The 57,375-nt window shown below is 65.9% G+C and carries 53 protein-coding genes (2 of these 53 only partly in view); 28 read left to right on the top strand and 25 right to left on the bottom strand.

Annotated elements, in window-relative coordinates; all coding sequences use genetic code 11:
- The 6 genes from BT108_RS04150 to BT108_RS04125 form a co-directional block, all read right to left on the bottom strand.
- A protein-coding gene (locus BT108_RS04150) for a TonB-dependent siderophore receptor (protein WP_177257249.1) crosses the window boundary here: on the bottom strand, nt 1–2,008 show its 5' portion. 515 nt of this gene lie to the left of the window's left edge; the window shows 2,008 of its 2,523 coding nt (coding positions 1–2,008); the start codon lies at nt 2,006–2,008; the stop codon falls past the left edge of the window.
- Between the two features lie 300 nt (nt 2,009–2,308).
- Nucleotides 2,309–2,974, bottom strand: a complete 666-nt coding sequence (locus BT108_RS14110) for a PEP-CTERM sorting domain-containing protein (RefSeq protein WP_255369607.1) — start codon at nt 2,972–2,974, stop codon at nt 2,309–2,311.
- 487 nt (nt 2,975–3,461) lie between these two features.
- Entirely contained in the window at nt 3,462–4,076 is a 615-nt protein-coding gene (locus BT108_RS04140) for a hypothetical protein (protein ID WP_072293270.1), read from the bottom strand.
- Between the two features lie 29 nt (nt 4,077–4,105).
- Nucleotides 4,106–6,511 (bottom strand): phosphoketolase family protein, encoded by a 2,406-nt coding sequence (locus BT108_RS04135; protein WP_072293269.1) that lies wholly within the window; start codon nt 6,509–6,511, stop codon nt 4,106–4,108.
- Complete coding sequence (locus BT108_RS04130; RefSeq protein WP_072293268.1) at nt 6,508–7,638, bottom strand: acetate/propionate family kinase; 1,131 nt, start codon at nt 7,636–7,638, stop codon at nt 6,508–6,510. The genes BT108_RS04135 and BT108_RS04130 overlap by 4 nt, the downstream gene beginning before the upstream one ends.
- A 19-nt stretch (nt 7,639–7,657) precedes the next feature.
- Nucleotides 7,658–8,680, bottom strand: a complete 1,023-nt coding sequence (locus tag BT108_RS04125) for a 2-hydroxyacid dehydrogenase (RefSeq protein WP_072293267.1) — start codon at nt 8,678–8,680, stop codon at nt 7,658–7,660.
- A 248-nt stretch (nt 8,681–8,928) separates the two neighbouring features.
- On the opposite strand from BT108_RS04125, the gene BT108_RS04120 reads away from it, so the two are divergent.
- From BT108_RS04120 to BT108_RS04075, 10 genes are all read left to right on the top strand, one after another.
- Nucleotides 8,929–9,777 (top strand): Tim44 domain-containing protein, encoded by an 849-nt coding sequence (locus BT108_RS04120; protein ID WP_072293266.1) that lies wholly within the window; start codon nt 8,929–8,931, stop codon nt 9,775–9,777.
- 4 nt (nt 9,778–9,781) lie between these two features.
- The gene (locus BT108_RS04115; RefSeq protein ID WP_255369606.1) at nt 9,782–10,378 is read left to right on the top strand and encodes a ubiquinone biosynthesis accessory factor UbiJ; all 597 of its coding nucleotides are present in this window, start codon (nt 9,782–9,784) and stop codon (nt 10,376–10,378) included.
- A 120-nt stretch (nt 10,379–10,498) separates the two neighbouring features.
- Nucleotides 10,499–12,013 (top strand): ubiquinone biosynthesis regulatory protein kinase UbiB, encoded by a 1,515-nt coding sequence (gene ubiB, locus BT108_RS04110; protein ID WP_072293265.1) that lies wholly within the window; start codon nt 10,499–10,501, stop codon nt 12,011–12,013.
- Between the two features lie 72 nt (nt 12,014–12,085).
- Nucleotides 12,086–13,171 (top strand): ABC transporter ATP-binding protein, encoded by a 1,086-nt coding sequence (locus BT108_RS04105; protein ID WP_072293264.1) that lies wholly within the window; start codon nt 12,086–12,088, stop codon nt 13,169–13,171.
- Entirely contained in the window at nt 13,164–14,072 is a 909-nt protein-coding gene (locus tag BT108_RS04100) for an ABC transporter permease (protein WP_072293263.1), read from the top strand. Before BT108_RS04105 ends, BT108_RS04100 begins: the two co-directional genes overlap by 8 nt.
- Entirely contained in the window at nt 14,069–14,857 is a 789-nt protein-coding gene (locus BT108_RS04095; protein WP_083566179.1) for an ABC transporter permease, read from the top strand. Before BT108_RS04100 ends, BT108_RS04095 begins: the two co-directional genes overlap by 4 nt.
- On the top strand, nt 14,854–15,966 hold the full coding sequence (locus BT108_RS04090) for a polyamine ABC transporter substrate-binding protein (RefSeq protein WP_083566177.1): 1,113 nt from the start codon (nt 14,854–14,856) through the stop codon (nt 15,964–15,966). The genes BT108_RS04095 and BT108_RS04090 overlap by 4 nt, the downstream gene beginning before the upstream one ends.
- Before the next feature lie 71 nt (nt 15,967–16,037).
- Nucleotides 16,038–16,349 (top strand): (2Fe-2S) ferredoxin domain-containing protein, encoded by a 312-nt coding sequence (locus BT108_RS04085; RefSeq protein WP_072293262.1) that lies wholly within the window; start codon nt 16,038–16,040, stop codon nt 16,347–16,349.
- A gap of 2 nt (nt 16,350–16,351) precedes the next feature.
- On the top strand, nt 16,352–17,035 hold the full coding sequence (locus BT108_RS04080; protein ID WP_072293261.1) for an alpha/beta hydrolase: 684 nt from the start codon (nt 16,352–16,354) through the stop codon (nt 17,033–17,035).
- A 157-nt stretch (nt 17,036–17,192) separates the two neighbouring features.
- The gene (locus BT108_RS04075; protein WP_072293295.1) at nt 17,193–17,396 is read left to right on the top strand and encodes a DUF2905 domain-containing protein; all 204 of its coding nucleotides are present in this window, start codon (nt 17,193–17,195) and stop codon (nt 17,394–17,396) included.
- A 127-nt stretch (nt 17,397–17,523) separates the two neighbouring features.
- Here the strand turns inward: BT108_RS04075 and BT108_RS04070 are convergent, their stop codons facing one another.
- The gene (locus tag BT108_RS04070; RefSeq protein WP_083566176.1) at nt 17,524–20,637 is read right to left on the bottom strand and encodes a transglycosylase domain-containing protein; all 3,114 of its coding nucleotides are present in this window, start codon (nt 20,635–20,637) and stop codon (nt 17,524–17,526) included.
- Nucleotides 20,638–20,762: 125 nt separating this feature from the next.
- On the opposite strand from BT108_RS04070, the gene BT108_RS04065 reads away from it, so the two are divergent.
- The 5 genes from BT108_RS04065 (at nt 20,763) to BT108_RS04045 (ending at nt 27,523) form a co-directional block, all read left to right on the top strand.
- Nucleotides 20,763–21,590, top strand: coding sequence for a carotenoid biosynthesis protein (locus BT108_RS04065; RefSeq protein ID WP_072293260.1), 828 nt, complete (start codon nt 20,763–20,765; stop codon nt 21,588–21,590).
- Between the two features lie 143 nt (nt 21,591–21,733).
- The gene (locus tag BT108_RS04060; protein WP_072293259.1) at nt 21,734–22,042 is read left to right on the top strand and encodes a c-type cytochrome; all 309 of its coding nucleotides are present in this window, start codon (nt 21,734–21,736) and stop codon (nt 22,040–22,042) included.
- Between the two features lie 48 nt (nt 22,043–22,090).
- The gene (locus tag BT108_RS04055) at nt 22,091–24,457 is read left to right on the top strand and encodes a penicillin acylase family protein (RefSeq protein WP_072293258.1); all 2,367 of its coding nucleotides are present in this window, start codon (nt 22,091–22,093) and stop codon (nt 24,455–24,457) included.
- A gap of 271 nt (nt 24,458–24,728) precedes the next feature.
- Nucleotides 24,729–26,027, top strand: coding sequence for a PQQ-dependent sugar dehydrogenase (locus BT108_RS04050; protein ID WP_072293257.1), 1,299 nt, complete (start codon nt 24,729–24,731; stop codon nt 26,025–26,027).
- 437 nt (nt 26,028–26,464) lie between these two features.
- A complete protein-coding gene (locus tag BT108_RS04045) occupies nt 26,465–27,523 on the top strand; it encodes a porin (protein ID WP_143142387.1) in 1,059 nt (352 codons plus the stop codon).
- A 113-nt stretch (nt 27,524–27,636) separates the two neighbouring features.
- Here the strand turns inward: BT108_RS04045 and BT108_RS13785 are convergent, their stop codons facing one another.
- Nucleotides 27,637–27,795: a hypothetical protein gene (locus BT108_RS13785; RefSeq protein ID WP_177257248.1), complete on the bottom strand. Its 159-nt coding sequence runs from the start codon at nt 27,793–27,795 to the stop codon at nt 27,637–27,639.
- 409 nt (nt 27,796–28,204) lie between these two features.
- On the opposite strand from BT108_RS13785, the gene kdpA reads away from it, so the two are divergent.
- The 8 genes from kdpA (at nt 28,205) to mutS (ending at nt 40,024) form a co-directional block, all read left to right on the top strand.
- Nucleotides 28,205–29,920, top strand: a complete 1,716-nt coding sequence (gene kdpA, locus BT108_RS04040; protein ID WP_218184808.1) for a potassium-transporting ATPase subunit KdpA — start codon at nt 28,205–28,207, stop codon at nt 29,918–29,920.
- A gap of 8 nt (nt 29,921–29,928) precedes the next feature.
- Nucleotides 29,929–30,603: a potassium-transporting ATPase subunit KdpC gene (gene kdpC / locus BT108_RS04035; protein ID WP_255369605.1), complete on the top strand. Its 675-nt coding sequence runs from the start codon at nt 29,929–29,931 to the stop codon at nt 30,601–30,603.
- Nucleotides 30,600–32,696, top strand: coding sequence for a potassium-transporting ATPase subunit KdpB (gene kdpB, locus BT108_RS04030; RefSeq protein WP_255369604.1), 2,097 nt, complete (start codon nt 30,600–30,602; stop codon nt 32,694–32,696). Before kdpC ends, kdpB begins: the two co-directional genes overlap by 4 nt.
- A gap of 208 nt (nt 32,697–32,904) precedes the next feature.
- Nucleotides 32,905–35,652, top strand: coding sequence for a sensor histidine kinase (locus tag BT108_RS04025; protein ID WP_072293255.1), 2,748 nt, complete (start codon nt 32,905–32,907; stop codon nt 35,650–35,652).
- Nucleotides 35,636–36,367, top strand: a complete 732-nt coding sequence (locus BT108_RS04020; protein ID WP_072293254.1) for a response regulator — start codon at nt 35,636–35,638, stop codon at nt 36,365–36,367. The genes BT108_RS04025 and BT108_RS04020 overlap by 17 nt, the downstream gene beginning before the upstream one ends.
- 134 nt (nt 36,368–36,501) lie before the next feature.
- The gene (locus tag BT108_RS14105) at nt 36,502–36,882 is read left to right on the top strand and encodes a DUF6088 family protein (protein WP_369816920.1); all 381 of its coding nucleotides are present in this window, start codon (nt 36,502–36,504) and stop codon (nt 36,880–36,882) included.
- Nucleotides 36,773–37,129 carry a DUF6088 family protein gene (locus BT108_RS14100; protein ID WP_255369610.1) on the top strand — a complete coding sequence of 119 codons (357 nt, stop codon included), beginning with the start codon at nt 36,773–36,775 and terminating at the stop codon, nt 37,127–37,129. Before BT108_RS14105 ends, BT108_RS14100 begins: the two co-directional genes overlap by 110 nt.
- A gap of 270 nt (nt 37,130–37,399) precedes the next feature.
- Nucleotides 37,400–40,024 carry a DNA mismatch repair protein MutS gene (mutS, locus tag BT108_RS04010; RefSeq protein WP_072293291.1) on the top strand — a complete coding sequence of 875 codons (2,625 nt, stop codon included), beginning with the start codon at nt 37,400–37,402 and terminating at the stop codon, nt 40,022–40,024.
- A gap of 39 nt (nt 40,025–40,063) precedes the next feature.
- Here mutS and BT108_RS04005 read toward each other — a convergent pair whose 3' ends face one another.
- From BT108_RS04005 to rpsB, 13 genes are all read right to left on the bottom strand, one after another.
- A complete protein-coding gene (locus BT108_RS04005) occupies nt 40,064–40,552 on the bottom strand; it encodes an FKBP-type peptidyl-prolyl cis-trans isomerase (RefSeq protein ID WP_072293253.1) in 489 nt (162 codons plus the stop codon).
- A gap of 30 nt (nt 40,553–40,582) precedes the next feature.
- Entirely contained in the window at nt 40,583–41,236 is a 654-nt protein-coding gene (gene rnhB, locus BT108_RS04000; RefSeq protein WP_218184813.1) for a ribonuclease HII, read from the bottom strand.
- A gap of 75 nt (nt 41,237–41,311) precedes the next feature.
- Complete coding sequence (gene fabZ, locus BT108_RS03995; protein ID WP_072293252.1) at nt 41,312–41,752, bottom strand: 3-hydroxyacyl-ACP dehydratase FabZ; 441 nt, start codon at nt 41,750–41,752, stop codon at nt 41,312–41,314.
- 44 nt (nt 41,753–41,796) lie between these two features.
- Nucleotides 41,797–42,330: an OmpH/Skp family outer membrane protein gene (locus BT108_RS03990; RefSeq protein ID WP_083566171.1), complete on the bottom strand. Its 534-nt coding sequence runs from the start codon at nt 42,328–42,330 to the stop codon at nt 41,797–41,799.
- 18 nt (nt 42,331–42,348) lie between these two features.
- Nucleotides 42,349–44,631 carry an outer membrane protein assembly factor BamA gene (gene bamA / locus BT108_RS03985; protein WP_072293251.1) on the bottom strand — a complete coding sequence of 761 codons (2,283 nt, stop codon included), beginning with the start codon at nt 44,629–44,631 and terminating at the stop codon, nt 42,349–42,351.
- Between the two features lie 17 nt (nt 44,632–44,648).
- Nucleotides 44,649–46,016, bottom strand: coding sequence for an RIP metalloprotease RseP (rseP, locus tag BT108_RS03980; protein ID WP_072293250.1), 1,368 nt, complete (start codon nt 46,014–46,016; stop codon nt 44,649–44,651).
- A gap of 246 nt (nt 46,017–46,262) precedes the next feature.
- Entirely contained in the window at nt 46,263–47,441 is a 1,179-nt protein-coding gene (ispC, locus tag BT108_RS03975) for a 1-deoxy-D-xylulose-5-phosphate reductoisomerase (RefSeq protein ID WP_072293249.1), read from the bottom strand.
- A gap of 3 nt (nt 47,442–47,444) precedes the next feature.
- Nucleotides 47,445–48,269, bottom strand: coding sequence for a phosphatidate cytidylyltransferase (locus BT108_RS03970; protein WP_072293248.1), 825 nt, complete (start codon nt 48,267–48,269; stop codon nt 47,445–47,447).
- Between the two features lie 33 nt (nt 48,270–48,302).
- On the bottom strand, nt 48,303–49,121 hold the full coding sequence (uppS, locus tag BT108_RS03965; protein WP_072293247.1) for a polyprenyl diphosphate synthase: 819 nt from the start codon (nt 49,119–49,121) through the stop codon (nt 48,303–48,305).
- A gap of 145 nt (nt 49,122–49,266) precedes the next feature.
- Entirely contained in the window at nt 49,267–49,824 is a 558-nt protein-coding gene (frr, locus tag BT108_RS03960) for a ribosome recycling factor (protein WP_072293246.1), read from the bottom strand.
- An 84-nt stretch (nt 49,825–49,908) separates the two neighbouring features.
- Nucleotides 49,909–50,625, bottom strand: a complete 717-nt coding sequence (gene pyrH, locus BT108_RS03955) for a UMP kinase (RefSeq protein ID WP_072293245.1) — start codon at nt 50,623–50,625, stop codon at nt 49,909–49,911.
- Nucleotides 50,626–50,630: 5 nt separating this feature from the next.
- A complete protein-coding gene (tsf, locus tag BT108_RS03950) occupies nt 50,631–51,539 on the bottom strand; it encodes a translation elongation factor Ts (RefSeq protein ID WP_072293244.1) in 909 nt (302 codons plus the stop codon).
- 74 nt (nt 51,540–51,613) lie between these two features.
- Complete coding sequence (gene rpsB / locus BT108_RS03945; protein WP_072293243.1) at nt 51,614–52,351, bottom strand: 30S ribosomal protein S2; 738 nt, start codon at nt 52,349–52,351, stop codon at nt 51,614–51,616.
- 362 nt (nt 52,352–52,713) lie between these two features.
- Here rpsB and BT108_RS03940 point away from each other — a divergent pair, with 362 nt between their 5' ends.
- The 5 genes from BT108_RS03940 to BT108_RS03920 all read left to right on the top strand — a co-directional run bounded on the left by BT108_RS03940 (nt 52,714) and on the right by BT108_RS03920 (nt 54,980).
- Entirely contained in the window at nt 52,714–53,130 is a 417-nt protein-coding gene (locus BT108_RS03940; RefSeq protein ID WP_072293242.1) for an ElaB/YgaM/YqjD family protein, read from the top strand.
- 38 nt (nt 53,131–53,168) lie between these two features.
- Nucleotides 53,169–53,543, top strand: coding sequence for a phage holin family protein (locus BT108_RS03935; RefSeq protein ID WP_072293241.1), 375 nt, complete (start codon nt 53,169–53,171; stop codon nt 53,541–53,543).
- Nucleotides 53,540–53,887 carry a hypothetical protein gene (locus BT108_RS03930; RefSeq protein ID WP_072293240.1) on the top strand — a complete coding sequence of 116 codons (348 nt, stop codon included), beginning with the start codon at nt 53,540–53,542 and terminating at the stop codon, nt 53,885–53,887. Before BT108_RS03935 ends, BT108_RS03930 begins: the two co-directional genes overlap by 4 nt.
- Before the next feature lie 23 nt (nt 53,888–53,910).
- Complete coding sequence (locus BT108_RS03925) at nt 53,911–54,231, top strand: EF-hand domain-containing protein (RefSeq protein ID WP_072293239.1); 321 nt, start codon at nt 53,911–53,913, stop codon at nt 54,229–54,231.
- Between the two features lie 128 nt (nt 54,232–54,359).
- Nucleotides 54,360–54,980 carry a shikimate kinase gene (locus BT108_RS03920; RefSeq protein WP_255369602.1) on the top strand — a complete coding sequence of 207 codons (621 nt, stop codon included), beginning with the start codon at nt 54,360–54,362 and terminating at the stop codon, nt 54,978–54,980.
- On the opposite strand, the gene def is transcribed toward BT108_RS03920, so the two are convergent.
- The 4 genes in view from def to galU are tightly spaced (at most 45 nt apart) and all read right to left on the bottom strand, a layout consistent with a single transcriptional unit that may run on beyond the window.
- Nucleotides 54,967–55,500, bottom strand: coding sequence for a peptide deformylase (gene def / locus BT108_RS03915; RefSeq protein ID WP_072293238.1), 534 nt, complete (start codon nt 55,498–55,500; stop codon nt 54,967–54,969). The genes BT108_RS03920 and def overlap by 14 nt on opposite strands.
- Nucleotides 55,490–56,236 (bottom strand): S-methyl-5'-thioinosine phosphorylase, encoded by a 747-nt coding sequence (locus tag BT108_RS03910; RefSeq protein ID WP_072293237.1) that lies wholly within the window; start codon nt 56,234–56,236, stop codon nt 55,490–55,492. The genes def and BT108_RS03910 overlap by 11 nt, the downstream gene beginning before the upstream one ends.
- A gap of 45 nt (nt 56,237–56,281) precedes the next feature.
- Nucleotides 56,282–56,845, bottom strand: a complete 564-nt coding sequence (locus BT108_RS03905; RefSeq protein WP_072293236.1) for a hypoxanthine-guanine phosphoribosyltransferase — start codon at nt 56,843–56,845, stop codon at nt 56,282–56,284.
- A gap of 43 nt (nt 56,846–56,888) precedes the next feature.
- Nucleotides 56,889–57,375, bottom strand: partial view of a UTP--glucose-1-phosphate uridylyltransferase GalU gene (gene galU / locus BT108_RS03900; RefSeq protein ID WP_072293235.1) — the 3' portion only. Its footprint extends 398 nt past the window's final position; only the last 487 of its 885 coding nucleotides appear in the window; its start codon lies off the right edge, out of view; it ends in the stop codon at nt 56,889–56,891.

The raw sequence follows: 57,375 nt of genomic DNA, 5'->3' as shown, positions 1-57,375 counted from the left end.
GGGTGAACAGGCCGCGGATGCCCTCGGGCTGGTACTTGAGCCCGAACTCGAACTGCTCGCCACGGCTGGGGTCGAACGCCCGGCCATCGGCTCCGACCCCCCCCTGCGGCAGGAACGACTGCGAGTAGCTGAAGTACGGCGCCAGCCCCCAGCCCAGCAGATAGGTCAGCCCGCCCCGGCCGGTGAAGGCGCTGTTGTTCTTCCTTTCCGAAACCCCCGAAACCTGTTCGGTCGTGTCGAGCATGACCCAGTCGTGCCGCCCCGACAGTGTCAGGATCAGGCGTTCGGCGATCTTGACGTGGTCCTGCAGGTAGACGCCCACCTGGTCCAGTTTCTGGTTGGTATCGGCAAGGGTGTCCATGGGCCTGTCCACCATCTGCTGGCCGTACTGTGGGTTGGCGATCTCCAGATCCCAAACGGGCACACCTACCGGGATACCATACAGACTGCTGAGGGCGGCATCTCCCAGCACCCGCGAACCGGTGCGGGCGCGCAGCCAGTCCACCCCCAGCATGACGGTGTGGTCGGTGAGGCCGAAGTTGAACTTGCCGTGCAACTGGGTATCGATCGCCGTCTGCCGCACCGACTCGTGGAAGATGTTGGCCTCGCGCAGGAGATAGACTGGATTGGACGGAAACGGATTTAATGGATCAGCGGGATCAAAGGCTCCATAGTCCTGTACGCGAAAATTGTCCGCCCGCGTCGCCGCGTGGCGCAGGTTCTGGCGCAGCATCCAGTCGGCGTTGAAGCGGTGCTCGAACTTGTGGCCCACCGACCACTGGTCCTGGTTGAACTTGTTGAAGCGCGGCTCGCCCACCAGCAGGCGGCTCAGGCGGTTGCCCGGTTCGGTATAGGCGAAGGAGGCGCCGTCGGTGCGGTTGCCCAGCACCTCTCCCATCACGGTGTAGGAGGTGTTGCCGGACAGCCAGGTGAGCGAGGGCGCGATGTACAGGCGGCTGTTCTCGACGCGCTTCTGGCCAGGATACTTGTCCTGGGTGTCGGTGTCCAGGCCGGTGCCGACGATGCGGTAGAGCAGGTTGCCGTCCATCAGGGCGCCGCCGTAGTCCACCGACACGCGCTTGAAGTCGAAGTTGCCGTACTGGAACATGATCTCGCGCACCGGCTGGGCCGTGGGCAGCTTGCTGACGCGGTTGATGATGCCGCCCGCGTCCCCCTGGCCGTAGGTCACCGACGCGGGGCCGCGCACCACCTCCACCCGCTCCAGGCCCTGGGATTCGGTGCGGAAGAAACCAAAGTTGCCGTTATTGAACTGGCGCAGGCCGTCGCGGTAGTCGCTGGTCAGCAGGGCGTCGAAGCCGCGCATGAAGAACCAGTCGAAGCCGCGGCTGTCGTAGCCGTAGCCCTCCGAGATCACGCCCGGGGTGAAGCGCAGCGCCTCCGACACCGTGGTCACCGCGCGCGCGTCCATCTCCTCGCGCGTGATCACCGAGATCGACTGCGGGGTCTCGATGAGGGGAATGTCGCCCTTGGTGGCGGTGGTACTGCGCGTGGCGACGTAGTCCTTCACCGTCTCGCCCTCGGCGGTCACGTTCACCGGCGGCAGCGTCGACGGCGCCGGCTCCGCCGGGGCTGCCGGAGGAGTCCCGGAGGCCGGCGGGACCGGCGCCGCCTGGGACAGCTTCGGCTGCGCGCCGGCCTGGCCGGGAGCGGATTTTTGCGCGCCTTCCTGGGTTTCGGACGCGGCAGCGGGAAGAGGGGCCGCGGAATCGTCCGCCCGCGCCAGCAGCCAGGGCGCCGCCTCGCCTGTGGACGCCAGCTGCGCCCGCTCCCGTTCGAAACTTGCCAGGGTCGTCAGCCGATCGGTTTGCGGCAGCGCCCGCCAGGCGCTCACCGCCCCCGGGGGCGGCAGCAGGTCCGCCGCCGGCACCGAGGAGGATATCGCCACGCCCGCGAGGCCATACGCCAGCCGGCGCAGGCCGGCTGGCGTGCGGTTTGCCTGATTCCCACGAATTCCACGACTCTCATGAATCCCACGACTCTTATTCATAGCGCCGATCATCTCCCCTTTTTCAACATTCGATGGCCAGATCCCTGACGTGGGGATATGGCTGTATGCGGACTGCTGCCGATCCATCCAGGGCAGCCCTGTCTTGCTCACGCGCATGCCTGCCGGCGCAGGCTTGATGGCTGTCCGGTTTCTCCGGTCGCCCTCAATGCAGACGAACCAGCCCGGCCGTTGTTCAAGGTGGCGGAAAAATTTTTCCGGGGCGACGCGTGGACGCCATTGCGGCACGCGCCCCGGCAAATGAAAAAGGGGCCGAAGCCCCTTTTTCAACCCTGCGCCGATCTAGCTGGCGGTGGGGAACTTTCTCCTGCGTACCATCGCGCCGACCAGGCCCAGCCCGGCGAGAAGCATGCCGTAGGTTTCCGGTTCCGGCACGGGCGAGACCGTGACGCCCGACAGCCGGATGCGGTAGCTCTCGAAGACGCCGAGGTTCGGATCACCCTCCGTCGCCCAGCCGGTCAGGGGCGAACCGCCGCCAGGCCCGGTGGGACCCAGCACGGCCGTGTAGGGCTCGCTCGTGATGGACGCGATGTAGTTCTCCGGCCCGGTGCCGCTGCCGCTGGTGGGCATGACCTCGTCGGTGGAGATCGCCAGGTAGTACCAGCCCGCGGCTTGGGGACCGAAAGCGTGGCCGGCGGGCAGCCCGGCGTTGGTGTCGCCGAGCTTGGCGTCGTCGTTGCCGTATACTCCGAGCCCGGTCGAATCAAACAGGGAAAGCACCGAGTTGAAGTTGGCGGTCACGGATGCCGAGAAGGTGGTCGGGTTGGAAATGTAGATCTTGAACAGGTCGATATCCTGGTTGTGCTCAAGCAGTCCGCGGATGTTGTTCAGCGAACCATCGCCGGTCGGCTCCTGCGCCGTGCCGAGCAGATTGCCGGCATCGACACGCTCGACCCAGTTCACCGCATACGCCGGGTTGGCCAGGAACGGCAACATCAGGAAGGACATTGAAACGGCTGCTTTGGAAAGATGGCGATTCAACTTTGAATCCATTTAGTTACCTCCATAAATAAGCTATCTGAGATTCATGCTCGAGCGGCCCGGAAAGCCAGGAGCCTGAGGCACGGACACTCCGGCCGCCGATGATGCGGACTCACACTTTGGAAGGCTGGCGATGCCTGCGGGAACGTCCCAGGCTTGCGGGCAAAGCATCGATTTCGCCGAAACCTGGTGCCGTTTCCGCAAATCGATACTTAGATTCAGCTTAGCATCTTCCTGTGCTTTTGTAAACAGAAATGATTCTGATAATAAGAGAGATTCTTATTTATCAGAATCATTGGAAAATCGAGGATGGCACAATGTAGCAGGTCATCCCTGCTACATTAAGCAAATATTACAATATATTGTACAGGCCGTGCTGCGAAAGAACAATTATTTTTACAGAAAATTGATGGAAGCGGCAGCGGGAAGAACGGCGCAGAGCAAAGGGCGGCCGTCAGACCCAGTTCGCCCCATGGTCGTAGCGGTGCATCGCCAGCAGCGGCCCGATGTCGCCGTCTTCCAGCACCTGCCTGGCCGAGTCGCGGATGAGCGGATCCTCGGGATAGAGATCGGTGAACGCGATGATCGACATCGCCGCCAGTTCCCACTCCCGGCGCGCAGGCGCGTCGGCCGCACCCTCCCGGTACGCCGCGCTGGCATAGACCGTGCGGGGCCGATCCACCCTGACGCTCATGCCATGCAGGATGCATCCCGCCGCCAGCAGCACGATGCCGGCGACGAAATATTCCTGCAGGACGTAGACCGCCGCCAGGAAGAACGAGACGAAGGACAGCACGGCGCTGTTGCGCCGCTTTTTCCATGACGTCGCCGGATAGGCGAACGCCATCCAGTAGTCGCAGATGTAGCCGACCAGATCCTCCGCGTTGTTCCATTTCGCGTGCAGGGTCTGCGTCATGATCCGCCTGGGAATGTCGGGCCTGCCGATCAGCGCATGCGGCGCGATCACGAGCGCGTACAGGATCGGCAGGATGGCGCCCCAGTACGGGGCGTTCGCGTCGCCGCGGAAGAACGAGGCGTAGAGCGAGACGATTTCGATGAGCAGGATCATCGGCGAACGGTCGTGCCGTAAAAGCGGTGCTACCCGGACCAGCGCCAGTTCCGGATTTCCGGCATGTCCTCGCCGTGGCGCCTGATGTACAGCCCGTGCTCGATCAGCCGGTCGCGCATCGCCTGCTTGAGATAGGCCCCCTTCGACCCCAGGCCCGGCACCCGGTCGACCGCGGCCATCACCAGGTGGAAGCGGTCCAGGTCGTTGAGCACGGTCATGTCGAACGGGGTGGTGGTGGTTCCCTCTTCCTTGTAGCCGTGCACGTGCAGGTTGCCGTGATTGGCACGGCGGTAGGTCAGGCGGTGGATGAGCCAGGGATAGCCGTGATAGGCGAAGATGACGGGCCTGCAGGTGGTGAACAGCGCGTCGAAGTCGCGATCAGCCAGCCCGTGCGGGTGCGCCTCCTGCGGCTGCAGCGTCATCAGGTCCACCACGTTGACCACCCGCACCTTCAGTTCCGGCAGGTGCCGCCGCAGCAGGTCGGTGGCGGCGAGCGTCTCCAGCGTCGGCACGTCGCCGGCGCAGGCGAGCACCACGTCCGGCTCGCCGGCGCGGTCGTTGCTGGCCCAGTCCCAGATGCCGATGCCGGCGGCGCTGTGCCGGACCGCCGCATCCATGTCCAGCCATTGCAGCGCCGGCTGCTTGCCGGCGACGATGACGTTGACGAAGTTGCGCGACCGCAGGCACCGGTCGGCGATGCACAGCAGGGTATTGGCGTCCGGCGGCAGGTAGACGCGGATGATGTCGGCCTTCTTGTTCACCACGTGATCGATGAATCCCGGATCCTGGTGCGAGAAGCCGTTGTGATCCTGGCGCCACACGTGCGAGGTCAGCAGGTAGTTGAGCGAGGCGATGGGCTGGCGCCAGGGAATTTCCCGGCTGGCCACCTTGAGCCATTTGGCATGCTGGTTGAACATCGAGTCCACGATGTGGATGAAGGCCTCGTAGCAGGAAAAGAAGCCGTGCCGTCCGGTGAGCAGGTAGCCTTCCAGCCAGCCCTGGCAGGTGTGCTCGGAAAGCACTTCCATCACCCTGCCGCCGGCGGACAGGTGTTCGTCCGACGCCAGGCGCTGCGCCATCCACGTCTTGTCCGTCGCCTCGAACAGGGCACCCAGGCGGTTCGAGCTGGTCTCGTCCGGCCCCATCACCCGGAAATTGCGATACGGCAGGTTGAGCCGCATCACGTCGCGCAGGAACTTGCCCATTTCCCGGGTGGATTCCGCCACGCCGGCGCCCGGCCCCGATATCTTGACCGCATAGTCCCGGAAATCCGGCATCTCCAGGTCCTTCAGCAGCAGCCCGCCGTTGGCGTGCGGGTTGGCCCCCATGCGCCGCTCGCCCCGCGGCGCCAGCCGCGCCAGTTCGGGGACGAGCCCGCCTTCCCCGTCGAACAGCTCCCCGGGCCGGTAGCTCTTCATCCAGGCTTCCAGCAGCGCCAGGTGGCCGGGATTCGAGCCGATCTCCGCCAGCGGCACCTGGTGCGAGCGCCAGCTGTCCTCCGTCTTCCTGCCGTCCACTTCCTTCGGGCCGGTCCATCCCTTGGGGCTCCGAAGAACGATCATGGGCCAGCGCGGGTAGGCGGCGGCGCCCTCGTCCGTCCCCGTGCGCGCGGCCTGCTGGATGCGGCGGATGGCCTCGACCGCGCCGTCCAGCGCGGCCGCCATGGCCTGGTGCATGCGCGCCGGATCCGCCCCCTCGACGAAGCGGGGCTGGTAGCCGTAACCGAGGAGCAGGCTCTCCAGTTCCTCGTGGGGAATGCGCGCGAGCAGCGTGGGGTTCGCGATCTTGTAGCCGTTCAGGTGCAGGATCGGCAGCACCGCGCCGTCGTGAGCGGGATCGAGGAACTTGTTGGAATGCCAGGCGGCAGCCAGCGGGCCCGTCTCGGCCTCGCCGTCGCCGACCACGCACGCCACCACCAGATCGGGGTTGTCGAATGCCGCGCCGAAGGCGTGGGACAGCGCGTACCCCAGCTCCCCGCCCTCGTGGATGGAGCCCGGCGTCTCCGGCGCCACGTGGCTGGGCACGCCGCCGGGAAAGGAGAATTGCCGGAACAGCCGTTTCATGCCGGCTTCGTTCCGCGGAATGTGCGGATAGCATTCGCTGTAGCTGCCCTCGAGCCAGGTATTCGCGATCATGGCGGGCCCGCCGTGACCCGGCCCCGCGACGTAGATCATGCTGACATCATGCCTGAGGATGACGCGGTTCAGGTGCGCGTAGATGAAGTTGAGGCCCGGCGTGGTGCCCCAGTGGCCCAGCAGGCGAGGCTTGACGTGGGCCAGGGCCAGCGGTTCCCGCAGCAGGGGATTATCCAGCAGGTAGATCTGGCCGACCGACAGATAGTTCGCCGCGCGCCAGTAGGCGTCCAGCGCATGCAGCTCCTCCGCCGACAGCGGCGCCCGATCCGGTTCCTGCGGCAGTCCGGTTCCGTCCTTCATGCGTCCCCTCCCGAAGTGGCCCGGGTGTCCGGCTGCGCCATCACCCGCGCCGCTTCCCGCGCGAGGATGGCCGCCTCGTTCACCGGAACGACCCATGCCTCGATCCGGCTGGCCGCCGTACTGATACAGAATGCGCCCGCGCCATTTTCGTTCCCGCCGGGATCGATCTCGAGTCCGCACCATGCCATGCGCGCGAGTATCCGTGCGCGCACTTCGGGCAGGTTCTCGCCCACGCCGCCGCCGAAGACGACCGCGTCCGCCCCCCCGAGGAGCGCGAGGTAGGCGCCCACGTATTTCCGTATCCGATGGCAGTACAGGTCCACGGCCAGGCATGCGCGCGGATCCCGCGAGGCCAGCAGTTCACGCAGGTCGGCGCTGATTCCCGATACGCCCAGCAGCCCCGATCGCTCGTTCAGCATACGCTCCACCTCTTCCGGCGTGAATCCCGCCCGGCGCTGCAGGTAGGTGGCCAGGAACGGATCGACGTCGCCCGACCGGGTCGCCATCACCAGGCCTTCCAGCGGCGAGAATCCCATCGAGGTGTCGCGCGGCATCCCGTCTTCGATCGCCGCGATGGAGCAGCCCGCGCCCAGCTGCAGGGAGATCACCCTGCCGCCGCGGCCCGGGCGCTGCGTGCGTGCGCGCCAGGTGCGCCACATGTCCTCGTGCGCCAGTCCATGGAAGCCGTAGCGGCGCACGCCGTGCGCACCGGCCAGGGCGTACGGGATGGCGTAGGTGCGGGCGGCCTCCGGCAGTGCGGCGAAGAACGCCGTGTCGAACACGGCCACCTGGAGCGCCGGGTTCAATGCCGCGCGCACCGCGCGCACCCAGCGCAGGGCGACCGGATTGTGCAGGGGCGCGAGGGAAGCCAGCCGCCCCAGCTCGCGCTCCGTCTCCGGATCGAGCGCACGGCTGGCGGTGAAGCGTTCGCCTCCGTGCACCACGCGGTGCGCCGCCGCCTCCACCCTGCCGAGTCCGTGCGCCTGCGCGAACGCGTGCAGCATGGCGCCCGGCTCCTCCCCGCGGAGTTCGTGCCTGACGCTCGCCACCTCCGCCAGGCCACGCTCGTGGCGGGCGAACGCGGCCAGCCGAACGGACGAACTCCCGGTATTGACCGTCAGGATCATCCGGCCTCTCCAGCCGGCGTCATGACTTCGTCATTCCGCCTGCGCACAGCACCGTGCCCTCCAGAAACGCCCTCTCCTCGTTCAGTGCGAGCAGATTGCCGATGGCGCTGGCGGCGATCTGATCCAGCGCCTCGCGGGTGAGGAATCCCTGGTGCGCGGTCACGAGTACCCGGGGAAAGGCGAGCAGGCGCGCCAGCATGTCGTCCTGCAGCACCCTGTCGGAAAAATCCTCGAAGAACACGCCGGCCTCGTTCTCGTAGACGTCGAGGGCGACTCCGCCCAGGCGATCCTCCTTGAGCGCGGCGATGAGCGCGGCGGTGTCGATCAGCCCGCCACGGCTGGTGTTGATGAGATAGGCCCCGGCCCTCATCCTCGAAAACGCATGCCTGTCGAACATGTGCCGGGTATCCGGCGTCAGCGGCACGTGCAGCGTGAGGATGTCGCTCGTGGACAGCACGCTGTCGAAGTCGGCGTACGTCACCCCATGCACCCTGGCCCAGTCGAACGACGGAAACAGGTCGCAGGCGATCACCCGGGCTCCGAAGCCGGCGAGAATCTGCGCCGCGGCCCGCCCTATCCTCCCGGTACCGATGATGCCCGCCGTCTTTCCATGGATGTCGAAGCCCGTCAGCCCGTCGAGCGAGAAGTCGTGCGCACGCGTGCGATGATGGGCGTGGTGGGTGCGGCGATTGAGCGCCAGCAGCAACCCGACCGCATGCTCGGCGACGGCATGGGGAGAATAGGCGGGAACGTAGGTGACGGCAAGGCCCAGTTCCCTCGCCGCCTCCAGGTCGACATTGTCGTAGCCGGCGCACCGCAGCGCGACGAGCCGCACGCCCGTGCCGCGCAGGATTTCCAGGCAGGGCCGGGTCAGGCGGTCGTTGACGAACACGCATACCGCCTGCGCGCCTGCCGCCGTGGCCGCCGTCTCCTCCGTCATGCGGAACTCATGGAAGCGGCAATACAGCCCGGCGGCGCCGGGTGCCTGCCCGAAGCTGCGGCGATCGTACGGCTTGGTGTCGTAGAAGGCGACGGTGATCATGGATGCATCCTGTCGGATCTGGGATTCAAAAGGGCGGCTGCCTCCCCGCCGCGCGGACGATGCGGTCAGTATATGCGAAGTCGCGCCTCCCGGACCGCAACCTTGCGCCGGACATGCGGCACGTCACCGGGACGGGACGATCCCCCCCGAAACCGCGGCGACGGCACCCGCCGGCAGGGAACGGCCTCTCTTTCAAGCGCATCGATGATGCTATACTTCCCGCTTCAATCCTGCGCGCGGAGATTGCCATGAAGAAAACACTGATCCTGCTCACCCTGGTCACGCTCGGCTTTGGATTGGCCACGCTGGACGCCGAGGCAAGGCGCTTCGGCGGCGGCAAAAGCATAGGGAAGCAACGCCCGGCCGTGACGCAGCAGGCCGCGCCCAGGCCGGCGCCTGCGCCGGCCCCGGCGGCTCCCGCCGCCGGCGGGAGCAAGTGGATGGGCCCCCTGGCGGGCCTCGCCGCCGGCGGTCTGCTGGCAGCCCTGTTCATGGGCGGCGCCTTCGAAGGCATCAACATGGCGGACATCCTGATGCTGGCCGCACTGATGGCCGCGATCTTCTTCATCATGCGCACGCTGCGCCGGCCGCGGCCGGCGCAGCCCGCCCACGCCATGCAGTACTCGGCGGCAGGGGCGGCCCCCGCGGGCACGCCCCTGCCGCCGGCCGCCGCGCCGGGGGCGTCCTCCACGCCGGGACAGGCGCCCCCGGCGCGCGACGTCCCGGACGGCTTCCAGGTGGAATCGTTCCTGCGCAACGCCAAGACCTCGTTCATCCGCCTCCAGGCGGCCAACGACGCGCGCGACCTGGACGACATCCGGGAATATACCACCCCTGAAATGTTCGCCGAGATCAGCATGCAGATCCGCGAGCGCGGCGATGCCCCGCAACGTACCGAGGTGGTCGCCGTCGATGCGCAGCTGCTGGAGGTCGTCACCGAGAACGACCTGGCCATCGCCAGCGTGCGCCTCGGCGGGCAGCTGCGCGAGACGCCGGGGAATCCCGCCGAAGCGTTCGACGAAATCTGGCACGTGCAGAAGAATCTGAAGGATCCCGGCGCCGTCTGGCTGCTGGCGGGAATCCAGCAGGTATCCTGAATCCATGACCCTGCCGGCATCCGTCGCGCTGGCCCCGCTCAACCACCTGCTGCGCGGCGCCGGCTGGGCGCGGCGGCAGCTGCAGCCCTGGGCCGGTCGCACCGCGCACCTGCGCCTGCCGCCGCTGCCGACCCTTGCCCTGACCGTGCAGGCCGGCGGCGAGGTGGCCTCCGTCCCGAGCGACACGCCCGCCGATGCGGTGCTGACGCTCGCTCCCCACCAGCTGCCGCGCCTGCTGGCGCGCGAGGGGCAGGCCTACGACGAAATCCGGGTTTCCGGCGACGACGCGTTCGCCGCGGCCATCCTTCACGTCGGGAAGCACCTGCGCTGGGACGTGGAGCACGACCTGAGCCGGGTGATGGGAGACATCCCCGCGCACCGGCTGGCCCGGGCAGGCCGGAGGCTGGCGCACTGGCACGCCACCGCTGCCGGCAGCCTGGCCGGAATGCTGAAGGAATACCTGACGGAAGAACGGCCGCTGCTGGCCAAGTCCGCCGCAGTGCAGGCGCTCGCCCGCGAGGTGGATGCGCTGCGGGAGGAAACGGCGGGACTGGAAGAACGGATACAGGCATTGTCGGCCCCGCCGACGGCCCGGCGATGACCGGCCGGTCCGCAGGAATTCCCGGAAACCTCCTCCCCGTGAAACGAAGCGCGATAGCGGCAAATCCGATCCCCCGCCCCCAGGCCTCTGATCACGGATGAACGGACGCTCCGGGAATACATGCGCTTCTTTCGCCTTCTCAGAATACTCGCGGTAGCGTTTCGCTTCGGCCTGGACGAATTCTTCCTCAGCCATGAAAGGCTGAGGTTTTTGCGTCCCTTCGTGAAGCTTGCGACATTCTGGCGGCGTCTCGACAGGGCGCGCGGCGAGCGCCTGCGCCTCGCCCTGGAGGCACTGGGCCCCATTTTCGTCAAATTCGGCCAGATGCTTTCCACGCGCCGCGATCTTTTGCCGACGGACATCGCCGACGAGCTGGCCCGGCTCCAGGACCAGGTTCCGCCCTTCCCCTCCAGCCTCGCCCTGGCGACGCTGGAGCAGGCCTACGGCAAGGCCGTCGACGAGGTCTTCCTGCTGTTCGATCCCGAACCGGTCGCCAGCGCCTCGATCGCCCAGGTGCACCTGGCCTCCCTGCACGACGGCACCGAGGTCGCCGTCAAGGTGCTGCGCCCCGGCATCGCGCCGATCATCGCCCACGACGTGGCGCTGATGGAAACGGGGGCATGGCTGGTCGAGATGCTGTGGCCGGACGGCAAGCGGCTGAAGCCGCGGGAGGTCGTATCCGAGTTCTCGCGGCATCTGGCGGACGAGCTCGATCTCATGCGCGAGGCATCCAACTGCAGCCAGCTGCGGCGCAATTTCCTCGATTCGCCGCTGCTGCTGGTTCCCGAGGTCTACTGGGACTACTGTTATTCCAACGTCATGGTGATGCAGCGCGTCAAGGGTACGCCCATCAGCCACGTGGCCACGCTGCGCGAACAGGGCGTCGACATCCCCAGGCTCGCGCGCATGGGCGTGGAAATCTTCTTCACCCAGGTATTCCGGGACGGCTACTTCCATGCGGACATGCATCCCGGCAACATCTTCGTCGGCGGCGACGGACGCTACATCGCGGTGGACTTCGGCATCATGGGAACGCTCACCGACGAGGACAAGAACTATCTGGCGCAGAACTTCCTCGCCTTCTTCCGCCGCGACTACAAGCGCGTGGCGGAGGCGCACGTGGAGGCGGGGTGGGCGCCCAAGGATACGCGCGTCGATGACTTCGAGACCGCCATCCGCGCGGTGTGCGAGCCCATCTTCGACAAGCCGCTGAAGGAGATCTCGTTCAGCCGCGTGCTGCTGCGCCTGTTCCAGACCTCGCGCCAGTTCAACGTCGAGATCCAGCCGCAGCTGGTCATGCTGCAGAAGACCCTGCTGAACATCGAGGGACTGGGCCGCGACCTCGATCCCGACCTCGATCTCTGGACCACGGCGAAGCCCTACCTGGAGAACTGGATGGCGGAGCAGCTCGGCTGGCGCGGATTCACCCGCCACCTGCGCAAGGAGGCGTCGAACTGGGCCGTGATGCTGCCGCAGTTTCCGCGCCTGCTGCACCATGCCCTGGGCGAAATCCGCACCGGCGAACTCGAGCGGAAGATGGACGAGGCCATCCTGGAAAGGAAGCGCCAGAACCGGCTGCTGTCCATCGTCATCCTGCTGCTGGCGGCGATGCTGCTGTGGCAGGTATGGCGCTGATCCGCGGAAACCGTCCAGGCACGGGCAATCCACAGGAACTTTGATAGAATCCCCGTTTTTTCCGGCACGACCATGGCGCTCCTGGAAATCCGGCATGTAGTCCGGCGCTTCGGCGACTATACCGCCGTGGACAATGTCAGCATCAGCGTCGAGACGGGCGAGTTCTTCACGCTGCTGGGACCCTCGGGCTGCGGCAAGACCACGCTGCTGCGCATGATCGCGGGGTTCGACCTGCCCGACTCGGGGCAGATCCTGCTGGATGGACGAGACATGGTCGGCACGCCGCCCGAGAAGCGTCCGGTGCACACCGTATTCCAGACCTATGCGCTGTTCCCGCACATGACGGTGGCGGACAACGTCGCCTTCCCCCTGCGGATGGGGGGAAGAACGCAACCGGAAATCCGGGAACGGGTGCAGCACGCGCTGGACGGCGTGCGCCTGCCGGACTTTGCGAATCGCTTCCCGCACGAATTGTCGGGCGGGCAGAAGCAGCGCGTGGCGCTCGCCCGGGGATTGGTGAACCGCCCGCGGCTGCTGCTGCTGGACGAGCCTCTGGGCGCACTGGATGCGAAGCTGCGCGAGGAAATGCAGATCGAGCTCATCAACCTGCAGAAGGAAGTGGGCATCACCTTCGTCTTCGTGACCCACGCGCAGGACGAGGCCCTGGCGCTGTCCCACCGCATCGCGGTGATGAACCGCGGCCGCGTCGAGCAGATCGACGAGCCTTCCCGGATCTACGGCTTCCCCAGGAACCGTTTCGTGGCCGACTTCATCGGCAAGATCAGCATGATGGAGGCACGGGTGGTCGAGGCGGAACCCTCGCGGCTGAGGCTGGAAGTGGCCGAACTGGGCGAGGTGGTCATGGCCGGCAGGGACGGCGTCAAGGCCGGCGACCGCGGCGTGGTGGCCATCCGTCCCGAGCAGGTGCGCATCTCCCGACCCGCCGCGCCGGCCGAATCGGAGAACCACTTTCCCGGCAGGGTGCACGATTTCCTCTACGTCGGCGACGTCACGACCTACATCGTGGAGCTTTCCAATGGCGCCCGCATCGAGGCCCTGCTGCCCAACGCCTCGCCGGGACGCGCCACCTTCTTCGAGGTCGGGGACGAGGTGGGCGTCTCCTGGCGCCACGACACAGGCATATTCCTGGATGACTAGGGACACGCCGCGCTCGACCCGCGCCGCGCGCCTCCTGACGGGCGGGCCGCCGCTGCTGTTCCTGCTGGTCTTCTTCGTCATACCCAGCCTGATCATGGTTCTCACCTCGTTCCGCTTCCCGGGCGAGTTCGGGGGACTGGCCCCGGTCACGGCGCCGGCGGACCAGGCCGCCGGCGAATACGGCTTCACGACCGAAGCCTACGCCTTCTTCTTCAGCGACACCCTGTACGCCAGGGTCTTCCTCAAGTCCTTCGGCGTCGCGCTCGCCACCACCCTGGCCTGCCTGCTGATGGCCTACCCGCTGGCGCTGCTGATCGCGCGCAGCGAAAAACGGTTCCGCAACCTGATGGTGCTGCTGGTGATCCTGCCGTTCGCCAGCAACTTCCTCATCCGCGTCTACGCCTGGGCGATCATACTCGGGCCGCAGTCCGCGCTCAGCCGCGTTGCGAACACCCTGCTCGCGCTGCTCGGCATGGAGCCGGCGACGCTGCTGTTCTCGCCGTTCGCGGTGCTGGTGGGCATGGTGTACGTGCACCTGCCGTTCATGATCCTCCCGCTCTACACCAATCTCGAGAAGCACGATCCCGCGCTGCTGGACGCGGCCCAGGACCTGGGCGCGCGCGGATGGCAGCGCTTCTGGCGCGTCACCTGGCCGCTGTCCCTGCCGGGCGTGTTCTCGGGCTCGGCGCTGGTGTTCATTCCGGTGCTGGGCATGTTCGCGGTGCCCGACATCCTGGGCGGCACCCGCGACATCCTCATCGGCAACCTGATCAAGGATCAGTTTCTCGGCACGCGCGACTGGCCCTTCGGCTCGGTGCTCTCCATCATGCTGACGCTCGCGGTGCTTTCCGTCGCCAGCCTGACGGCCTGGTTCGCGCGCGCGGCCGGGCGGACCCCATGATCCGCAGGCACGCCTGGCTGTGGGGCGCGGCGGCGCTGGTGTACGCCTTCCTCTACATTCCGCTGGCGATCGTGGTGATCTACTCGTTCAACGACTCCAGGCTGAACGCCGAGTGGGTGGGGTTCACGCTGCACTGGTACCGGGTGCTGTTCAGCGACGCGGAGATGCTGGCCGCTGCCGGAAACTCGCTCATCATTGCGCTCAGCGCCAGCCTCGGCGCCACCGTCCTCGGCACGATGGCGGGCCTGGCGATCCACCGCTACCGCCTCAGGGTGCTGCCGGCCCTGGTCTTCGCACCGGTGGCCATGCCCGAGATCCTGCTGGGCGTGTCCCTGCTGCTGTTCTTCCTGCAGGTTCTCAACCTGACGCTCGGCATGCTCTCCGTCATCATCGCGCATACCACGTTCTGCATCGGGTTCGTCGCCATCATCATACGGGCGCGTCTCCAGGGCATGGATGAAAGCCTGTTCGAAGCGGCACGCGACCTCGGCGCATCGCGGTGGCAGACGTTCCGCTTCGTGACGCTGCCGCTGATCATGCCGGCGGTGGCGGCGGGCGCGCTGATGTCGTTCACCCTTTCCATCGACGACTTCGTCATCACCTTCTTCACCAAAGGGATCGGCGAACCGATCCTGCCGATCCAGATCTACACCATGATCAAGGTCGCGGTGACGCCGGAGGTCAACGCCGTTTCCACGCTGCTGATGCTGCTCACGCTGGCCATGATCATCGTCGCGGCGCGGCTGGAGTCGCACGCCGCCTCACGCGAGGCGGCGCGGCGGTGAGCCCCCGCCTGCTGCCGGCGCTGCCCTCCCTCGCACTGCTGGCATGGCTGGCCCTGGCGGCGGCGGGGTGTGCGAGGCCGGATGCGGAGGCCGCGGCGGCAGGCGGCCGCGTGCTCCATCTGTTCAACTGGAACAACTACATCGCGCCGCAGACGGTCGAGCGCTTCGAAGCATCCTGCGGCTGCAGGCTGGCCCAGGACTACTACGCGGACAACGAGGAAATGCTGGCCAAGCTGGCGGCCGGCGCCGCCGGCTACGACCTGATCGTGCCCACCGGCAACGCCATGGACACGCTCATCCGGCAGGGTGCGCTGCAGCCGCTCGACAAGACCCTGCTCCCCCATCTCGCAAACATCGATCCCGCCTACCTCGACACGCCGTTCGACCCCGGCAACCGCTACTCCGTCCCCTACGCCTACACCGTCACCCTGCTGGGCTACAATCGGGAGAAGATGCGGGAGCTGGGCCTGCCCACCGACACCTGGGCGCTCATCTTCGAACCGCGCCACCTGGAAAGGATCAAGGGCCGCGTCACGGTGCTCGACAGCCAGCGCGAACTGCTGGCGGCGGCCCTGAAATACCTCGGCTACTCGGCCAACGACGCCGATGCGGCGCACTGGCGCGAGGCGGCGGAGCTGATCGTGCGCGCCAAGCCGTACTGGGCGGCCTTCAACAGCGCCAGCTACATCAAGGAATTGGCCGTGGGCAACCTGTGGGTGGCGCATGGATATTCCAATGACATGTTCCAGGCCGCGCTCGATGCCAGAAGGACGGGTCGCGGATTCGCGATCGACTATTCGATTCCGCGAGAGGGCGCGGTGCTTGCGCTCGACAGCATGGTGCTGCCGCGCAGCGGGGGGCAGACCGGCCTGGCCCATCGGTTCATCGACTTCATGCTGGAGGGGGAAAACGCCGCGGAACTGACCAACCTCATCGGCTCGGGCAACCCCAATGTCGAGGCGAAGCGCCATATCCGGCCGGAGATCGCCTCCAACGAGGCCATCTTCCCCGATGCCGGCGCGCGCGCCGGCCTGGAGACGCTCAGGGATTTCGACCGCAGCCAGCGCCGCCTGCTGAGCCGGATGTGGACCGAGGTCAAGCTGAGATAGCGGCTGCGGCGGGCGGCGTCCATGGCCCCGGCCTTGCGGTATAATGGATCGATCCATACGTACCCGTGCCCATGAGCTACTACCAGCGCCACGTGTTCTTCTGCGTCAACCAGCGAGAGGGCGGGGCGGTGTGCTGCAACGACTACGGCGCCCAGTCGCTGCGCGACTATGCCAAGCAGCGCGTCAAGGCGCTGCGGCTCGACGGCAAGGGCAGGAGGGTGCGGATCAACAACGCCGGATGCCTGGATCGCTGCAACGAAGGCCCGGTCATCGTCGTCTACCCGGAAGGCGTGTGGTACACCTACGTCGACCGGGAGGATATCGACGAGATCATCGAGGAGCACCTCAAGAACGGCCGCGTGGTCGAGCGGCTGAGAATCTGAGGATGGCCGCGCCCGCGGCGGCGCATCCCGGCAGGACGTTCATCGACGGCCCCGCGGGAAAGCTGGAGGCGATTCTCGCCCGACCGAAGCATGAGCATCCGCGGGGAATCGCCGTCGTCGCCCATCCGCATCCGCTGTACGGCGGCACCATGCACAACAAGGTCGTCCACACGCTCGCCAGGGCGCTGCTGGCGCAGGGATACGTCGTTGCACGGTTCAATTTCCGCGGGGTGGAAGGCAGCGCCGGCCGGTGCAACGCCGATGATGACGAGGGCGAGGGCGAGGTCGAGGACGTGCTGGCGGTGAGCGGCGCCGTCGACGATCGCTTCGCTTCCCTGTTTCCCGCCGAGCCGGAACGGGTGCTGGCCGGGTTCTCCTTCGGGGGGGCGATCCAGGCGCGTGCGGCGCAGCGGCTCCCGTCCGAACGGCTCATCCTGGTGGCGCCCTCGGTGGCACGGCTGCAGGTGCCGCCCCTCATTCACCCTGCCAAAGAGAGCCATGCCGCGTCCGCACCGGGCGTTTTGATGGTGCATGGCGACCGGGACGACATCGTTCCGCTGCAGAGCGTCCTGGACTGGGCGGCCCCGCAGGAACTGCCGGTCGTCGTCGTACCCGGCGCCGGCCATTTCTTCCATGGCAAGCTGCACCTCCTCCGGCGCATCGTGGAGGAGAACGGCCGGCGTTGAAACCCGCCGTCCGGCACCGGCGGGGATCGTCCGCCGCCCGTGCCCAGGGCATTGATCCGCCCCCGCAAAAACGTTTACACTCGATTCCGGCAGGCGTCGGAACAAAAGCGGGTCGAACGATCCAGGCGTGCTGCCCGCACATTTCAGGCGGAACGCGATGCAACGCTCACTCATCCTGCTGGGGTTGCTGCTGGTGCTGGCGGGCCTCGCCTGGCCGTGGCTGTCCAAGCTGCCGCTGGGCCGCCTGCCGGGGGATATTTTCGTCGAACGCGAGAACTTCAGGTTCTATTTCCCGTTGACCACGGGCCTGCTCGCCTCGCTGTGCGTATCGCTGCTGCTGTGGTGGTGGTTCCGGAAATGAGTGCTGCTTCGAAAGGAGGAATAGGTGGATCTCTACGAATCCATGGTGTTCTGGTTCGTCAAGGAATTCGTGAAGGCGGTCGCCGGCATGGCGCTCATCCTGGGACTGATCGTCTTCATCCGCTGGATCAGCGACGATGACTGATCCGCTGCCGTTTCCCGGGATCCGTCCTTCCCGTGCCCGCCACGCGGCCGGCGGGGACGGTGCCGGGCATCTGCTCTCCTTTGCCGGAGCCACCGGATAGGAATTCGCCCCGATCGGTCAGGGGTCTCAGCGCGGGCAGGAGGTGCTTCACGACCTGCGTCGACAGCGCCGAGGTGAAGGTGTAGTGCTCGGCGTCCGTGCCCGGCACGAAGGCGGTCATGGTGCCGAAGAAACGGTCGCCGATGAAGAATACGAACGTGGCCGAGCGGTTGACCGCGCGCGATTCCCTGATCACGCCCGGCGCCGAGAAGGTGGTGTGGCGGTGATCGCCGGTGCCCGTCTTCCCGCCGATGAGGATTTCTCCGCCGTCCTCCTCCACCATGGCGCGCGCCAGCCTGGAAGCCGTCCCCGCCGCCACCACGTCGGTCAGCACCCCCCTCACCGCCGCCGCCAGTTCGGGGGAGAACATCCGCTCGCCCCGGGCAGGCATCCGCCCGACGAGGGTTTCGTACGGCGTGCCGGCACCGAAGTGCAGGCGCTCGACGAGTACCGCCGGCACGCGCACGCCGTCGTTGAGGATGATGCCCATCAACTCGGCCAGCGCGGCGGGATGGTCGGCGGAACTGCCGATGGCGGTGGCCAGTGACGGCACCAGCGAATCGAAGGGATATCCCAGCCGTTTCCAGCTCCGGTGGATCTCGAGAAACGCCTCCAGCTCCAGCAGCCCCCGAATCCGGATGTCCTGGGCGTTCTTGCGCTTCGTCCGGAACAGCCAGTGGTACACGGCCACCCGCTCCTCGGCGCTGGCCTCGATCACGTCCGCCTGGTGCGCCTGCGGGTGGGCGAGCAGGTGGCGCACCAGCCACAGCTCCAGGGGATGGACGGTCACGATGTAGCCCAGATCGGCCAGGGAGTACTTCCCGGGAGCGTAGTGCTCGTACAGATCCGGCAGCAGAGTCGGTGCCGGGCGGCGGGAGGGCGGCAGGTGCGGGCGCATGAACGCCTCGAACTCCGCCAGTGCCGACTCGGGATGGAGGTAGCGGTACGCAGCCGCCAGGCGGCGCGGCGTGTGCCTGAAACTCGACAGGAATTTCTGTTCCAGCCGGTCGGGCGCCGCCGCCTCGCCGCGGTACTTGAAGTAGAAGCGATTGACGAAGACCTTGCCTTCCCTGTCCGCGAAGCGCCTCAGATACACCTGCCGATCCGGATTGCCCGCATCCCGCAGCAACCGCGCCGAGGAACCCGACACCTGGAACATGTGGTGGCGCACGATGTCCCGCATCAGCCGGATATACACGAGATTGATGGAATCCAGCGTCGCTTCGCGCACGCTTGGCGTCCTGCCGTCGTCCTCGCGCTTGAAGTTGCGGAAGGCGTGCACGCCGCCCCCGGTGAGAAAGCGCTCGCGTGCGCTCGCGGAGTACCTGCGCTCCAGCGCGGCCTCCAGCATGGCGGCCAGGGTGCGGTCGGAGGCCCGCGCCAGGTAGCCGATCGCCCAGCGGCTCAGGGCGTCGTCCGGGTCGACCGCCTGCGCCTGCAACTCGCGCTGCGCCATGGCGCCATAGCGCTGGTGCAGCGCCTCGACGATCTCGAGATAGGTCACCAGCGTCCGCAGCTTGGCGGTCGAGCCCAGGTCGAGCTTGGTTCCCCTGTTGATGTCCAGCGGCTGCTCGAAATTGTCGGCCTGGATGCGGAATTTGGCCCCTTCCGGCGTCAGTTCGGACAGCGTGAAACTATAGATGACCTTGCCCGGATCCGAGGTGCCCAGCATGCGATGGCCCTGCAGCCCTGCCGCGCGCGCATACTCGGGCTCCCTGAGGCGGCGCAGGATCTCGGTGGTCTTGCGCTGCAGATTCGCGTCGAGGGTGCTGCGCACGGACAGGTCCAGCCGGTCCAGGTCGTACATGCGCTTCAGCCCCAGCAGCGAGGCAAGATGCGTGCGCACCGCATTGACCGCCTTGCGCGCCGGAAAGTCCTCTTCCTTTCCACGCTGCACTGTTGCGCGGAAGCCCAGCGGAACCTCCAGGGCGGCGTCCCGCAGCGCGGGAGAAATCACGTCCGCGCGCGCCAGCAGGCGCAGGTGGCTGTTCGTCAGCATTTCGAGCACGCTGCGCCCCGCCAGCAGGTAGTAGGACGGCCTGCGCTGGGCGACGATCAGGCTCAGCACGTGCTTGTAGCGGTGCGCCACCTCGGCGGGAACATCATCGCCGGCGCGGTATGAATGCAGGATGCGGTTGGTTTCCTCGAAATCGAGGCCGTACCATATCCACAGGCCGTCGCCCAAACCGTTGGCCTCGCCGAAGGTGGCCGCACCCGCGAGGGGAACGGTGTCGAGGTAGGCAGCCACGATGCGCCGGCGCGCGGCCAGCGTTTCCTCGCCGTCCAGATAGGCGCGCACCGAGGCGGACGCGACCTGCCGCAGCTTGTCCTCGGGCGTGACCGTGAGCCCGTTCCGGGAATGGCGGTATTTCTCGATCTGGGTCGCCAGCGTGCTGCCCCCCACCACGTTGTGCCCGGAATCGAAGAACTGGATCCCCTTGTCCAGCACCGCCCTGCCCAGCCGATCCCACTCGATGGCGGGGTTTCGTTTCGGGTGCCGCGCGTCCAGCAGTTCGCGATTCTCGATGAACAGCAGGCTCTCCGTCACCAGCGGCGGAATCGCCCTGAATTCCCCGTAGACGCGGCTGGGATACGCGGCACGGTAGAGCGGCTGGCCGTCGTCGGATACGATTTCCAGGCCTGCCTGGGATTTTTCGTGGTAGGGTACGTACAGACCTCGTTCGACCAGCGCCCGCATGCGCGCCGAGGGACGGGCCTGCGCATGCACATGGAATCCCTGCGCGGCCAGATTGCGAAGCAGCCCCGGCAGGGTGGCGTAGCCGAGGCGCAGATCGTACGGACCCGACTGCGGAAAATGGAAATCCCCTGCGGCACCGCCTTTCATCTCCCAGCCCAGTTCGCCCGACAGCCCGGCCAGGTAGCGGGCCTGATACTCCGAGGTTTCCGCTTCGCGCACGAGGAACCATGCGGCACCCATCAGTGCGGCGACAAACAGGATGAGCATGCCGAAACCCAGATATTTGAGCGCACGCCTCACGGCACAGCCATCAGGAAGGCATCCCGCCCGTCACCCTCGTGACCGGCGCCTGCCGACGGCGGACGACGCGCAGCGCCCGCATGCCGGCATCATTCCTCCGCCCAACCGAAGAAAATGGAACCCCGATGGACACTCCCAGTCTCCTGTTCGCCACCATTCTCCTGCGACCCTACGTCTTCGGATTCCTCGCCGCCTTCCTGTTCTGCGCCGCGCGCCTGATCGGATGGCGAAGAACGGGATGCTTCATGGGCATCACCTGGCTCGTCGCGCTCGCGTGCGAACTCTCCTCGACACGCACCGGCGTGCCTTTCGGCTGGTACCACTATACCGGTTCGACCGTCGGACGTGAACTGTACGTCCTGGACGTGCCGTTCATGGATTCGCTCTCGTTTCCCTTCCTTCTCTACGCGAGCTATTGCATGGCGCTGGCCTTCCTCCTTCCATTCCGGCACGAGGAGCGGGCGCGGAAGGGAGCCGGACCCATTGCCCTGCGGTTCCCTGCCACCGCACGAACCAGCCTGCCGGTGGCACTGCTCGCGATCCTGTTCTTCGTCTATCTCGACGTCGTCATCGACCCGGTAGCGCTGCGGGGGGAGCGCTGGTTCCTGGGACGGATCTACTACTATCCGCAGCCGGGCACGCACTTCGGCGTACCGTTGGCCAACTATCTCGGGTGGGGTGTCGTCGCCGCGCTTTCGCTGGGCGCCTACCTTCCGCTGGATCGCCGGCTGCTGCGCGACGATCTGTCTCCGCATCGGCCGGCGACCGGCCGGGTGCTCCTGGGCTGCGGCCTCTACTACGGCATCCTGGGTTTCAATCTTGCCGTCACGTTCCGGATCGGCGAGTCGCTGCTGGGCATGACTGGCCTGCTCATTCACCTTCCGCCCGCCGTGCTGCTGCTCCTGAGGCTGCGGGGATACCCGGGCGACGGAACCGCCGGGGACAAGGTATAATCCGGTACCCTGCGGGCGGTCGCCGCATGCATGTCGTCGCACGCGCCCTGCATCGCCCCCGGCACACCCTCGCGGCAGGCCACGGCCGCGCCATCCGCCAACGGATCGGATGAGTCTTCCATAACGAACCAGGGAACCGAAGCATGAGAAAAACCCTACTGCTGCTGGCAGTCCTCGCATCGTCTGGCCTCATCGGCTGCGCCAAGACCGACACCTACACCCCTCCCGCCGACGCCAGCGGGGAGGACATATTCTATGCAAACTGCAGCAAATGCCACAAGCCGGAGACGTCGGGGCATGTGATGACTCTGTCATCCGCAGTGGCGAATCCGGATGCCCTGATCCAGAAGGTGCACAAGGGCGGCATGACCATGCCCGCGTTCCCCAACATCCAGGGCGAACCCGCGCAACGTCTGGCGGAATTCATCCTCTCCAACAGCCGGACGAAATAGCGGTGCCGGCAATCCGGTGAAGGCGAATCCCGCCGGCATGCCGCACCCATGCACCGCCTGCTGATCGGATTGCCCCTCCTGGCGCTGCTGCTGGCGCTCTCGGCATGGCAGGCGGTGCGCGCCAGCCTGCCGCAATACGACGGCATGGCCGGCCTCCCGGCGCTGGACGCGCCGGTGACGGTCGAGCGTGACGTCCTCGGCAGCGTGACGCTGCGGGCGCAGAGCCGCCGCGACCTGGCGCGGGCACTGGGCTACGTGCACGCGCAGGAACGCTTCTTCGAAATGGACCTGATGCGCCGCAAGGCGGCCGGGGAACTGGCGGAACTGTTCGGCGCCGCCGCACTGCCGGCGGACCGCGAGACACGGGTGCACCGCATGCGCGCACGCGCCGCCGCACAGCTGGAAGCGCTGCCGGACACGCAGCGCGCGCTGCTGGACGACTATCGCGACGGCGTGAACGCAGGCCTCGACGCTCTGGCGGTGCGGCCTTTTCCCTACCTGCTGACGCAGACCCGGCCGACCGCCTGGCGCAGCGAGGACAGCATACTCGTGGTGCAGTCGATGTACTTCACGCTCACCGACGCCGACAACCGCCGCGAACTGGATCTCTCCATCCTGCGCGCCGCCCTTCCGGAAGCGGCCTATCGCTTCCTTACCGCCGGCGGCGGCGAGTGGGATGCGCCGCTCGCGGGCCCCGCCCTGGAGCGTCCGCCACTGCCGACCGCCGCCGAATGGGATCTGCGGAAACAGGAGCCCGGTCCCCTGCGACCCGCCGGATCGGACGACGCCCTCCTGCCCGGCAGCAACAGCTTTGCCGTCGCCGGCTCCCTCGCCCAGGGGGCGGATGGTGCGGCGCTGGTCGCCAACGACATGCACCTGGACCTGCGCGTGCCCAACATATGGTTCCGCACGCGCCTGATCCACCCGGGCGGGCATCCGGGCGCGGCGAACGATATCATCGGCGTCAGCCTTCCCGGCACGCCCGCCATCGTCGTCGGCTCCAATCGCAGCATCGCCTGGAGCTTCACCAACAGCTACAGCGACGCCGCCGACTGGGTGCGCGTCTTCCGCCATCCGAAGGATGCCGCGCGCTATCGCAGTGCGACCGGAGGATGGGCGCCCGTCCGCGCATACCGGGAAACGCTGCGCGTGCGCGGTGGCAGCGACGAGATGCTCGACATCCACGAGACCGAGTGGGGGCCCCTCCTCGCAACCGACCATGACGGGGTGCCACTGGCGCTGGCCTGGTCCGCGCACCGGCCGGGGGCGGTGAACCTGGACCTCGTCCTGCTGGAGCAGGCGGCCAGCGTGGACGAGGCCATCGCCATCGTTCAGGGGGCGGGCATTCCGGCGCAGAACTTCATCGTCGGCGACCGGCATGGCCGGATAGGCTGGACCATCGCGGGCCGCCTGCCCGCCCGCAGCGGCGACTACGATCCGAACCTGCCCGCGGACTGGGGCAGGCCGGGCACGGGATGGAATGGCTGGCTTGCGCCGGCCCGTTATCCGTCGGTCGTCGATCCGCCGGCGCAGCGCCTGTGGAGCGCGAACGCGCGCATGGTGGAGGGCCCGGCGCTGGAACGGATCGGCGATGCCGGCTACGACCTCGGGGCGCGCGCCACCCAGATACGCGACGGCCTGCACGCCGCCGAACGCTTCCCGCCGGCCGCCATGCTGGCGATCCAGCTCGACGACCGGGCGCTGTTCCTCGCAGGCTGGAAGGGGTTCCTCGAAAGCACGCTGGAGCGCATCGAACCCGTGCCCTGGCGGGACGAGATGCAGCGGGCGCTGCGCGACTGGAACGGGCATGCCGCGACACCATCCGTGGCCTACCGCATGGTGCGCGCCTTCCGGCGGGAGGTCACCGATACCCTGCTCGACGCCTTCGCCGCGGCCGTCCGGCGCGACTACCCGGACTTCATGCTGCCCCGGCTGAACCAGAGCGAGTACGCGATCCAGGCATTGATCCGCCACCGCCCGCCGCACCTGCTCCCGCCGCACCATGAAAGCTGGGATGATCTGTTTGCCGGATGCGCGCAACGCGTGGCGCAGCAGATGCGGGAGCAGCCGGGCGGCATTGCCCGGCGCAGCTGGGGCGAGCGCAACACCGCGCGCATCCGGCACCCGCTCAGCCGGGCGCTGCCGCCGTTCGCCGCCCACTGGCTGGACATGCCGGGCGACAGACTGCCCGGCGACACGCACATGCCGCGCGTACAGGGGCCGGACTTCGGCGCCTCGCAGCGCTTCGCGGTCGCGCCCGGGCACGAGGATCAGGGCTACTTCCACATGCCCGGCGGCCAGAGCGGCCATCCGCTCTCGCCCTACTACGGCAGCGGACACGCCGACTGGGTATCGGGCAGGCCGACGCCCTTCCTGCCGGGCGCTCCCCGGCGAACGCTGCGCCTCCATCCATAGGCGCCCGGGATCCGGAAGCGCCATGCCCCGGCAGGATGCCGCCTCTCGCCTCAGGGGCCATGGAACCCCCGGAGCGGGAGGATACGGCACAGCATGGCGACGCCCGGACCATCCGTCCGCCGCATTGACAAGCAGGCGCGAATCTCCTATAACCGGACAGGCACCGGCCTTCCGGAGACCCGGCAATACCGGATCGTCCCGTCCTGCTTCCCGCCTCTCCCACCATCGCCCCGCCGGCGATCCGATGAACCCGCAGCCCAGGAGTACCCCGATGACTCAGCCGACCTCCCCCCTGCCTACCCTGTCCCTCGCCTTCTCTATCGCCTTCGCCGTCTCCGCGACCGACGCGCTGGCGCAGGCGGTACCGCTGCAGACCCGTATCGTCGCCACCGGCCTGGATCGTCCGCTGTTCGCCACCGCGCCCGACGGAGATTCCCGCCTGTTCATCGTCGAGAAAGGCGGCACGATCCGGATCCTGGACAACGGAACGGTACTGCCGACACCCTTCCTCGATCTCTCCGGTTCGGTCAATGCCGCGGGCGAGCGCGGGCTGCTCGGCCTGGCGTTCGACCCGGGGTTCGCGCAGAACCGCCGCTTCTACGTCAACTACATCGATGCGACGACGCTGAACACGGTCGTCGCCACCTACCAGGCCAGCGCGGCGCAGCCGAACCTCGCGGATGCGTCCAGCGCGCAGACGGTGCTCAGCGTCGCGCAGCCGGGGTTCAGCAACCACAAGGCGGGATGGATCGGCTTCCGCCCCGGAGAGGGCAGCAATCTGTACATCGCCACGGGCGACGGCGGCTCCGCCAACGACCCGCAGAACCGCGCCCAGAACCTGGGGGACAACCTCGGCAAGATACTGCGCGTGGACGTATCGGCCGATCGCCATCCGGAGGATGCGGCGCGCTACGGCTACGCGATACCGGAGGGAAATCTCGCGAACGGCAACCCCTCGATCAATCCCGAGATCTACGCCTACGGGCTGCGCAATCCCTACCGGGCGAGCTTCGACCGCGAGACCGGCGATTTCTACATCGCCGACGTCGGGCAGAGCAACCGGGAGGAGATCAATCTCGGCAGCGCCGGCGCCAACTACGGCTGGCGCGTGTTCGAAGGCACGCAGCTGAACATCCCCGGCGATCCCCAGCTCGGCGACCATACGCCGCCCATCCACGAATACGCGCATGACGGAGGCGGGGGTGCCTCGATCACGGGCGGCTACGTCTATCGCGGGTCGCTGATCGACGGGCTGGAGGGCACCTACTTCTTCGCCGACTTCGTGAACGACAGGGTGATGTCCTTCCGGCTCACCGGGTCCGGCATCACCGAGCTCACCGACCGCACCGGAGAACTGCTCTCCGCCACCGGCATCCCCGGGCAGATCGCCTCGTTCGCCGAGGACGGCTTCGGCAATCTGTACCTGGTCAGCCTCGGCGGCCAGGTCGGCCTGATCGCCGCCATCCCGGAACCGGAGATCCATGCCATGCTGCTGCTGGGCCTGGGCATCGTCGGCGCGTGGTCGCGGCGGGCCGGGGGCCGCGACCGGCGGGTATCGCGCATCGGGTAGCGATCACCCGCTGCATCCGCACGCTTCCACATCCTTCCCTACCCTCATGGGCGGGGAACTGATCGCGCAGTCATCGGAAAGGCCAGCCGGCCATCCGCGCATCCGGGCCGGCACGCCGTAGCAGCAGCCCGGTATGCCGGACATCGGGCCTCCCGGCGGTGAGGGCTCACCCCGGGGACGGCGCTGCCGCATTCCCCGCAGGCTGTCGACCGGGATCAAAAGGCTTCCAACACGACCGAATCCATGACGGGGCGCGCGCTCCACATTATGCGCAGAATTTATGACAAAGCCTGACCAGGGAATGGAGAATTTACGGATGGCCGCCCTATACTCGGCCCATGGATCAGGGCAGTCATCGGAAAATGATCTGCCGGACATGGCGCCGCAACCGTTTGGAGGCAGAGATAAGAAGGCCGTCGATTCTCCCGTTGATACTGATGGCATATGCAGCGCCGCTGCTCGGCCAGGAAGTGAGGACGGACAAGGAAAACCCGCTGACGCTCAGCGGGTACGCGGAGGCGTACTACATAGGGGATTTCAACGGCCCTCCCGTCCACAGGCGCCCGGGATTCGCGTACAGCCACAACCGCACCGACGAAGCGAGCGTCAACCTGGCACTGATGAGACTCGGCTACGACACGGAGAGGGTCAGGGCCGGCCTGGGGATTGCGCTGGGAAGCTACATGAAGGCCAACTACGCGGCGGAGCCCGGGGGACTGAAGAACCTCTTCGAGGCCCGGGTGGGGTTGAGGGTCGCAGAGAACCACAACGTATGGGTTGATGTCGGAGTCATGCCGTCGCACATTGGTTTCGAAAGCGCCGTCGGGAAGGACAATTGGACGCTTACCCGCAGCCTGCTCGCCGACAATTCTCCCTATTTCGAGACCGGGGCAAGAATATCTTACACTTCTCCCGATGGAAAATGGCTGGTCAGCGGCTTGATATTGAACGGTTGGCAGCGTATCCGGGGACCGGCCGGCAATTCTCTGCCTTCATTCGGCCACCAGGTGACCTACCGCCCGAACGAAAGGTGGACGCTGAACAGCAGTTCGTTCATCGGGAGCGACAAGTCTGACGAGCATCGTCAGATGCGCTATTTCCACAATTTCCACGCGCAGTTCCATCTGAGCAGCGAATGGAGCCTGATCGCGGCGTTCGATATCGGGGCCGAGCAGAAGGAAAAGGGCAGCAGCCGCTACAACGTCTGGTTCACGCCGATAGCCATCGCGAGATATGCACCTACGGAAAAATTGAGCTTTGCCTTGAGAGGCGAATACTACCAGGACCGGCACGGCGTGATCGTCGGCACCGGCACGCCCCATGGATTCAGGATGCTCAGCTACTCCCTCAACATGGACTACCGCATCCTGCCCAACCTGCTATGGCGGGCCGAAGTTCGCCGATTCGAGGGAAGGGACGCAATATTCGCGACGGACGACGGAACGCTCACGTCGGACAGCACGATGGCCACTACCGCCTTGGCGATAAGCTTCTAGGGTCAGGGGCCGCGCCCGGCGGCGTCCCGTGAACCTATGCCTGCGCGGGCAGGGGATCCTCACCGCCGATGCTCCGATGGATGTGGCATCTCCCGCTGTCTTCATCACGCCCATCATTCACTCCGCCGGTCACGGCGGCGGCTGGAATGCGCCGATGATCTCCGCGATCTGGCATTGAACCAGGCCGTCGCCTTGTCGGACAGGCGCAGCAATGCAATGAAGGCGATCACGACAACGGTGATGAAGATGATGTCCTGCAGAACCTGAGGCATCGGGATTCTCCACAGCTTTTGGAAACACCTTATCCCAGCATCGCCGACCGCAGCGTAAATTCGCCGTAAATTCCTGCAACGATCCGGTACCCATAGACCGGCAGCAGGCCTCCCGTCCGACTAGCCCGTGGAAGGCCGGCGCGCGCAACGAACAGGCGGCAACAGTGATGAGCCCCCAGAATTTATGCAGAATTTATATGGGAAACACCTTATGGGATGGAGAATTTACGGGTTTTCGTTGGATACTTCGGCGTGGCCATCGGGCCGTTCCGTTCGGTAATGGCACGGACCCTCAAACGATACGAGGCGCATCCATGTGGGACCTCTTGTACATCATGCTGACAGTCGCGTTCTTCGCACTGGCAACCGGCCTCATCCTCGGCCTGGACAGGCTGTGATGGAAATGCACGTGCCGGACGACATCCGCCAGTTCATCCTGCAATTCACCCCGGTCCTGGCGATCATGACCGGCCTGGTCGTGATAGTGGGGAAATGGATGGCGCACCTTTTCACGAGTCCCACGCACCATGTGCTCGAACGCGGAACCTACCGCATTCTCGGCGTCGACCCCGCGGAGAACATGTCGTGGAAGCGCTACGGCGCAGCGCTGTTGCTCAGCAATGCCGCGATGATGATGCTGGGTTATCTGATTCTGCGCCTGCAGCGACATCTGCCGGGCGATCCGCTGGAACGTGCATCGCAGACACCGGACCTTGCCTTCAATACCGCGGCCTCGTTCATCACCAATACCAACTGGCAGTCGTATTCCGGGGAAGCCAGTCTGTCCAATTTCTCGCAAATGGCCGTCATCACTTTTCTGATGTCGGTCAGCGCTGCGACGGGTGTGGCTGCGGCAGGCGGCTTCACCCGCGGCCTGAGCCGCATGGGCTCGTCCGGGATCGGCAGCTACTGGGTGGACTTCACGCGCGTGCTCTACCGGCTCCTCCTTCCGCTCTGCTTCATCATGGCCATCGTGTACGTGTGGCAGGGCATACCGCAGACACTGGACGCCGATGTCATCGTCACCACGCTGGAGGGTTCCCGGCAGCGGATCATCCTGGGTCCCGTGGCGAGCTTCGAGACGATCAAGCACATCGGCACCAACGGCGGCGGCTTCTTCGGCGTGAACGCGGCGCATCCGTTCGAGAATCCGACGCCGCTCACCAACACCCTGCACATGCTCGGCATGCTGCTGATCCCCTCGGCGTTGACCTGCGCCTTCGGCTCCATGATCAAGCGCCCGCCACAGGGGTGGTTCTTCTTCGGCGCCTTCCTGGCGATGTTCCTGGGTTTCCTGACGTTGATCTACAGTGCCGAACGCGCTGGCAATCCCCTGCTGGCTCCGCTGGGTGTTGACCAGAATCCCGGCGCCTGGCAAGGCGGAGGGAACATGGAAGGCAAGGAACTGCGCTTCGGGGTCATCCAGAGCAGCCTGTTCGCCGCCGTGACCACCGCTGCCACGACGGGCTCTGTCGATTCGATGCACGCCTCGTATACCCCGCTCGGCGGCCTGGCGCTCCTCGGGCAGATGATGCTGAACAATGTATTCGGCGGCGACGGCGTCGGCCTGATCAATCTCGTCGCCTACGCGATCCTCACGGTATTCCTGGCCGGCATGATGATCGGGCGCACGCCGGAATTCCTCGGCAGGAAAGTGGAAGCGCGCGAGATGAAGTACGTCATGCTCGCCGTGCTGGCGCATCCGTTCAGTATCCTGGGTTTCACGGCAATCGCCTGCCTTGCGCCTTCTTCCGCGGACAGTCTGGCTAACATGGGGCCGCACGGCTTCAGCGAGATCCTGTATGCCTATGTCTCAGGCACGGCCAACAATGGCTCGGCCTTTGCTGGCCTCGGAGCCGATACGCCTTTTTTCAACACGACCATCGGTCTGAGCATGCTGATCGGCCGCTACTTCACGCTGCTGCCGATGATCGCGGTCGCCGGCGTGATGGCCTCGAAGAAAAACGCGCCGGAAAGCCCGGGAACGCTTGCGACCGCAACGCCCCTGTTCACGGCCCTGCTGATATCCGTGATACTCCTCTCCGGCGGGCTCACTTTCCTGCCGGCGCTCGCGCTCGGGCCCATCGTCGAGCACCTGCTGATGCTTGCGGGCCGGCCCTTCTGAGGATGCTCATGAAAAACGTCGAAGCCACGTCCGCTTCCCCTGCGACATCCATTATCAGCGGCATGACCCGCCCGGTGCTCATGTCCGCCGCGTTCTTCATGGTCGTCACCGGCATCCTCTATCCGCTGGCAACCACTGCTACGGCACAGCTGCTCTTTCGCCGCCCGGCACAGGGAAACCTGATCGCAAAGGACGGTCAGCTAGTCGGTTCGCGCCTGATCGGCCAGTACTTCACCCAGCCGCAATATTTCCACGGCCGTCCGAGCGCAACGTCGGGGCCCAATCCGGATGATCGCTCCAGAATGATCGATCAGCCTTACAACGCAGCCGCCAGTACCGCAAGCAACCAGGGGGTGCTGAGCAGAAAACTGCTGGCTGCCGTGGCCGAACGGGCCCGGATCTACCGCGAACAGAACGGCCTTGCACCCGATGCGCAAGTCCCGGTCGACGCGGTCACGGCCTCGGCTTCGGGGCTGGATCCCCACATCTCCCGGGCGAACGCACGGCTGCAGACGATTCGTGTGGCTGCGGCGCGCGGAATGCCCGAGCAGGAAGTGGCGGCGCTCGTGGAGCGGAACACGACGCAGCGCCAGTTCGGCATTCTAGGCGAGCCGGCGGTCCATGTGCTGGAACTCAATCTCGCCTTGGACGACGCCGTTGCGGCCCGCCCGGCAGCGCAATGAAAATGAGGTGCGACCAGACCGCAAACGGAGCGTCCGCGCCGCAGGGCACCGGCACGCGCGATGCCGTGGCGGCGTCGTGGACATGGGTCGCCGGCGAAGCCCTGCGGAAACTGTCGCCCGGGGTCCAGATGAAGAATCCGGTGATGTTCGTCATTTATGCTGGCAGCATCGTTTCCACCGTTCTTGGTATCCAGGCGCTGTCGGGGAGTGGGGATGCACCGGCAGGCTTCATTTTCGCCGTGACGATCTGGCTGTGGTGCACCGTTCTTTTCGCGAATGGCGCCGAAGCCTTGGCTGAGGGACGCGGCAGGGCACATGCCGAAGCGCTGCGCGCCACACGCCGCCGGGTGATTGCCCGCGTGCTGCAGGAACCTACGCGCGCGAGCACATCGTGGCCCATTCCCAGTGACGAGCTGACAGTGGGAGCCTATGTACTGGTCGACGCCGGAGAAACCATTCCCGCGGATGGCGAAGTGGCGGTGGGCACCGCCTCGGTGGACGAATCCGCGATCACCGGAGAATCGGCTCCCGTCATCCGTGAAGCGGGGGGCGATCTCAGCTCGGTCACGGGAGGCACGCGTGTGCTGTCCGACTGGATCATCGTGCGTGTCTCGGCCAGACCGGGCGAAGCCTTCCTCGATCGCATGATCGCCATGGTCGAGGGCGCCAGACGCAGCCGGACGCCCAACGAGATCGCCCTGACCATCCTGCTGGCGGCGCTGACCCTCATCTTCCTGCTGGTCTGCGCGACGCTGCGCCCGTTCTCGGAATTCAGCGTACTCATCAACGGCACCGGTCAAGCCATCGGCGTCACAGTGCTCATCGCGCTGCTCGTCTGCCTGATTCCGACGACCATCGGCGCACTGCTGTCGGCAGTCAGCATTGCCGGAATGAGCCGGATGATGCATGCCAACGTTCTGGCCACCTCCGGACGCGCGATCGAGGCGGCCGGCGACGTCGACGTCCTGCTGCTCGACAAGACGGGCACCATCACGCTGGGCAATCGCGAGGCCGTCAGATTCCATCCAGCCCCAGGCATCGACGAGCGTGCGCTTGCAGAAGCCGCACAAATGGCGTCGCTGGCGGACGAAACGCCCGAGGGCCGCTCCATTCTGGCGCTTGCCGGGAAAATATTCGACATCCGCCGCTGCGAATTGCACGGCGCGGAAACGGTGGCCTTCAGCGCACGCACGCGCATGAGCGGCATCGACGTCGACGGACGCCGGCTTCGCAAGGGGGCTGCGTCGGCCATCCGTGCTCATGTCGAGCGCATTGGCGGCATATTTTCCGACGCGGTGACAAGAGTCGTCGACGATGTCTCGCGTCGCGGCAGCACGGCGCTGGTCGTTTCGGACGGCGCCTGCGTTCTCGGCATCGTGGAGCTCAAGGACATCGTCAAGGCCGGCCTGAAGGAGCGCTTCGCCGACCTGCGCGCCATGGGAATAAAGACCGTGATGGTCACGGGAGACAACATGCTCACCGCCGCCGCGATCGCGGCCGAGGCGGGCGTCGACGACTATCTGGCGGAGGCGACGCCCGAGGACAAGCTGCGACTGATCCGTCGCTTCCAGGCCGAGGGGCATCTGGTCGCGATGACCGGCGACGGCATAAACGATGCGCCGGCACTGGCCCAGGCGGACGTGGCAGTTGCCATGAACAGCGGAACGCAGGCCGCCAAAGAGGCGAGCAACATGGTCGACCTGGACAGCAATCCCACCAAACTGCTGAGTGTGGTCGAAGTGGGCAAACAGATGATCATGACGCGGGGAGCGCTGACGACCTTCAGCCTCGCCAACGATCTGGCGAAGTACTTCGCCATCGTCCCGGCCGCGTTTGTCGCCACCTACCCGGCGCTTGGAGCCCTGAACGTCATGAACCTGCACAGCCCGGGTTCCGCGATCCTGTCGGCGGTGATCTTCAACGCACTGATCATCGTCACCCTGACCCCGCTCGCCCTGCATGGCGTGAAATACCGCATGGAACCCGCCAGCCGCCTGCTTGAGCGAAATCTGCTGATCTATGGTGTGGGTGGAATCATTGCTCCGTTCATCGGCATCAAGCTGATCGATCTCGTTTTGACGCCCTTTTTCTGATTCGAAGGCGACAGGCATGACGCCTCCCCGCAAAACCCGCTTCGAGGCAACTCGATCCCATGCGCCCGCAGTGGCAACGGCTGTGGCCGGAGGACAGCGCATGAGCGCACGGTACATCCATCTGGACGGCAGACGAGAGGCGGCTATACTTTCCCCATCCGGTCGATCGCGTCGCAATTGACCAGACAGGATCTCGGAAAGAAAACGGATGGCGGCGGAGTCCCGGAATACCAGACAGGCGGATGCCCTGATCGATGAGCTTCATCGCCGGTCGGCGGGCAGGCTCACGGTTTTCCTGGGGGCCGCGCCGGGGGTGGGCAAGACCTATGCCATGCTTGCCCGCGCGCAGGAATTGTATCGCCAGGGTGCGGATATCGTGATCGGTATCGTCGAAACCCATGGTCGCGCGGAGACCGGGGCGATGGCGGAAGGCCTGCCCGGCCTGCCTCGCATGAAGGTGGAGCATCAGGGCCACGCGCGCGAGGAAATGGATCTGGACGGCCTTCTGGCGCGTAAGCCAGCCATCGCGTTGGTGGATGAACTGGCCCACCGCAACGTGCCCGGTAGCCGCCATGAACGACGCTGGCAGGACGTGGAGGAGTTGCTGGATGCAGGTATCGACGTCCATACCACCGTCAACGTCCAGCATCTGGAAAGCTTGAACGACTTGGTGCACCAGATCACCGGCATCCGCGTCAGCGAGACGGTGCCGGACTCGGTGTTCGAGCGGCTCAGAGATATGCGCCTGATCGATCTTCCCGCGCGCGAACTGATCGAACGCTTGAACCAGGGAAAGGTATATCTGCCGGAGCAGGCGGCCCGGGCACTGCAGGCCTTCTTCTCGCCGTCCAATCTCACCGCCCTGCGGGAACTGGCGATGCAGACCGTGGGCGCGCATGTCGATGCCGACCTGCGCGAGACGCGCGTCGCGCAGGGTCTCGGAAGCATTGCCATCCGACGTCATGTATTGATCGCCATCGACGGCCGCGGGCAGTCGGAATACCTCGTGCGCGCCGGCGCCCGGATCGCCGAACGCCGCGGCACGCCATGGTCGGTGGTGATGGTGGATAGCGGAGGCTCGGCCGATGCCGCCCCGCTTGCGGACGGCCTGGAACATACGCCCCCGCCGCTCGACATGGCCGCCCGTATGGAGCAGCAACGCCTGCTGGAAATCGACAAGGCGTTCGCGCTGGCGCGCGCCCTCGGCGGCGACACGGAAGTGCTGCACAATACCGACATCGCCCAGGCCTTGCTCGACGCCGCCGCTGCCCGCGGGGCACGATCCATCGTCATCGGCCGCACCCGTGAGCGGCCAGTCGCCCGTCTCTTCAACCGTACCCTGACCCAGCAGTTGCTGCTACGCGGCGAGCACCATGAACTGACGATCATCGGCACGCCTCAGGCGCGGCCGAGTAGGCGGCACCGGCCCGGCCCCGCCGGTGAACGCCTTCGAAAACGGGAAGCATTGCTGATCCTGATGGCCAGCCTGGGCGCCACCGGAGCGGCAGCCCTTGCCAAACACGCCCTGGGAATGCAGGATCTCTCCATGGTCTTCCTGGTGGCCGTCATGCTGGTCGCCTCGCGGACGCGCATGGTGCCGGCCGTCATCACAGCAGTGCTGTGCTTTCTCGCTTACGATTTCTTTTTCATCGAACCGCGCTTCACCCTGCTGATCGGCGCGCACCGCGGCATGGCGACGGTACTGCTGTTTCTTGCAGCTGCCCTGATCGCCGGACGCCTGGCGTCGCGACTGCGCATGCAGGTGGTGGCGCTGCGCGCCGCCAATACCCATGCCGTGAGCATGCAGAAACTCGGGCGGCGGCTCTCTCAGGCGGCCGATCTCGGACAGGTCATTGCAGCAGGCTCGTCGGTTCTCCACTCGGCCCTACATGCCGAAGCATGGATTCGCATCGGCGGCGAATCGGGTCCGGCCGCGGCGACAGAGCGTCTTGCCGAGAAGGATCTGGCGGCGGCCGACTGGACGCAACGACACAGGCAGCCAAGCGGACGCTACACCGATACGCTGTCCCATTCCCCATGGTGGTTTCTACCGGTATGTCTGGACGAGAAAACGCTGGGTGTGGCCGGATTGAGATTCCCCGCAGGAATGGAGCGACTGGCGTTCGAGCAGCGCCGCCTTGCCGAGAGCATGGTGGAGGATATCGGCCAGGCAGCATTGCGCACGCACCTGGTTTCCGAATTGGAGGCGGCGCGCGTCGCGGGCGAAACGGAGCGCCTGCGATCCGCCTTGCTGTCCTCCGTGTCGCACGACCTGCGTTCGCCGCTGTCGTCGATGATCGGAGCGGCGGACGCCTTGGCGCGCTATGGAAAAGACATGGGCCAGGAAGATCAGCAGAGCTTGTTGCAGGCCATCCATGTGGAGGGCGAACGCCTGGACCGCTACATCCAGAACCTGCTCGACATGACCCGCCTCGGACACCAGGGACTGACACTGAACCGCGACTGGATCGGTATCGACGAACTGGTAGGCTCGGCGTCCCGGCGCTTGCAGCGCTATGAGCCCGATGTGCGTATCATGCACGACATTCCGCCCGATTTGCCGCCAATCCATGTGCATCCCGCGCTCATCGAGCAGGCCCTGTTCAACGTGATGGAAAACGCGGCAAATTTCTCCCCGCTGCGGGAAGCCCTGCAGGTCCAGGTCCGGCGCACCGGGAACGATCGACTGAGAATCGACATCTCGGACCGAGGACCGGGCATCCCCGAAGAGGCCCGGAAACGTATATTCGACATGTTCTACAGCGTGGAGCATGGCGATCGCGGCAAGCAGGGAACAGGCCTGGGACTGACGATCGTGCAAGGTATCGTGAGTGCCCATATGGGTAGTGTGGAGGCCTTGCCCGGGCCGGATGGCCGAGGTACCACCATCCGTCTGACCCTGCCCTGGAATGAACGGACGAATCAGGAGGCGAGGGTGCATGCGCCATTCCCATGAATCGAACCCTCACACGCCGGCCGCCCAGGTGCTCGTCATTGACGATGAGCCACAGATTCGCAGGTTCGTCGACATCAGCCTGAGATCGCAGGGCTACGCCACGCTGCTGGCAGCAACGGGCCTGGAAGGATTGACCCTTCTGGCCAGCCAGGGCGCCGACCTGGTGATTCTTGATCTGGGGCTGCCGGACAAGGACGGCAGCGAGGTGTTGCAGGAGCTTCGGCAATGGTCCAGCGTGCCCGTCATCGTGCTGACGGTACGATCAGGCGAGGAGCAGAAGGTGGCATTGCTGGATTTGGGCGCCAACGACTACGTGACCAAGCCGTTCAGCGTGGACGAACTGATGGCGCGCATCCGCGCGTTCTTGAGAACAAGAGGGGTTTCCGCAGAAGCTAGCCCCGTTTACGACGATGGAACGCTGCACATCGACCTCCTGCAGCGCGAAGTGGCCGTGCTCGGGCAGGCCGTCACGCTGACCCGCAAGGAGTTCTCGCTGCTGGCCATGCTCGTCCAGCAGCCGGGCAGGCTCATCACGCAGACGCAGCTGCTGCGGGAAATATGGGGACCGACCCATGAAGAAGATACGCACTATTTAAGAATCCTGGTCGCGAAACTCAGAAAAAAACTGGGTGATGACGCGATGGCCGCCAGATACATCGTCACCGACCCTGGCGTTGGACTGCGCTTTCTCGCAAAAGAACGATCCCATCCATAGCAATGCCGGCAGAGTTCATGGTCGACGGGCAAACGCCCATGTTCAAGCCTCCTCTGCCCCCGAGCCGCTAACCCCAACCTTCCGATCCTCGATGGACCGGCAGGTCCCTGCCGCTTTCAGGGTGGCAGAAATATATGTATCATTTCTCACGAAAAGAAGCATGCATGAACACGCTGCCCGAGACCATCCTGCAGCAGGCGCAATCCCTGTCCGAGGGAAGCGTCCTGTCGCCCAAAGAATTCCTGCACCTGGGAAGCAGGTCGGCAGTGGACCAGGCGTTCTCGCGGCTAGCCAAAGCCGGTACACTACTGCGCATAGCGCGTGGGACTTACGCGGCACCAGTTTCCAACCAATTCGGCTCGCGCGCCCCCCGCACCCGAGAAAGTCGTCAGGGCACTAGCCGATCTGAGCGGCGAAATCGTCGTACCGCACGGCGCCAGTGCAGCCAATGCCCTGGGCCTGACGCGGCAGGTCCCCATCCGCGAGGTCTGCCTGACTTCCGGACGCACCCGTAAACTCAAGCTCGGACGCTTGGAAGAGTTGATGAAGTACGCGCCGCGCTGGATGTTGGTGCTGGGAACACGTCCAGCCGGTGCCGCGGTGCGCGCACTGGCCTGGATCGGGCCGACGCACGCCGATGCATCGCTGGCATCGCTTCATCGCACTCTGCCCCGCTCCGAATGGCAGGCGCTGACCTCGGCGCGTGCAACGTTGCCCGGCTGGATGGCGCGCGCCATCGGCAAGGAAGCCGCACGTGACTGAACACTTCGGTCTGAACACGTCAAGAAAGACAAACGCGAAATGCTGGAACAGGAGCGTGCCATCGGCGGGCCGCACGAACTCTTCCCAGTCCTCTCGCAACATCGCCGGGCAACTTGGCCGAGGCAGCGCTTTCGTGGCCTCGCCGCTCGCCGTGAGCATCGCACGCACCTTCTGGAGACGGCGTGCATCCAGGCGGATACACAAAAATGGGGAGGAATACCCAATTTCGCCCCAGAAACCTGCGACATGAATCACAAGCGGCTATTTCTCATGAATAAAACCGAAAATTCCGCGCACACCCCCATGATGCAGCAGTACCTGCGCATCAAGGCGCAGCATCCCGATATGCTGATGTTCTACCGCATGGGGGATTTCTACGAGCTGTTCTTCGATGACGCGGAGAAGGCGGCAAGGCTGCTCGACATCACCCTCACCCGGCGCGGCGTCTCCGCCGGGGAGCCGATCAAGATGGCGGGCGTGCCCTGCCACTCCGTGGAGCAGTACCTGGCGCGGCTCGTCCGGCTCGGGGAATCGGTGGCCATCTGCGACCAGATCGGCGATCCCGCCGCCGCCCGGGGGCCGGTGGAGCGCAAGGTCACGCGCATCGTCACGCCGGGCACCCTGACGGATGCCGCCCTGCTGGAGGAAAAGCGCGACTGCGTGCTGCTCGCCCTGTGCCGGGACGCCGCCACGCTGGGGCTGGCGTGGCTCAACCTGGCCGCGGGGCAGCTGCGGGTGCTGGAGACCGCGCCCGGCAACCTGGCGAGCGAGCTCGAGCGCCTCAAGCCGGCCGAGATCCTGCTGCCGGAGTCGCAGGAACCGCTCGCGCAGATCGGTACGGATCTCGCCAGGAAGCTGTCAGTCCGGCATCTGCCGCCGTGGCAATTCGACGTCGACACCGCCGTGCGCGCCCTCGCCGGCCAATTCGGAACGCGCGATCTTTCAGGATTCGGCTGCGATGGATTGAGTCCCTGCCTGGGCGCGGCGGGCGCGCTGCTGGAGTACGCGCGCCTGACCCAGGGAACAGGCATCGCCCACGTCCAGGCGCTGCAGGTCGAACGTGACGGCGCCTACGTGCGCATGGACGCCGCCACGCGCCGCAACCTGGAGATTTCCGAGACGCTGCTGGGCGGCGCCTCGCCCACCCTGCTGTCGCTGCTCGACACCTGCTCCACCCACATGGGCAGCCGCCTGCTGCGGCAGTGGCTGCACCACCCGCTGCGCGACCATGCGGCCATCGGCGCCCGGCTGGAGGGTGTCTCCCACCTGATCGGCGCGGACGGAACGGGGCCGTACGCCGGAGTGCGCGATTGCCTGCGGCGCATCGCGGACATCGAGCGCATCACCGCGCGCATCGCACTGGCGACGGCGCGCCCGCGCGACCTGTCCGGGCTGCGCGACAGCCTGAAGCAGCTGCCGCTGGCCGTCGCCGCTATCGTCACTATTGCCGGCATGGCCGGTGACGGCGCGGCGGAGGCCAGCGGCACGCACCTTTCCCGGCTGGCGCAGGCCATGGTCCCGAACCAGGAGCTGATACGCCTGCTCGAAGCATCCCTGCGCGAGGAGCCTGCCGCCATGCTGCGCACCGGCGGCGTCATTGCGGACGGCCACGATGCCGAACTGGACGAACTGCGGGCGCTCCAGAACGACTGCGGCGAGTTCCTGCTGCAGCTCGAGACCCGGGAAAAGGCGCGCACCGGCATCCCCAGCCTCAAGGTGGAGTACAACCGGGTGCACGGGTTCTACATCGAAGTGACGCACGCCCACGGCGAGCGCATTCCTGACGACTACCGCAGGAGGCAGACGCTGAAGCACGCCGAGCGCTACATCACGCCCGAGCTCAAGGCGTTCGAGGACAAGGCCCTGTCGGCCGAAAGCCGGGCGCTGGAGCGCGAAAAAATGCTGTACCAGGCGCTGCTGGACGCCCTCGCGCCGCATATCGGCCACCTGCAGCGGATCGCATGCGGCGTCGCCGAACTGGACGTGCTCGCCGCCTTCGCCGAGCGTGCGCTTGCACTCGACTACACCTGCCCTGCCTTCACCCGCGACCCTGTCATCGAAATCGAGGCGGGACGCCACCCCGTGGTGGAACAACAGGTGGAGCACTTCGTCGCCAACGACGTGCGCCTCGGCGCGGAGGCCGGCCGGCAGATGCTGGTGATCACCGGCCCCAACATGGGCGGCAAGTCCACCTACATGCGGCAACTCGCGCACATCGTGCTGCTGGCCCACTGCGGCAGCTTCGTTCCCGCCCGCAGCGCGCGTCTGGGACCGGTGGACCAGATCTTCACGCGCATCGGCGCCTCCGACGACCTGGCCGGGGGGCGCTCGACCTTCATGCTGGAAATGACGGAGGCCGCCAACATCCTGCACAACGCCGGCCCGCACAGCCTGGTGCTGATGGACGAGATCGGGCGGGGGACCTCCACCTTCGACGGCCTGGCGCTGGCGCTGGCGATTGCACGCCACCTGCTGGAGGAAAACCGCAGCTACGCGCTGTTCGCAACCCACTACTTCGAACTGACGCGGCTCGTGGAGGAATTTCCGCAGGCGGCCAACGTGCACCTCGATGCGGTCGAGCACAAGCACCACATCGTGTTCCTGCACGCCGTCACGGAGGGACCCGCCAGCCAGAGCTACGGCCTCCAGGTGGCGGCGCTGGCGGGCGTGCCCAGGCCGGTCATCCGCACTGCCGGCAGATATCTGGCGGAATTCGAGCAGAAAGCCGCCGACCGGCATCCGCAGCGCGACCTGTTCTCGGCGGCGGCCCCGGCGGAGGCACCCTCGCCGCACCCGGTACTCGCGTCGCTGCAGGCACTGCGGCCGGATGAACTCAGCCCGCGGCAGGCGCTGGAAACCCTCTATGCGCTGAAACAGCTGGCCGGGAGGGAATGACTCTCCGCCCATGGACGGACAGGGGACGGGACGAAAAGCTCAGTGCTCGTGCCCATGGGCACCGTCGTCACCGTGGACGTGGCCGTGGGACAGCTCTTCCGCAGTGGCCGGGCGCACCGCGACCACGGTGCAGTCGAAGCGCAGCGTCTGGCCCGCCAACGGATGGTTGCCGTCCACCACCACCTTGTCGTCGGCGATGTCGGTGACGGTGAAGATCATGACCTCGGCAGACCCTTCCTGCGCACCCTCGAACTGCATGCCCACTTCGATGTCCCGCGGAAACGCGTCGCGCGATTCCACCCGCACCAGTTCGCTGTCGTATTCTCCGAAGGTGTTTTCCGGATTCATCAGGACGGAGCAGCTGTAGCCGATGGCCTGGCGGTGCAGCGCCTCTTCCACCACCGGAAAGATGCCATCGTAGCCGCCGTGCAGGTAGCTGATGGGCTGGTCGGACTTTTCCAGCACCTCGCCGGAAGCATCCAGGAGCTGGTAGGCGATGGAGACCACGGAGTCCTTTTCGATGAGCATGGTGTCTGTCCTGTAGGGTCTCCCCGCATTCTACACGATCGCGTCCGTCCCCCGGGCGAATTCCTCGGCCGGTCCGTTGCCGTGCGCGAGCCTCTCCGGTGCGCCGCCTGCGGCATCCGCCCGCGCCACCCTCATGACCGGCGCGAAGCTGCGGCGGTGCACGAGAGAGACGCCATGCCGCTCGAGGGCGGCGACGTGCGCCTTGGTGGGATAACCCTTGTGGCGATCGAAGCCGTAGCAGGGATAGCGCCGGTGCAGCACGAGCATCTCGGCGTCGCGCGCCGTCTTGGCCAGGATGGACGCGGCGGAGATCGCCGGAACCAGTCGGTCTCCGCCGACGATGGGGATGACGACGCCCTCGAGGCGGGGCCCCCGGTTGCCATCCACCAGCACCCTTTCCGGCCTGCGGGGCAACGCCTCCACCGCCCGCTGCATGGCCAGCAGGCTCGCCTGCAGGATGTTCAATCGATCGATCTCCTCGACCGAGGCGACGCCGATCGCCCAGGCCAGCGAATGGGAGCGGATGGCAGCCGCCAGCCGGTTGCGCCGCGCTTCGCCGAGCGTCTTCGAGTCCGCCAGGCCCGTGATCCCGTGATCCGGGCCGAGCACCACGCAGGCGGCGTATACCGGCCCCGCCAGGGGCCCCCGGCCGGCCTCGTCCACGCCGCAGATCCAGCCGGACACTCCGTCATCGCGCTCGCCCAGGACGAGTGTCGTACAGACCTCACGGCGACCAGACAGGGAGCGCGACACGGCGGGCTACGGTTGACGGCTGCGCACCGTGCACATCAGCTCGGCCTCGGCGACGGTGCGCTCGCCCACCCGCGCCCGGGTGGTGTAGCGCCAGATGCCGACACGCTGGCGTTCGATGGCGGCCTCGAGCAGCAGCTGGTCGCCCGGCTGCACGGGCTGCTTGAAACGCGCCTTGTCGATACCGACGAAATAGTAGACCGAGTTCTCGTCGGCCTTGGTGTCCATGGTCCTCAGCGTCAGGATCGCGGCGGCCTGCGCCAGCGCCTCGATGATCAGCACGCCCGGCATCACCGGGTGGTGGGGAAAGTGGCCGCCGAAGAAGGGTTCGTTGATCGTCACGTTCTTGAGCGCGACGATGTCCTTCCCGGGCTCGCACGACAGCACCCGATCCACCAGCAGGAAGGGGTAGCGATGCGGCAGGTATTGCAGAATCTCGTGAATGTCCATTTTAGTCTCGGGTTCGGCTGGGAATCGATGCAGGGTCGTGCGGACTACTTGTCCGCCAGCGCCCGGATCACCTTGTCGGTGATGTCGATGCGCTGGCTGTGGTGGACCAGGTCGCGCAGGGGCAGGATGAGATCGTACTTCTCCGCTTCCGCGAGGGCCTGGATCACCTGGCTGGCGGTCACCTGCAGGAGGGCCACCTCGTCGTTCTGGCGCAGGCTCAAATCCTCGCGCAACTGCCGCTGGGCACGCTGGTACTCCCGATTGAGCGCAGCCAGGTCGCGCTCCTTCTGGCGCCGCTCAGCCTCTGGCAGGGTCTTGCCGTCCTTTTCCAGCTGCTCCTGCAGCGTCTTCGCCTGCGCCGCCAGCTTCTTGACCTCCTGGTCGCGCGGCAGGAATTCCTTCTCTATCTTCTTCAGCGCCCTGACTGCCGGCGCCGACTCCGCCAGGATCCGCTCGGTGTCGACCACGCCGATCCTGAGTTCCTCCGCGTGCCCCGCCGGGCCGCCACCCGCGCAGAGCATGAGCGCGCACGCGGCCATGCCCGTCCGCAGCCATCGATTCACGTGCCTCAATGCCATCCTCCGGCCCTCATCTGGTTAGAACTGCTGCCCGAACTGAAACTGGAAACGCTGCAGGTTGTCGCCCGGATTATTGTTTATCGGCTGGGCCACGCTCACCTTCAGCGGCCCCATCGGCGAAATCCAGGTCACGGCAATGCCGGTGGAATAACGGAAACCTTCCAGTTCCGGCCTCGTCCCGCCCGGCCCGAATACGGTGCCCCCGTCCAGGAATGCGCTCAGGCGCACGGAGCGGTCGTTCTTCATGCCCGGCATGGGAAACAGGATCTCGATGCTGCCCACCACCCGCTTGTTGCCGCCCAGGGTGCGGTTGTTGGCGTCGCGCGGACCGAGCGAACTGATATTGTAGCCCCGCACCGACGTATTGCCACCGGCGAAGAAGTTCTTGAAGAAAGGAAGGCTCTTCCCGTTGTAGCCGTCCCCGTACCCCAGCTCCCCGTTCAGCATGAGCGTGAAAAGGCTGGTGAGGGGAAAGTACCATTTCAATTGGTAGTCCACCTTGTAGTAGGTCAGGTCGCCGCCCGGCAGGCCCGCTTCCAGGAACACGCGCTGCGTGGTGCCGGAGGTGGTCCAGATGGCGCTGTCGCGGCCGTCCCGCCGCCAGCTCAGCGTCGCGGGGATGTTGATGGTGCTCCGGCCGAACTCGTTCACGAAGTCGATGTTGCGCTGCGGGCTGTTGGGCCCGAGATCGAGCTTCGTGTTCTCCAGGCCCAGCCCGGCCATGATGCTGTCGTTTTCGTTCAGGGGAATCCCGAGGCGCACGCCGCCGCCGGTGGTGTCGGTGTTGAAGGTGCTCACCGAGGACAGCGCGCTCGTATTGAGCACGCGCTTGTAGATATCGAACCCGCCGGTGATCCCGTCGCTCGTGAAGTAGGGGTCGGTGTAGGAGAGCGAATAGGTCTTGTTCACCCTGCCGGTGTTGACCATCAGGTTGACGAACTTGCCGGTGCCGAAGATGTTGTCCTGGGCGACGGAGCCGCTCAGTATCAGGCCTTCCATGTTGGAGTAACCGGCACCGAACATGACCGCCCCCGTCGCCTTTTCCTTGACCTCCACATGGACGTCGATCTGGTCGGTCGCGTCGGGAACGGCCGGGGTCTCCACGTTGACGGCGGTGAAGTAGTTGAGGCGGTCGATGCGCAGCTTGGACTGGTTGATCTTGGAGGTCGAATACCATCCCCCCTCGAACTGGCGCATCTCGCGGCGGATCACCTCGTCGCGGGTGCGGGCGTTGCCGGTGATGTTGATGCGCCGCACGTAGACCCGGCGGCCCGGATCGATGAAAAAGGTGAACGCCACCTCGCGCTTCTCCGGGTCCAGGTGCGGCGAGGCATTGACGTTCGCAAAGGCATAGCCGTCGTCCCCCAGGCGATCGGTGATGAGCTTGACGGATTCCGTCAGCTTCTCGCGCGCGAACACGTCGCCCGGCGCCAGCTTCACCAGCTTGCGCAGCTCTTCTTCCGGCAGCAGCAGGTCACCGGCGAGCTTGATGTCGGATACCGTGTACTGGTTCCCCTCGACGATGTTGATCGTGATGTAGATGTCCTGCATGTCGGCGGTGATCGATACCTGGGTGGACTCGATGTTGAACTCCAGGTAGCCGCGGTTGAGGTAGAAGGAACGCAGGGATTCCAGGTCGGCGGCCAGCTTCTGCTTCGAATACTGGTCCTCCTTGGTGAACCAGGTGAGCAGGCCGGGCGTGCGCAGCACCATCACGTCCAGCAACTCCTTTTCCTTGAAGTTCTCGTTGCCGACGATGTTGATCCTGCGGATCTTGGCGGTCCTGCCCTCGTCCACGTTGAAATTGATGCCGACCCGGTTGCGGTCCAGCGGGGTCGTGGTGGTGGTGATCTTGACCCCGTACTTGCCGCGGCTGAGGTATTGCTGCTTCAGCTCCTGCTCGGCCTTCTCCAGCAGCGAGCGATCGAAGATGCGCGACTCCGCCAGGCCCGCCTGCTTCAGTCCTTCCTTCAGCTTGTCCTTCTCGAATTCCTTGGCGCCGACGATGGTGATCTGGGCGATGGCGGGACGTTCCTCCACCACGACGAGCAGCACGCCATTGTCCGCTTCCAGGCGCACGTCCTTGAAGAAGCCGGTCGCATAGAGCGCCTTGATGGCGGCGGCGGCGGTCTCGTCGTCGAGCGTGTCGCCGACCTTCACCGGCAGGTAGCTGAACACCGTTCCCGCTTCGGTGCGCTGTATGCCTTCCACCCGGATATCCTTGACCACGAACGATTCGAGAGCCCATGCCGCCGGCGTGCAACACGCAAGGACCAGTGCTGCCAGATGATGGACTCTCATACCTCGACATTCATGCTTCAGCTAGAGACGAGCCGGCTGACATCGTTATAGATGGCGAACACCATCAGGGTGAACAGCAATGCCATCCCGACCTGCTGACCGATCTCCATGGCCCTGGCAGAAAGCGGACTGCCCTTGACGATTTCGACGACATAATACATTAAATGCCCGCCGTCCAGCACCGGAATCGGCAGCAGGTTCAACACGCCCAGGCTGATGCTGATGAGCGCGAGAAACCCGAGATAGGCCGCCAGACCCATCTGCGCCGAGCGGCCGGCATAGTCCGCGATGGTGATGGGGCCGCTCACGTTCTTCCACGACACCTGTCCGATCGCCATCCTGCCCAGCATCTGCAGCGTGAACACCGACATCTCCCAGGTCTTGCCCGCGGCCTTGACCAGTGCCGGCCCGGGCGGATATCTGACGTCCACCAGCAGGCGCTCCAGTTCATCCTGGTCGATCTGCGGCCCGATCCCGATCCTGCCGATCTCCTCGCCGCGCTCGGTCACGGCGTCGGGCACCACCTCCAGTTCGAAGGTGCTCTGCCCGCGCCGTACTTCCAGCATCATCGGCATGCCGGGGCGGGTGCGTATGTGCTGCACCACCTCTTCCCAAAGCGGGGTCCCGGCACCGTCCACCGCCACGATCTCATCGCCCGGCAGGAGCCCGGCACGGGCGCCCGCCCCCCCCGGAACGACCTTGGCGACGAGGGGCCGGATCGCGGGCTGATGATTGCCGAGGCCGATCCGCGGCAGGAAGTCTCCGTCCAGATCCTCGGACTGCATGCCGCTCAGGTCCAGAAACCGGGAAAGACGGCCTCCATTGGGATCGAGCACCTCGACGGCCAGGGAGGAGGGCCGCTCCACCGCGTGGGACAGCAGCGTCCAGCGCGCATCCTGCCAGGTGGCGACCGGCTCGCCTCCAATCCCGACGATCGTCTCCCCGGCTTCGAAGCCCGCCAGGGCGGCGGGGCTCGCGGGCGCGACCTGCCCCACCACCGGTTTCATGCCGCTGACGCCCAGCATGAACAGCAGCCAGTACAACACGATGGCCAGCAGGAAGTTGGCCACCGGCCCGGCCGCGACGATGGCGAACCGCTGCCCGACCGGCTTGCGGTTGAAGGAACGCGCCAGATCCTGGGGCGGCACCTCGCCTTCCCGCTCGTCCAGCATCCGCACGTAGCCCCCTAGCGGGAAGGCGGCCACCACCCACTCGGTCCGATCCGCGCCCCAGCGCCGCTTCAGCAGCGGCTGGCCGAAGCCGATGGAAAAGCGCAGCACCTTCACCCCGCACCAGCGCGCCACCAGATAGTGGCCGAATTCGTGGAATACGATCAGCAGACCCAGCGCAACGATGAAGGCGGCAAGCGTGGAGAGGAGCGTCATGCCGATGCGCGCGGACGATCCCGCGTCGGCGCGCATCCGGCGGGCCGTATGGCCGCTGCATGGCGCGGAACCGGCACGCGCAGCGGCAAGGGGCGATCGGCGGACGGAATGCCGCCCCCGGCGGGCGCACCGGGATCCGCCGGCGGCACGGTCATGGCCCTCTCATGGCGGAGGTCCCTGTCCCTCTGCGGGATATCCCCGCCCCGGCAGGCGTCTTGCCGGCACCGGCTCGGCAGCCCCACCCGCCTATACCAGGCAGGCCAGCCACTCGTGCGCAGCCTGGCGCGCGGTGCCGTCGGCCGCCAGCACGTCGTCGAGCGTGGTCACGGCGTCGTGGCCGGTGGCGCCCATCACGTGCTCGATCATGGCGGGAATCGCGGTGAACGGCATCCGCCCCCCGAGGAAGGATTCCACCGCCACCTCATTGGCGGCATTGAGGGTCGCTGGCGCGCTGCCCCCGATGGCGAGGGCCTCGTAGGCGAGCCCCAGACAGGGGAAGCGACCCGGATCGGGGGCCTCGAAATCCAGCCGCGCCACCTTGAACATGTCCAGCGACGCCACGCCGGCTTCGATCCGCTCCGGGAAACCCAGGGCATGGGCAATCGGGGTGCGCATATCGGGATTGCCAAGCTGGGCCAGCACCGAGCCGTCCACGTATTCCACCATGGAGTGGATGATGCTTTGCGGATGGATCACCACCTGGATCTTCTCGGGCGCGGCGTCGAACAGCCAGTGCGCCTCGATCACCTCCAGGCCCTTGTTCATCATGGTGGCGGAATCGACCGAGATCTTCTGACCCATCACCCAGTTGGGGTGGGCGCACGCCTGCCCCGGCGTGACGGCTTCCAGCGCCTCCAGGGCGAGCCTCCGGAACGGCCCGCCGGACGCCGTGAGCAGGATCCGGCGCACGCCCACCGCCTCCAGGTCTCCCCGGAAGGACTGCGGCAGCGACTGGAAGATGGCGTTGTGCTCGCTGTCTATCGGCAGCAGCGTGGCACGGCCGCGCCGCACCACGTCCATGAAGATCCGCCCCGCCATCACCATGGTTTCCTTGTTGGCGAGCAGCACGCGCTTGCCGGCCGCGGCCGCGGCGAACGTCGGGCGTATCCCGGCGGCGCCGACGATTGCCGCCATCACGGTGTCCACCTCGGGCAGCGACGCCACCTTCTCCAGCGATTCGACACCGCATCCCACCTCGATGGCCAGCCCTTCCGCACGGATGCCCGAGCGCAGCTGCTCGGCGCTGGTGGCGTCCAGCATCACCGCATGCTCTGGCCGGACGAGGCGACACTGCTCCAGCATTCTTTCCACGTTGCGATGACCGGTCAGCGCCGCCACGCGGAACCTGCCCGGGTGTCGAACCACGACATCGAGGGTATTGACGCCTATGGTGCCGGTGGAGCCGAGAATGGTGAGGTGGCGCATGGGCTATCGTAGCTCGGATTGTAGGAACAGGAGCGCCAGGGCGGCAATCGGCAACGTCGACGTCAGCGCATCGATGCGGTCAAGTATACCACCGTGGCCGGGCAAAATATTGCCGCTGTCCTTGACGCCGGCGTAGCGCTTCATCGCCGACTCGAACAGATCGCCGACGATGCCCAGCGGCACGAGCGCCATCAGCAGCAGGAACAGCAGCACGCCATCGACCCTTTCCCCGGCAAGGCCGATCCATATGGCCGCATACAGCGCCACAGCGGCCAGCGCGCCCGCCACCCCTTCCCAGGTCTTGCCCGGGCTGATCCGTGGTGCGAGCTTGCGCCGGCCCCAGGCGCGTCCGGCGAAATACGCCGCACTGTCCGAGATCCAGACCGTGGCCATCAGACCCAGCAGCCATAGCGGATCGATCGCACGCAATTGGAACAGGGCGAAGCAGGTGGGAAACAGCAGTATCCAGCCCATCAATCCCAGGACTGCCGGATTGCCGGGAAGGCGGTCGAGTGCGAACAGCAAGGGGACGACCACCATCCAGAATATGGCCGATGTCCCGTATGCCCAGAGAAAGATGCCGGTATGGGAGTCGGCCAGCACGGCGTCGCCCAGCGCGAACAGCAGCTCGCCGCCGATGAGCGCGGTCAGGAGCAGGTAGGCGATGAACTGTCTCAGAGGCAGCTTCGCGAGCCTGCCCCATTCCCATGCGCCGGCCACCGTGAGAACCAGCAGCAGGAGGGTCCAGAAGATCGCGGACAGGTAGAGCAGCGCCGCCAGGAACAGGAGCAGCATGAGAACGGCGGTCAGGATCCGGGTCTTGAGCATGGAATGCGGGCGCGGGCAGCCGGCCGTTCGAGGCTAGCCCAGTTTCACCGCTTTCTTGGTGGACATCTTCTCGGCGATCTTCTTGCGCTCGCCCGCCGCAACCGCCGACTGGAGCTGCTCGCTGGTGCGGCCGAAACGGCGCTCGCGCTGCTGGTAGGAGCGGATCGCCAGATCCAGCGCGCGCCGGTCGAAATCGGGCCACAGCGTATCGGTAAAATACAGTTCCGTATACGCCAGCTGCCACAGCAGGAAATTGCTGATGCGTTTTTCCCCGCCGGTACGGATGAACAGATCGGGTTCCGGGGCGTAGTTCAGCGCGAAGTACGGCATCAAATCCTCCTCCCCGAAGCCGATCGCCAGTTCCGGGCGCTGCGCCAGCATCCGGCGGACCGCCTGCATGATGTCCCAGCGCCCGCCGTAGTTGGCTGCGATGGTCAGGGTGAAGCGGGTATTGTCGGCAGTCAGCACCTCACCGTTGCGAACGAACTCGACGATCCTGGGCTCGAATCTCGACAGATCTCCGATCACCTTGAAGCGGATGCCGTTTTCATGCAGCTTGACGACCTCCTGCTCCAGCACCGTGATGAAGAGCTGCATGAGGAAGGTGACCTCGTCCACCGGCCTGCGCCAGTTCTCGCTGCTGAAGGCGAACAGGGTGAGATACTCCACCCCGTGTTCGACGCACGCCTTGATCGCTGCCCGCACCGTCTCGACCCCACGCTTGTGTCCGGCCACGCGCGGCATGAAGCGCCTTTTCGCCCAGCGTCCGTTCCCGTCCATGATGATGGCGATATGCCGCGGAACCTGGCCGGTTTCGGGTATCTCGCGTGTTGAACTGGTGATCAGGGACATAAGGGAAGTTCAATGAGGCCGTGGTTTCCTTCACGGAAGGTGCGCATGCTGGACCGATATCAAGGATATGAGGAATGTGCGGTGAAGCGGGCACCCCCCGGAGCCGGGAGCCGAACCTCCAGTCCCGCAGCCGACGGCAGGCTGTTCAGACTGCCATGAGTTCCGCTTCCTTGGTTTGCAGCAGCTTGTCGATCTCGGAAATATAGCGATCGGTGAGCTTCTGGATTTCCTCCTGCCCGCGGCGCTCGTCATCCTCGGCGATCGCCTTCTCCTTGAGCAGATCCTTCAGCTGGGCATTGGCGTCGCGCCGGACGTTGCGCATCGCGACGCGCGCGGTTTCCGCCTCCTGCTTCACGATCTTGGTCAGGTCGCGGCGACGCTCCTCGGTCAGCGGCGGCATGGGCACCCGGATGATCTCGCCCACGGTGGCGGGGTTCAACCCCAGATCGGAATTGCGGATCGCCTTCTCGATCGCACCCAGCAGCTTCTTTTCCCAGGGCGCGACGCCGATGGTGCGGGCGTCCAGCAGGTTGACGCTGGCCACCTGGCCGATGGGCGTGGCGGCGCCGTAATAGTCGACCGTGATGTGGTCCAACAGCCCCGTGTGGGCCCGCCCGGTGCGTATCTTGCCCAGATCCTGTCGCAGCGCGTCCAGGCTTTTCTGCATTTTCTGTTCAGCGGATTTCTTGATGTCGGCAGTCATGGCAGTTTAGGTTACGGGAAAACGGCGGTGTTCCCGCGGCGCGCCCCGGCGGTGGCCGGAATGGAACGCGACGTGCGCAGGTTTTCAGGCCTGCACCACGGTTCCCTCGTCCTCGCCCAGCACGATCCGCCTGAGCGCACCCGCCTTGAAGATGCTGAACACGTTGAGCGACAGCTTGTGGTCGCGGCAGAGCGTCAGGGCGGTGGCATCCATCACCCGCAGGTTCCGGCCGATGGCTTCGTCGAACGACAGGCTGCGGTAGCGCGCGGCGTCGGGATTCGTCTTTGGATCATCGGTATAGATGCCATCCACCTTGGTGGCCTTGAGCACGATGTCCACGTTCATTTCCATGCCGCGCAGGGCGGCGGCGGTGTCGGTGGTAAAGAAGGGATTGCCGGTTCCGGCGACGAAGACGACCACTTTGCCTGCCTCCAGATAGCGCAGCGCCTTGCCGCGGACGTAGGGCTCCACCACCTGGTCGATCCGCAGCGCGGACTGAACGCGGCTCGCCAGGCCGGCCCGGCGCAGCGCCTCCTGGAGCGCCAGGCCGTTCATGACCGTGGCCAGCATGCCCATGTAGTCGGCATTCGCACGATCCATCCCGTCTTCGGCGGACGTCATGCCGCGGAAAATGTTGCCTCCGCCGATGACCACGCCGATCTGCACGCCGAGACGGCTCACGTCTCCGATTTCCACCGCGATACGATCGATCATGGCACGGTTGATGCCATAGTCATCCTCGCCCATCAGCGCTTCGCCGGAAAGCTTGAGAAGGATGCGCCTGAAGACGCTGGTCGCCATGATGCCTACCCCGGCTGCGATACCTGATCCACCTTGACCTGATTCACCTGGGCCATCACTTCCGCGGCGAAATCGCCGGACTTCTTCTCTATCCCTTCTCCCACGACGAACAGGGTGAATCCCTTCACCGTGGCGGATTTCTCCGCCAGCAGCTTTTCCACGACCCGGTCCGGATCCTTGACGAAGGGCTGGCCCAGGAGCGTCACTTCGGCAAGGTACTTGGCGATACGCCCTTCCACCATCCTTGCGACGATGTCAGCAGGCTTGCCGCTCTCTGCCGCCTGCGCGGTGTATATCTGCCGTTCGCGCTCCAGCAGGTCGGGGGAGACCTGGTCGCGCGAAACGCACAGCGGCTTGCTGGCGGCGATGTGCATGGCCAGATCCCTGCCCAGGGCTTCATCGCCGCCCGTGTAGTCCACCATCACGCCGATCCTGGTCCCGTGCAGATAGAAGGCCAGATTCCCTTCCGTGACGTGTCGCGCGAAGCGGCGCACGCTGATATTCTCGCCCAGCTTCATGACGAGCCCCTGGCGCAGTCCGTCCACGGTCTCGCCGCCCGGGAGGATCGCGGCCGAAAGCGCCGCGATGTCCGCCACGTCGTTCCCCGCCACCCATTGCGCCAGGTTGCGGGCGAAATCGATGAAATCCTCGTTCCTGGAGACGAAGTCGGTCTCGCAGTTGACCTCCACCAGCGCGCCATGCCTGCCATCGTCGGCGATGCACGCCGCCACCACGCCTTCCGCCGCGATGCGGCCGGCGGCCTTGCCCGCCTTGGCCCCGCTGCGGATCCGCAGCAGGTCCTCCGCCGCCTTCATGTCTCCATCGGTCTCGGCGAGCGCCTTCTTGCACTCCATCATGCCCAGCCCGGTTGTTTCACGCAACGTCTTGACCATCTGCGCGGTGATATCCGCCATGGCGACTCCTGATACGAAATTGGTCGAATCCGCCGCACCCCCCAGCCTGTCAGGCTGCTGTGCATGTGGCGGCCTTACTCCGGGAGGGCCGTTTCGTCCTCCGCCAGCTCGCCCGCCAGGATTTCGTGGACGACCTGGTTGCGACCCTCCAGGATCGCATCCGCAACCCCGCGCGCATACAGCCGTATGGCCTGGCTGGAGTCGTCGTTGCCGGGAATGACGTAGTCCAGGCCCTCGGGACTGTGATTGGTGTCCACCACCCCCACGATGGGAATGCCGAGCTTCTTGGCCTCGACGATCGCACCCTTCTGGTAGCCTACGTCGATCACGAACATGGCGTCCGGGATGCCCTTCATGTCCTTGATGCCGCCCAGGCTGCGATTGAGCTTCTCCAGTTCGCGCTGGATGTCCAGCCCCTCCTTCTTGGACAGCCTGTCCAGCGTGCCGTCCCCCGCCATCGTCTCCATGTCGTGCAGGCGCTTGATGGACTGCTTGATCGTCTTGAAGTTGGTCAGCATCCCGCCCAGCCAGCGCTGGTCGACGTAGGGCGATCCGCTGCGCCGCGCTTCCTCGCGCACGATGTCGCGTGCCTGCCGCTTGGTGCCCACGAACAGGATGCTGCCCTTGTTGGCGGACAGCTGGCGCACGTATTTCATCGCCTCCTGGTACATCACCAGGGTTCTCTCCAGATTGATGATGTGTATCTTGTTGCGATGGCCGAATATATAAGGGGCCATCCTGGGGTTCCAGAAACGGGTCTGGTGTCCGAAGTGGACACCCGCTTCCAGCATTTGCCGCATGGTTACCGACATGAACGGATTCTCCTCTGGGTTGAGCCTCTATCCGCCACAGCCTCTCTGCGCGAGAGCACCCTCGGAACGGGCGGATATGCGAATTCAATCCGGTGCCCGGACGATCGATGGAAAACGGGAATCGACGCCGCCAGCCGGATTAGCGCGGGATTATAGCACCGTTGCGCGCACTTTGTTCAATGAACTGAACCCGCCGCCGATGCTCCGCATCCGGGGACACGGCGCCACCGGCGCAGGCGCAGAGGGCCGCGAAGCAGGCTTTATGTGCGTCGACGCACATACCGGGATCGTCGGTTGCAGGACACTGCTGTTTCATGCTGAAATACCAGTGTACGATACCCATCACATATATGGAGCGATCTATGACGACCAATAATACTTCCAGGACCAAATCGGACGAGGCGCAGGCCGAGGCAAGACATGTGGCGCAACGGGCCGGGGCTTCCGCATCCCGGGTGGGCAGCGCCGCCCGGTCGGCGGGAAAGCGGGTAAGCGACGTCGCCGGCGAGGAACTGTCCAATCTGCGCGCCGACCTGAGCGACCTGATCTCCCGTATCTCCAGCCTGTCGGAAGCGGAGGTGGAGGAAGCCAAGGAAAGGCTGCTGGAGAAGATCGCCGCCGGCAGGGAAACCGCCAGCGAATTGGTCAATGACGCCCGCAACCAATTCGAGCACGGAGTGGAATGCTCACGGGACTACGTCAAGGAACATCCCATCCAGTCGGTAGGCTACGCCGCCCTGACCGGCCTTCTGCTCGGCCTGCTGATCGCCCGTCGGTAGGATGCGTCCGGTAAGCGCTGCAACCAGGGCGTCCCGCCGTGTTTGAGTCTCTGCAGAAGGCCCGGTATCTGGCGGGCATGGCGCTGGAGCGCGTCGACGACTACCTGCAGCTGGTCAGGATATCCGCGGAGATCCAGAGGCAGGAGCTGAAGAGACGAATCGTCGGCTTCCTGATCATGGGCATGCTGGTCCTCCTTGCCCTGATCTTCCTGGGGCTGGCGATCGTCGTCACCTTCTGGGACACCCCCTACCGCACGATCTCCGCATGGGCAGTGGCTGCCGTCTACGGCTTGGGCGCGGTCGTGGCGTACCTCGTCCTGAATGACGGAAGCATAGCGAAACCGGCCTCTCCGTTCGAGACGCTGCGCGACGAACTGCAGCAGGATATCAAGCTGATGAAGGATGTGGGATGAGCGCTCCCTCCTCCCTGGAGGAAGAGAAAACCGCCCTGCTGGCACGCATGCAGGCGCGTCGCGATGCCTATCGCGCCCGGTTCGTCAGGGCGGAGGCATCGCGCCATGCGCCCTCCGCGTTTCCGCGCAGCCACACCTTCAGGTTCCTGGCACGGCACCCCTATTCCCTCACCCTGGGACTGGCGGCCGTCATCGTGCTGGCACCGCGACCGTCCCTGCGTGCCGCCACCAGAGGCGGCGCCCGCCTGACATCCGGACTGCTGAGCGGCCCGGTCAGGGCGCTGCTGGCACGGCAGCTGCTGCCGTCGATGATACGTCTGCTGCGTGCCCGCGGCAGGTACTGAGCATTCACCGGAGGAGCATCGGCATGCACCCATTTTCCCGGAGCACACTTGAAAGCCGAGGCAGAGGGAACGCGTCTGCGCCCCTCCGGCGGCGGCTGGCATGGGCAGCCGCCGCGCTGATCGCCTGTGCCGCCGCGCAGGCGCAGGCGCCGACAGACGGTCCCGAGGACGGCGTCCCTCCCCCGTGGGAACTGTACGACACGGACAAGGACGGCTATGTCAGCGCAGAGGAGGCCGAGGCGCAGAAGATGCCGGCAAGCGTGTTCAGAAGCCTGGATATGGATCGGGACGGCAGGCTGAACCGGGAGGAATTCAGCGTCGCCCCGCTGCTGCCCGCCGAGTAGGAGCGAGGCAGCCCCACCCCACTGCCTGCCGAGGCCGCTCCCGCGAACCCGGCATTCTCGCCGCCCGGCATTTCCGCTACAATGGACGGATGGACTCCATCCTTGCACCCTCTGTGCCGGCCCCAGGGATGGGCGAGCGGCATCGCACCCCCGACAACATCCTGCTGATAGGCATGATGGGTGCAGGGAAAACCACCATCGGCAAGCTGCTGGCGAACCTTCTGGGAAGAACCTTTCTCGATTCGGATCGCGAGATCCAGAGGCGTACCGGCGTCGATATCCCCGTGATCTTCGAAATCGAGGGTGAATCGGGATTTCGCCGGCGCGAGGCCGAGGTCCTGACGGATTTGCTGCAAAGGCGGGATATCGTGCTCGCCACCGGCGGAGGCGCCGTGCTCCAGCGGGAAAACCGGGAGTTGCTGAAGCGCAGCGGCACGGTCATCTATCTCAAGGCAGCGGTGGACGACCTGTGGCGCCGCACCCGGCAGGACCGCAACCGGCCGCTGCTGCAGACCTCCGATCCGCGCCAGAGGCTGCTCGAACTGTATGCCCAGCGCGACCCGCTCTACCGCGAAACGGCCCATATCATCGCTGAAAGCGGAAAACGCAGCGCTCGCCACCTGGCGCAGGAACTCGCGCAGGTGATCCGCGCCGATACGGCATCGCCGGAGGAATCCGACGTACCCGGGTCCATGGGCATGGACCGCAAGGACCGCCTGGGCGCGCGCCCGCTGCCTAATCGTCCGTAAGCGCCTGGCCCGGGAACAGGGTGTCGGTGAAGCCGAAGGTGCGAAAATCGGTGATGCGCATGGGATACAGTATGCCCTGCAGGTGATCGCACTCATGCTGCACCACGCGAGCATGGAAACCCTCGGCCACGCGATCGATGGCTTCGCCGTGCCGATCCCGGCCCCGGTAGCGTAGCCTGGTGAACCGCGGCACCATGCCGCGCATGCCCGGCACGCTGAGGCAGCCCTCCCAGCCCTGCTCCTGCTCCTGCGTCAGGGGCGCAATCTCGGGATTGATCAGTTCGGTGAACGGCACCTCCTCCGCATCGGGGTAGCGCGGGTTGCGCCGCACCCCGAATATCACGACCTGGAGATCCACCCCGATCTGCGGCGCGGCCAGCCCTGCGCCGTCCAGTGCCGCCATCGTGTCATGCATGTCCTGTAGCAGGGCGTCGAGTTCGGGTGTGTCGAACGCCTCCACCTTGCGCGCGACCTGAAGCAGGCGGGGATCGCCCATCTTCAATACGGTCCTAGTCGGCATCGAGTTCCACCGCCCATTCAAGCATGCTCCGGACGCCCACCATGGCCTTCTCCAGCACGGCATGCGCGTCTTTGAGGTGGATGGCGCGTGCGCTCGTCGCCCGGCCCGCGGCATGGTTCGCGACCACCGCGATGGTCGCGTAACACAGGTGCAGTTCCTTGGCCAGCGCAGCCTCCGGCATGCCGGTCATGCCCACCATGTCCACGCCATCCCGCTCCAGCCGGTCGATTTCCGACGCGGTCTCCAGGCGCGGCCCCTGGGTCGCGCCATACACGCCGCCGTCGATGATGGCCTGACGGGCGCGGTCCGCCGCCTGCAGCAGACGTTCCCGCGTCAGCGGGCAGTAGGGCTCGGTGAAATCGATATGGGTGACGGGACGATCGGTGGTGTCGTAGTAGGTATGCTTGCGCCCATGGGTGTAGTCGATGATCTGGTGGGGAATGACGATGCTGCCGGGCGCGAGATCGCTGCGTATCCCGCCTACCGAGGCCACGGATATCACGCGGGTCAGACTCAGCGAGTGCAGCGCCCACAGATTGGCACGATAGTTCACCACGTGCGGCGGGATGGTATGGCCGTAGCCATGGCGCGCGAGAAAGACGACCTCGTGATCCTTGATCCGGCCGAAGGTCAGCGGCCCCGAGGGCTCGCCATAGGGCGTGCGTATCACCTGCCGGTTCGACACTTCCAGGCAGGCAAGCTGTGCCATTCCGGTACCGCCTATGATTGCCAGCATGTTGTCATGATCGATGAAGAACGGTGGAAAAATGCGGCAGACCCGTCAATCCGGGGTCCGTGGCGGTTCGCGCAGCGCGTAGACCGCGGGCAGATTCCGCCACGCGCCGTGGATGTCCATGCCGAAACCGAACACATAGCAATTGGGCACCACGATACCGACGAAGTTCGCCTCGACCGGCTTGGCCCTGCCGAGACACTTCTCGGCGAATACGGCGCTGTAGAACGCCGCCGCGCCGTGTCCCAGGACCCAGTCACGGATCACCGCGAGCGTGATGCCCTCGTCGAGTATGTCATCCAGCACCAGCACCACCCTGCCGCGGACGCTCTCGCGCGGGATCGTCCTCCAGCTGATGTCTCCACCCCGGATCTCGTTGTCGTAGCGGCTGACGTGCACGTAGTCGAAATCCAGCGGAAACGCCAGCCGGGGCAGCAGCTGGCCGGTGAACACCACCGCGCCGCCCATGACGCTCAGTACCAGCGGATGGCTGTGCGACAGCTCCGCCGTGATGGCCGCGGCCATGTCCGCCACCGCCCGCGACACCGCCTCCTCGGAACAGATCAGCTCTGCCCGCTCGAGTATGCCGGTCGCCTCCTCCGCGGACAGCATGGGCCGTCAGCCGGGCGTCACGGGAAACGGGCACGGTGCCATCTCAGGCGAGAGAGCCGCAGCGTTCGAACGTGTCCAGGTACTCGGAAAATTCCCTGCCCACCTCGGGATGCCCGAGCGCCAGCGCGATCGTCGCCTTGAGATAGCCGATCTTGGTGCCGCAATCGTAGCGGGTACCGGAAAACTCATAGGCCAGCGCCTGGTCTTCCTGCAGCAGGGAGGCGATGCCGTCGGTCAACTGGATTTCGCCACCCGCTCCCGGCGTCACTCTTTCGAGGTGGTCGAATATGCGGGGCGTGAGCACGTAGCGGCCCACCACGCCCAGCGTCGAGGGTGCGTGCTCCGGCCGCGGCTTCTCGACGATGCCGGCGATGGGATACAGCCCATCCGCCCCGCCTTCGCAGCGCACGATGCCGTAGCTGCCCGTCTCAGCGGGCTCGACGTTCTGCACCGCCAGTATCGAGCAGCGATGGCGCTCATAGACGTCGGTCATCTGCCGCATGATGGGGGGCCTGCCGATCAGCAGGTCG

The sequence above is a fragment of the Nitrosovibrio sp. Nv17 genome (genome assembly GCF_900119085.1).
Classification (GTDB): domain Bacteria; phylum Pseudomonadota; class Gammaproteobacteria; order Burkholderiales; family Nitrosomonadaceae; genus Nitrosospira.
Note: the sequence above shows the minus strand (reverse complement) of the source record. Positions and strands in the feature narration are given on the sequence as shown.

Excerpts from the sequence above, each read along its gene's own strand:
- BT108_RS14105 (WP_369816920.1), top strand. The coding sequence starts at position 36,502 with ATGTATCATTTCTCACGAAAAGAAGCATGCATGAACACGCTGCCCGAG.
- uppS (WP_072293247.1), bottom strand. The coding sequence starts at position 49,121 with ATGTCCCTGATCACCAGTTCAACACGCGAGATACCCGAAACCGGCCAG.
- BT108_RS04080 (WP_072293261.1), top strand. The coding sequence starts at position 16,352 with ATGGCCGCGCCCGCGGCGGCGCATCCCGGCAGGACGTTCATCGACGGC.
- BT108_RS04055 (WP_072293258.1), top strand. The coding sequence starts at position 22,091 with ATGCACCGCCTGCTGATCGGATTGCCCCTCCTGGCGCTGCTGCTGGCG.
- BT108_RS04095 (WP_083566179.1), top strand. The coding sequence starts at position 14,069 with ATGATCCGCAGGCACGCCTGGCTGTGGGGCGCGGCGGCGCTGGTGTAC.
- BT108_RS04075 (WP_072293295.1), top strand. The coding sequence starts at position 17,193 with ATGCAACGCTCACTCATCCTGCTGGGGTTGCTGCTGGTGCTGGCGGGC.
- mutS (WP_072293291.1), top strand. The coding sequence starts at position 37,400 with ATGAATAAAACCGAAAATTCCGCGCACACCCCCATGATGCAGCAGTAC.
- rpsB (WP_072293243.1), bottom strand. The coding sequence starts at position 52,351 with ATGTCGGTAACCATGCGGCAAATGCTGGAAGCGGGTGTCCACTTCGGA.
- frr (WP_072293246.1), bottom strand. The coding sequence starts at position 49,824 with ATGACTGCCGACATCAAGAAATCCGCTGAACAGAAAATGCAGAAAAGC.
- ubiB (WP_072293265.1), top strand. The coding sequence starts at position 10,499 with ATGCGCTTCTTTCGCCTTCTCAGAATACTCGCGGTAGCGTTTCGCTTC.
- BT108_RS04120 (WP_072293266.1), top strand. The coding sequence starts at position 8,929 with ATGAAGAAAACACTGATCCTGCTCACCCTGGTCACGCTCGGCTTTGGA.
- BT108_RS04115 (WP_255369606.1), top strand. The coding sequence starts at position 9,782 with ATGACCCTGCCGGCATCCGTCGCGCTGGCCCCGCTCAACCACCTGCTG.
- tsf (WP_072293244.1), bottom strand. The coding sequence starts at position 51,539 with ATGGCGGATATCACCGCGCAGATGGTCAAGACGTTGCGTGAAACAACC.
- BT108_RS14110 (WP_255369607.1), bottom strand. The coding sequence starts at position 2,974 with ATGTCCTTCCTGATGTTGCCGTTCCTGGCCAACCCGGCGTATGCGGTG.
- BT108_RS04060 (WP_072293259.1), top strand. The coding sequence starts at position 21,734 with ATGAGAAAAACCCTACTGCTGCTGGCAGTCCTCGCATCGTCTGGCCTC.
- BT108_RS04050 (WP_072293257.1), top strand. The coding sequence starts at position 24,729 with ATGACTCAGCCGACCTCCCCCCTGCCTACCCTGTCCCTCGCCTTCTCT.
- BT108_RS03905 (WP_072293236.1), bottom strand. The coding sequence starts at position 56,845 with ATGCTGTCCGCGGAGGAGGCGACCGGCATACTCGAGCGGGCAGAGCTG.
- ispC (WP_072293249.1), bottom strand. The coding sequence starts at position 47,441 with ATGCGCCACCTCACCATTCTCGGCTCCACCGGCACCATAGGCGTCAAT.
- BT108_RS04140 (WP_072293270.1), bottom strand. The coding sequence starts at position 4,076 with ATGATCCTGCTCATCGAAATCGTCTCGCTCTACGCCTCGTTCTTCCGC.
- BT108_RS03925 (WP_072293239.1), top strand. The coding sequence starts at position 53,911 with ATGCACCCATTTTCCCGGAGCACACTTGAAAGCCGAGGCAGAGGGAAC.
- kdpC (WP_255369605.1), top strand. The coding sequence starts at position 29,929 with ATGAAAAACGTCGAAGCCACGTCCGCTTCCCCTGCGACATCCATTATC.
- BT108_RS04105 (WP_072293264.1), top strand. The coding sequence starts at position 12,086 with ATGGCGCTCCTGGAAATCCGGCATGTAGTCCGGCGCTTCGGCGACTAT.
- BT108_RS03910 (WP_072293237.1), bottom strand. The coding sequence starts at position 56,236 with ATGCTGGCAATCATAGGCGGTACCGGAATGGCACAGCTTGCCTGCCTG.
- BT108_RS04100 (WP_072293263.1), top strand. The coding sequence starts at position 13,164 with ATGACTAGGGACACGCCGCGCTCGACCCGCGCCGCGCGCCTCCTGACG.
- BT108_RS03990 (WP_083566171.1), bottom strand. The coding sequence starts at position 42,330 with ATGGCATTGAGGCACGTGAATCGATGGCTGCGGACGGGCATGGCCGCG.
- BT108_RS04025 (WP_072293255.1), top strand. The coding sequence starts at position 32,905 with ATGGCGGCGGAGTCCCGGAATACCAGACAGGCGGATGCCCTGATCGAT.
- BT108_RS04125 (WP_072293267.1), bottom strand. The coding sequence starts at position 8,680 with ATGATCACCGTCGCCTTCTACGACACCAAGCCGTACGATCGCCGCAGC.
- BT108_RS03970 (WP_072293248.1), bottom strand. The coding sequence starts at position 48,269 with ATGCTCAAGACCCGGATCCTGACCGCCGTTCTCATGCTGCTCCTGTTC.
- BT108_RS04045 (WP_143142387.1), top strand. The coding sequence starts at position 26,465 with ATGGCATATGCAGCGCCGCTGCTCGGCCAGGAAGTGAGGACGGACAAG.
- BT108_RS04135 (WP_072293269.1), bottom strand. The coding sequence starts at position 6,511 with ATGAAGGACGGAACCGGACTGCCGCAGGAACCGGATCGGGCGCCGCTG.
- def (WP_072293238.1), bottom strand. The coding sequence starts at position 55,500 with ATGCCGACTAGGACCGTATTGAAGATGGGCGATCCCCGCCTGCTTCAG.
- bamA (WP_072293251.1), bottom strand. The coding sequence starts at position 44,631 with ATGAGAGTCCATCATCTGGCAGCACTGGTCCTTGCGTGTTGCACGCCG.
- BT108_RS04065 (WP_072293260.1), top strand. The coding sequence starts at position 20,763 with ATGGACACTCCCAGTCTCCTGTTCGCCACCATTCTCCTGCGACCCTAC.
- BT108_RS03930 (WP_072293240.1), top strand. The coding sequence starts at position 53,540 with ATGAGCGCTCCCTCCTCCCTGGAGGAAGAGAAAACCGCCCTGCTGGCA.
- fabZ (WP_072293252.1), bottom strand. The coding sequence starts at position 41,752 with ATGGACATTCACGAGATTCTGCAATACCTGCCGCATCGCTACCCCTTC.
- BT108_RS04085 (WP_072293262.1), top strand. The coding sequence starts at position 16,038 with ATGAGCTACTACCAGCGCCACGTGTTCTTCTGCGTCAACCAGCGAGAG.
- BT108_RS13785 (WP_177257248.1), bottom strand. The coding sequence starts at position 27,795 with ATGCCTCAGGTTCTGCAGGACATCATCTTCATCACCGTTGTCGTGATC.
- rseP (WP_072293250.1), bottom strand. The coding sequence starts at position 46,016 with ATGACGCTCCTCTCCACGCTTGCCGCCTTCATCGTTGCGCTGGGTCTG.
- BT108_RS03920 (WP_255369602.1), top strand. The coding sequence starts at position 54,360 with ATGGGCGAGCGGCATCGCACCCCCGACAACATCCTGCTGATAGGCATG.
- BT108_RS04020 (WP_072293254.1), top strand. The coding sequence starts at position 35,636 with ATGCGCCATTCCCATGAATCGAACCCTCACACGCCGGCCGCCCAGGTG.
- pyrH (WP_072293245.1), bottom strand. The coding sequence starts at position 50,625 with ATGGCGACCAGCGTCTTCAGGCGCATCCTTCTCAAGCTTTCCGGCGAA.
- BT108_RS04130 (WP_072293268.1), bottom strand. The coding sequence starts at position 7,638 with ATGATCCTGACGGTCAATACCGGGAGTTCGTCCGTTCGGCTGGCCGCG.
- BT108_RS04005 (WP_072293253.1), bottom strand. The coding sequence starts at position 40,552 with ATGCTCATCGAAAAGGACTCCGTGGTCTCCATCGCCTACCAGCTCCTG.
- BT108_RS03940 (WP_072293242.1), top strand. The coding sequence starts at position 52,714 with ATGACGACCAATAATACTTCCAGGACCAAATCGGACGAGGCGCAGGCC.
- kdpB (WP_255369604.1), top strand. The coding sequence starts at position 30,600 with ATGAAAATGAGGTGCGACCAGACCGCAAACGGAGCGTCCGCGCCGCAG.